Origin of the sequence: Streptomyces sp. NPDC046261 (assembly GCF_040646235.1) — a bacterium.
Classification (GTDB): Bacteria; Actinomycetota; Actinomycetes; order Streptomycetales; family Streptomycetaceae; genus Streptomyces.
Genome location: NZ_JBEYZU010000003.1, coordinates 169689 through 222433, shown reverse-complemented (window position 1 = coordinate 222433; position 52745 = coordinate 169689). Strand labels below are relative to the sequence as shown.

General features: G+C 70.5%; 44 protein-coding genes and 7 pseudogenes (1 of these 51 only partly in view). 19 read left to right on the top strand and 32 right to left on the bottom strand.

Annotated elements, in window-relative coordinates; all coding sequences use genetic code 11:
- Positions 1-1239: phage tail sheath subtilisin-like domain-containing protein (locus ABZ956_RS07850; protein ID WP_361888526.1), on the bottom strand; the 1239-nt coding region annotated here is incomplete at its 3' end.
- Between the two features lie 473 nt (positions 1240-1712).
- On the opposite strand from ABZ956_RS07850, the pseudogene ABZ956_RS07845 reads away from it, so the two are divergent.
- From ABZ956_RS07845 to ABZ956_RS07835, 3 genes and pseudogenes are all read left to right on the top strand, one after another.
- Positions 1713-3268 (top strand): annotated as a pseudogene (locus tag ABZ956_RS07845) (alanine/glycine:cation symporter family protein).
- 276 nt (positions 3269-3544) lie between these two features.
- Positions 3545-4825 (top strand): annotated as a pseudogene (gene nhaA, locus ABZ956_RS07840) (Na+/H+ antiporter NhaA); the annotation flags it as partial.
- A 111-nt stretch (positions 4826-4936) separates the two neighbouring features.
- On the top strand, positions 4937-5827 hold the full coding sequence (locus tag ABZ956_RS07835) for a GNAT family N-acetyltransferase (protein ID WP_361889401.1): 891 nt from the start codon (positions 4937-4939) through the stop codon (positions 5825-5827).
- Between the two features lie 343 nt (positions 5828-6170).
- Here the strand turns inward: ABZ956_RS07835 and ABZ956_RS07830 are convergent, their stop codons facing one another.
- Positions 6171-6665 carry a DUF4188 domain-containing protein gene (locus ABZ956_RS07830; protein WP_361888523.1) on the bottom strand — a complete coding sequence of 165 codons (495 nt, stop codon included), beginning with the start codon at positions 6663-6665 and terminating at the stop codon, positions 6171-6173.
- A 76-nt stretch (positions 6666-6741) separates the two neighbouring features.
- On the opposite strand from ABZ956_RS07830, the gene ABZ956_RS07825 reads away from it, so the two are divergent.
- Both ABZ956_RS07825 and ABZ956_RS07820 read left to right on the top strand, forming a co-directional pair.
- Positions 6742-7377: a MerR family transcriptional regulator gene (locus tag ABZ956_RS07825; protein WP_361888520.1), complete on the top strand. Its 636-nt coding sequence runs from the start codon at positions 6742-6744 to the stop codon at positions 7375-7377.
- 358 nt (positions 7378-7735) lie between these two features.
- Positions 7736-8548: an SDR family NAD(P)-dependent oxidoreductase gene (locus tag ABZ956_RS07820; RefSeq protein ID WP_361888517.1), complete on the top strand. Its 813-nt coding sequence runs from the start codon at positions 7736-7738 to the stop codon at positions 8546-8548.
- A gap of 154 nt (positions 8549-8702) precedes the next feature.
- Here the strand turns inward: ABZ956_RS07820 and fabV are convergent, their stop codons facing one another.
- From fabV to ABZ956_RS07785, 7 genes are all read right to left on the bottom strand, one after another.
- A complete protein-coding gene (fabV, locus tag ABZ956_RS07815) occupies positions 8703-9917 on the bottom strand; it encodes an enoyl-[acyl-carrier-protein] reductase FabV (protein ID WP_361888514.1) in 1215 nt (404 codons plus the stop codon).
- A gap of 172 nt (positions 9918-10089) precedes the next feature.
- Positions 10090-10383 carry a hypothetical protein gene (locus ABZ956_RS07810; protein ID WP_361888511.1) on the bottom strand — a complete coding sequence of 98 codons (294 nt, stop codon included), beginning with the start codon at positions 10381-10383 and terminating at the stop codon, positions 10090-10092.
- 12 nt (positions 10384-10395) lie between these two features.
- Positions 10396-12576 carry a cation-translocating P-type ATPase gene (locus ABZ956_RS07805; RefSeq protein ID WP_361888509.1) on the bottom strand — a complete coding sequence of 727 codons (2181 nt, stop codon included), beginning with the start codon at positions 12574-12576 and terminating at the stop codon, positions 10396-10398.
- A 2-nt stretch (positions 12577-12578) separates the two neighbouring features.
- Entirely contained in the window at positions 12579-12887 is a 309-nt protein-coding gene (locus ABZ956_RS07800; RefSeq protein WP_361888506.1) for a DUF1490 family protein, read from the bottom strand.
- Positions 12888-12942: 55 nt separating this feature from the next.
- Entirely contained in the window at positions 12943-13884 is a 942-nt protein-coding gene (locus tag ABZ956_RS07795) for a metal ABC transporter permease (protein ID WP_361888503.1), read from the bottom strand.
- A complete protein-coding gene (locus tag ABZ956_RS07790) occupies positions 13881-14768 on the bottom strand; it encodes an ABC transporter ATP-binding protein (protein ID WP_361888500.1) in 888 nt (295 codons plus the stop codon). The genes ABZ956_RS07795 and ABZ956_RS07790 overlap by 4 nt, the downstream gene beginning before the upstream one ends.
- The gene (locus ABZ956_RS07785; protein WP_361889399.1) at positions 14765-15685 is read right to left on the bottom strand and encodes a zinc ABC transporter substrate-binding protein; all 921 of its coding nucleotides are present in this window, start codon (positions 15683-15685) and stop codon (positions 14765-14767) included. The genes ABZ956_RS07790 and ABZ956_RS07785 overlap by 4 nt, the downstream gene beginning before the upstream one ends.
- Before the next feature lie 185 nt (positions 15686-15870).
- On the opposite strand from ABZ956_RS07785, the gene ABZ956_RS07780 reads away from it, so the two are divergent.
- Entirely contained in the window at positions 15871-17544 is a 1674-nt protein-coding gene (locus ABZ956_RS07780; protein ID WP_361888498.1) for a TIGR03767 family metallophosphoesterase, read from the top strand.
- A 142-nt stretch (positions 17545-17686) separates the two neighbouring features.
- Entirely contained in the window at positions 17687-18622 is a 936-nt protein-coding gene (locus ABZ956_RS07775) for a hypothetical protein (protein WP_361888495.1), read from the top strand.
- Positions 18623-18719: 97 nt separating this feature from the next.
- Here ABZ956_RS07775 and ABZ956_RS07770 read toward each other — a convergent pair whose 3' ends face one another.
- The 3 genes from ABZ956_RS07770 to ABZ956_RS07760 form a co-directional block, all read right to left on the bottom strand.
- Complete coding sequence (locus ABZ956_RS07770) at positions 18720-20240, bottom strand: SulP family inorganic anion transporter (protein ID WP_361888492.1); 1521 nt, start codon at positions 20238-20240, stop codon at positions 18720-18722.
- Positions 20241-20272: 32 nt separating this feature from the next.
- On the bottom strand, positions 20273-20893 hold the full coding sequence (locus ABZ956_RS07765) for a carbonic anhydrase (RefSeq protein ID WP_361888489.1): 621 nt from the start codon (positions 20891-20893) through the stop codon (positions 20273-20275).
- A gap of 600 nt (positions 20894-21493) precedes the next feature.
- Entirely contained in the window at positions 21494-21901 is a 408-nt protein-coding gene (locus tag ABZ956_RS07760; protein WP_361888487.1) for a VOC family protein, read from the bottom strand.
- Between the two features lie 69 nt (positions 21902-21970).
- Between ABZ956_RS07760 and ABZ956_RS07755 the strand changes: the two genes are divergently transcribed.
- Positions 21971-22414: a MarR family winged helix-turn-helix transcriptional regulator gene (locus tag ABZ956_RS07755; protein ID WP_361888485.1), complete on the top strand. Its 444-nt coding sequence runs from the start codon at positions 21971-21973 to the stop codon at positions 22412-22414.
- Between the two features lie 107 nt (positions 22415-22521).
- Here ABZ956_RS07755 and ABZ956_RS07750 read toward each other — a convergent pair whose 3' ends face one another.
- Positions 22522-23121: an N-acetyltransferase gene (locus tag ABZ956_RS07750; protein WP_361888482.1), complete on the bottom strand. Its 600-nt coding sequence runs from the start codon at positions 23119-23121 to the stop codon at positions 22522-22524.
- A 100-nt stretch (positions 23122-23221) separates the two neighbouring features.
- On the opposite strand from ABZ956_RS07750, the gene ABZ956_RS07745 reads away from it, so the two are divergent.
- A complete protein-coding gene (locus ABZ956_RS07745; protein ID WP_361888480.1) occupies positions 23222-23920 on the top strand; it encodes a response regulator transcription factor in 699 nt (232 codons plus the stop codon).
- On the opposite strand, the gene ABZ956_RS07740 is transcribed toward ABZ956_RS07745, so the two are convergent.
- The 4 genes from ABZ956_RS07740 to ABZ956_RS07725 form a co-directional block, all read right to left on the bottom strand.
- Positions 23892-25268 (bottom strand): sensor domain-containing protein, encoded by a 1377-nt coding sequence (locus tag ABZ956_RS07740; protein WP_361888478.1) that lies wholly within the window; start codon positions 25266-25268, stop codon positions 23892-23894. The genes ABZ956_RS07745 and ABZ956_RS07740 overlap by 29 nt on opposite strands.
- Complete coding sequence (locus tag ABZ956_RS07735) at positions 25261-26631, bottom strand: FtsX-like permease family protein (protein ID WP_361888476.1); 1371 nt, start codon at positions 26629-26631, stop codon at positions 25261-25263. Before ABZ956_RS07735 ends, ABZ956_RS07740 begins: the two co-directional genes overlap by 8 nt.
- A gap of 5 nt (positions 26632-26636) precedes the next feature.
- On the bottom strand, positions 26637-27389 hold the full coding sequence (locus ABZ956_RS07730; protein WP_361888473.1) for an ABC transporter ATP-binding protein: 753 nt from the start codon (positions 27387-27389) through the stop codon (positions 26637-26639).
- Between the two features lie 156 nt (positions 27390-27545).
- Positions 27546-28751, bottom strand: a complete 1206-nt coding sequence (locus ABZ956_RS07725) for a peptidase M6 (protein ID WP_361888471.1) — start codon at positions 28749-28751, stop codon at positions 27546-27548.
- Between the two features lie 102 nt (positions 28752-28853).
- Between ABZ956_RS07725 and ABZ956_RS07720 the strand changes: the two genes are divergently transcribed.
- Both ABZ956_RS07720 and ABZ956_RS07715 read left to right on the top strand, forming a co-directional pair.
- The gene (locus ABZ956_RS07720; RefSeq protein ID WP_361888468.1) at positions 28854-29819 is read left to right on the top strand and encodes a LysR family transcriptional regulator; all 966 of its coding nucleotides are present in this window, start codon (positions 28854-28856) and stop codon (positions 29817-29819) included.
- A gap of 266 nt (positions 29820-30085) precedes the next feature.
- Positions 30086-32443, top strand: coding sequence for a collagenase (locus ABZ956_RS07715; RefSeq protein WP_361888465.1), 2358 nt, complete (start codon positions 30086-30088; stop codon positions 32441-32443).
- Between the two features lie 74 nt (positions 32444-32517).
- On the opposite strand, the gene ABZ956_RS07710 is transcribed toward ABZ956_RS07715, so the two are convergent.
- The 5 genes from ABZ956_RS07710 to ABZ956_RS07690 form a co-directional block, all read right to left on the bottom strand.
- Positions 32518-34353, bottom strand: a complete 1836-nt coding sequence (locus tag ABZ956_RS07710; RefSeq protein WP_361889396.1) for an ABC transporter ATP-binding protein — start codon at positions 34351-34353, stop codon at positions 32518-32520.
- An 81-nt stretch (positions 34354-34434) separates the two neighbouring features.
- The gene (locus ABZ956_RS07705) at positions 34435-34869 is read right to left on the bottom strand and encodes a lasso peptide biosynthesis B2 protein (RefSeq protein WP_361888463.1); all 435 of its coding nucleotides are present in this window, start codon (positions 34867-34869) and stop codon (positions 34435-34437) included.
- A complete protein-coding gene (locus tag ABZ956_RS07700) occupies positions 34869-35123 on the bottom strand; it encodes a lasso peptide biosynthesis PqqD family chaperone (RefSeq protein ID WP_361888460.1) in 255 nt (84 codons plus the stop codon). The genes ABZ956_RS07705 and ABZ956_RS07700 overlap by 1 nt, the downstream gene beginning before the upstream one ends.
- A gap of 16 nt (positions 35124-35139) precedes the next feature.
- Positions 35140-36969 (bottom strand): lasso peptide isopeptide bond-forming cyclase, encoded by a 1830-nt coding sequence (locus tag ABZ956_RS07695; protein ID WP_361888457.1) that lies wholly within the window; start codon positions 36967-36969, stop codon positions 35140-35142.
- A 21-nt stretch (positions 36970-36990) separates the two neighbouring features.
- On the bottom strand, positions 36991-37101 hold the full coding sequence (locus ABZ956_RS07690) for a keywimysin-related RiPP (protein WP_361888455.1): 111 nt from the start codon (positions 37099-37101) through the stop codon (positions 36991-36993).
- Between the two features lie 1316 nt (positions 37102-38417).
- On the opposite strand from ABZ956_RS07690, the gene ABZ956_RS07685 reads away from it, so the two are divergent.
- Both ABZ956_RS07685 and ABZ956_RS07680 read left to right on the top strand, forming a co-directional pair.
- Entirely contained in the window at positions 38418-39950 is a 1533-nt protein-coding gene (locus ABZ956_RS07685; RefSeq protein WP_361888452.1) for an SDR family oxidoreductase, read from the top strand.
- 29 nt (positions 39951-39979) lie between these two features.
- Positions 39980-41353: a deoxyribodipyrimidine photo-lyase gene (locus ABZ956_RS07680; protein ID WP_361888449.1), complete on the top strand. Its 1374-nt coding sequence runs from the start codon at positions 39980-39982 to the stop codon at positions 41351-41353.
- 119 nt (positions 41354-41472) lie between these two features.
- Here ABZ956_RS07680 and ABZ956_RS07675 read toward each other — a convergent pair whose 3' ends face one another.
- A complete protein-coding gene (locus tag ABZ956_RS07675; RefSeq protein ID WP_361888446.1) occupies positions 41473-42033 on the bottom strand; it encodes a quercetin 2,3-dioxygenase in 561 nt (186 codons plus the stop codon).
- A gap of 229 nt (positions 42034-42262) precedes the next feature.
- Here ABZ956_RS07675 and ABZ956_RS07670 point away from each other — a divergent pair, with 229 nt between their 5' ends.
- From ABZ956_RS07670 to ABZ956_RS07660, 3 genes and pseudogenes are all read left to right on the top strand, one after another.
- Positions 42263-43234 carry an AraC family transcriptional regulator gene (locus ABZ956_RS07670; protein WP_361888444.1) on the top strand — a complete coding sequence of 324 codons (972 nt, stop codon included), beginning with the start codon at positions 42263-42265 and terminating at the stop codon, positions 43232-43234.
- Positions 43235-43504: 270 nt separating this feature from the next.
- A pseudogene (locus tag ABZ956_RS07665) lies at positions 43505-43798 on the top strand (adenosylcobinamide amidohydrolase); the annotation flags it as partial.
- Between the two features lie 265 nt (positions 43799-44063).
- Positions 44064-44212, top strand: a pseudogene (locus ABZ956_RS07660) (IS5/IS1182 family transposase); the annotation flags it as partial.
- Positions 44213-44221: 9 nt separating this feature from the next.
- Here ABZ956_RS07660 and ABZ956_RS07655 read toward each other — a convergent pair.
- Positions 44222-44545: a DUF6191 domain-containing protein gene (locus ABZ956_RS07655; RefSeq protein WP_361888441.1), complete on the bottom strand. Its 324-nt coding sequence runs from the start codon at positions 44543-44545 to the stop codon at positions 44222-44224.
- A gap of 362 nt (positions 44546-44907) precedes the next feature.
- On the opposite strand from ABZ956_RS07655, the gene ABZ956_RS07650 reads away from it, so the two are divergent.
- Positions 44908-45387: a DUF6623 family protein gene (locus ABZ956_RS07650; protein WP_361888438.1), complete on the top strand. Its 480-nt coding sequence runs from the start codon at positions 44908-44910 to the stop codon at positions 45385-45387.
- A 24-nt stretch (positions 45388-45411) separates the two neighbouring features.
- On the opposite strand, the pseudogene ABZ956_RS07645 reads toward ABZ956_RS07650, so the two are convergent.
- The 4 genes and pseudogenes from ABZ956_RS07645 to ABZ956_RS07630 form a co-directional block, all read right to left on the bottom strand.
- Positions 45412-45597: pseudogene (locus ABZ956_RS07645) on the bottom strand (IS5/IS1182 family transposase); the annotation flags it as partial.
- A gap of 77 nt (positions 45598-45674) precedes the next feature.
- Positions 45675-45857 carry an LAETG motif-containing sortase-dependent surface protein gene (locus ABZ956_RS07640; RefSeq protein WP_361888435.1) on the bottom strand — a complete coding sequence of 61 codons (183 nt, stop codon included), beginning with the start codon at positions 45855-45857 and terminating at the stop codon, positions 45675-45677.
- On the bottom strand, positions 45790-46722 hold the full coding sequence (locus ABZ956_RS07635; RefSeq protein WP_361888433.1) for a SpaA isopeptide-forming pilin-related protein: 933 nt from the start codon (positions 46720-46722) through the stop codon (positions 45790-45792). Before ABZ956_RS07635 ends, ABZ956_RS07640 begins: the two co-directional genes overlap by 68 nt.
- Before the next feature lie 652 nt (positions 46723-47374).
- Complete coding sequence (locus tag ABZ956_RS07630; RefSeq protein ID WP_361888430.1) at positions 47375-47605, bottom strand: DUF317 domain-containing protein; 231 nt, start codon at positions 47603-47605, stop codon at positions 47375-47377.
- 46 nt (positions 47606-47651) lie between these two features.
- Here ABZ956_RS07630 and ABZ956_RS07625 point away from each other — a divergent pair.
- Positions 47652-47759 (top strand): annotated as a pseudogene (locus tag ABZ956_RS07625) (DUF664 domain-containing protein); the annotation flags it as partial.
- Positions 47760-47771: 12 nt separating this feature from the next.
- Here ABZ956_RS07625 and ABZ956_RS07620 read toward each other — a convergent pair.
- The 3 genes and pseudogenes from ABZ956_RS07620 to ABZ956_RS07610 form a co-directional block, all read right to left on the bottom strand.
- Positions 47772-48502, bottom strand: a pseudogene (locus tag ABZ956_RS07620) (IS5 family transposase); the annotation flags it as partial.
- A 318-nt stretch (positions 48503-48820) separates the two neighbouring features.
- Positions 48821-49921: an RICIN domain-containing protein gene (locus tag ABZ956_RS07615; RefSeq protein ID WP_361888427.1), complete on the bottom strand. Its 1101-nt coding sequence runs from the start codon at positions 49919-49921 to the stop codon at positions 48821-48823.
- A gap of 168 nt (positions 49922-50089) precedes the next feature.
- Positions 50090-50929, bottom strand: coding sequence for a DUF317 domain-containing protein (locus ABZ956_RS07610; RefSeq protein ID WP_361889393.1), 840 nt, complete (start codon positions 50927-50929; stop codon positions 50090-50092).
- 452 nt (positions 50930-51381) lie between these two features.
- On the opposite strand from ABZ956_RS07610, the gene dhaK reads away from it, so the two are divergent.
- Positions 51382-52374: a dihydroxyacetone kinase subunit DhaK gene (gene dhaK, locus ABZ956_RS07605; RefSeq protein WP_361888424.1), complete on the top strand. Its 993-nt coding sequence runs from the start codon at positions 51382-51384 to the stop codon at positions 52372-52374.
- Positions 52375-52387: 13 nt separating this feature from the next.
- Here dhaK and ABZ956_RS07600 read toward each other — a convergent pair whose 3' ends face one another.
- A protein-coding gene (locus ABZ956_RS07600; protein ID WP_361888422.1) for an NADP-dependent succinic semialdehyde dehydrogenase crosses the window boundary here: on the bottom strand, positions 52388-52745 show its end. It continues 1058 nt past the right edge of the window; 358 of the gene's 1416 nt are visible here — the last part of the coding sequence; its start codon lies beyond the right edge, outside the window; it ends in the stop codon at positions 52388-52390.

Genomic DNA, 52745 nt, shown 5'->3' with positions numbered 1-52745 from the left:
TTCGTCCATGGTGTCCGACTTGTTGTTCGTGTCGTCGCAGATCACGTAGAACGCCTCGTCGGGCTTGTGACCGACGAGCGCGCCCTGACGCCACTGGTCGGTCAGGAACGAGGACACCGCGTGCCGCAACGAAGCCCACAACCGCTCGTCGTTCGGTTCGAACACCGCCCACGTCGACGACTGACGGATCGAGTCGGACAGGAACGACACCAGACGCCGGACATTCAGGTACTTCCAGTCACGCGTCGTCGACCTCGTCCGCGCACCCCACACCAGCAGACCCCGGTCGGGGAAGACCCGCAGGCAATTGACGCCCACCGCGTTCAGCTCCCCGTTCTGCCCGTCCGTGAGGACGGTCGGGACGGAGAGGACCCCACGGAGGTTCTGATTGGCGGGAGCCTTGAAGACGCCGCGTTCGGCATCGGTACGGGCCCATGCACCGGCGAGGTGGCCGCACGGCGGCACAGTGCGGGGTGCTCCGTCCAGGCCGGGGACCTTGAGCCAGGGGTAGTACAAGGTCGTGAACGCGGCATCGTCCGTGTCGGCGGACGCCAGCGACCCGGCGAAGTCGACGGCCTCGGAGGGCTTCTTGCCGGGCGGGGGTTCCGTGATCGCCAGTCGGTTGCGCATCTTGACGCAGTGCGCGATGACGGAGGCGATGACCGGCCGGGCAGCCGCCGCGTCCTGGCTCTTCGTCCAGAGGTCGGGTACGGCGACCATATGGACGTCCGGGACGGTCTCCAGCCCGGTCAGTCCGTCGTCGACCGCCGTCCCGAGAGCGATGCCGGGGTCGAGCGGGACGACGTAGCACTTGGTGCCGCCGTTGGCGAAGAAGCCGTAGACGGCCTCGGCGAGCGCGTACTTCCGACCGTTCGTCAGCTTGCCCTGAAGGTCGGTGAGTTCGTGGTGGCGCGCGGCGACGGGCCACCAGGCTGTGCCCGCCGCCTCCCAGGCCGCGTAGCCCTCGAGATCCTTGACCCTTGCCTTGATTCCTTCAGCGAACTGCTTGTCCTCGTCGGACACGTCACGGCCGGCCCCCAGGGCCTCCCTCACCGAGCCGAAGCGCTGATAGTCGCCTTCGGTGACGCCCGCCGTGACGGCCTGGCCCTTGAGCGCGTCGTCCGTAGTCGTGAAGGTGGACCGGAGGCGTTCCAAAGGCTCCAACGCCTTCGTCACCTGCTCCAGCGTGAGCGTGGAGCGGAAGTGGAACGCGTCCACGAACTCGTTCCAACTCCGCACGGACTGTGGCGTTCCGGCGTGGGGCCCGCTGACCGGATAGCCGAGAAACGCGGGCGTGGACGTGCCGGCTCCGGTGATGATCCGTAATCCGCTGGGGACTTCCTTGACGTAGACCCCTGGTGCTGAGGGTTCCGCGGCCATATGGCTCTGCCCTTCGTGGGGTGTCGGGTACACCTCCGAACAGCAATACCCAAATCCACGCACCACGCCATGCAGTCACCCGAAGAAGGCCGTAAACCGCCCCTGAGTATGAAAACCTGACATGTCAACGCAAGCCGCCGACTCCGCCTCCGGGCCGAGGGCGGGCACCAGCAGGATCACGGCCGCGCTCCAGCAGGCCGTGGCATCACCTGCAGTTCTTGCTTCATCTGCACGACCAAGGCGCTTTCGTACCTGTCCGTGTCCGCGGACCGGTGGCGCCACGGGTCGCCGATCGGACTATGAGGCCGGTCTGCGCCATCGAGGTTTGCCACTTGTCACTCGATTCCTTCACCGACTCCGTCGACAAGGCTGTCAGCGGATTCTTCGAGCCCATAGCCAAGTGGCTCGGCGAGGTCGTCTTCTACTCCGTGCCGGTCAACGGCACTCAGCTCCCGCTGATCGTCGCCTGGCTGGTCATCGCCGGTCTGGTCTTCTCCGCCTGGTTCGGCCTGGTCCAGATACGCAAGTTCCCGCTCGCGTTGAAGGTGGTGCGCGGCAAGTACGACGAGAAGGGATCGGCCGGTGAGGTCAGGTCAACCACTTCCAGGCCCTGACCGCGGCCGTCTCCGGCACCGTCGGCCTGGGCAACATCGCCGGTGTGGCGGTGGCCGTGTCCATCGGTGGACCCGGTGCGACGTTCTGGATGATCCTTTGCGGTCTGCTGGGCATGGCGACGAAGTTCGTCGAGGTGACGCTCGGTGTGAAGTACCGCGAGGTGCACGCCGACGGTTCGGTCTCCGGCGGCCCCATGCACTACCTGCCCAAGGGCCTCGCCGAGCGCTTCGGCGCCCGCGGCAAGACCCTCGGAAAGGTCCTGGCCCTCCTCGCCTCCGCCTTCGTGCTCTTCTTCGGCCTCTTCGGCGGCAACCTCTTCCAGGTCAACCAGTCCTACGCCCAGCTGGTGTCCGTCACCGGCGGTGAGAGCGGCCTGATGGGCGGCTCGGGCGGCGCTCTGTTCTTCGGCATCCTGGTCGCCGCGCTCGTCGGCGTCGTCCTGCTCGGCGGCATCCGCTCCATCGCCACCGTCACCGGCGCGCTCGTCCCGGCCATGGCCGGCATCTACATCGTCGGCTGCCTGGTCGTCATCGCTGTCAACGCCTCCGCCATCCCCTCCGCGCTGTCCACCATCATCGAGGGCGCCTTCAACCCGCAGGGCGTCGCCGGCGGCGTCCTCGGCGCGCTGATCATCGGCTTCAAGCGAGCCGCGTTCTCCAACGAGGCCGGCCTCAGCTCCGCCCCCATCGCGCACTCCGCGGTCAAGACCAAGCACCCCGCCAGCGAGGGCCTGGTCGCCCTGCTCGAGCCGTTCATCGACACGGTCATCATCTGCACCATGACCGCGCTGACCATCGTCATCGCCAACCCGGCCAGCTGGGCCGAGGCCCGCAAGGGCGAGTCCATCGGCGGCGTGACCATCACCTCCGACGCCTTCGCCACCGTCCTGCCCTGGTTCCCCTACACCCTGACCGTCGCGGTCATGCTGTTCGCCATCTCCACGGTGCTGACCTGGGGCTACTACTGCATGAAGGCCTGGACCCACCTGTTCGGCCGCAGCAAGGCCAGCGAGCTCACGTTCAAGGCCACCTACACCCTCTTCGCGGTCGGCGGATCCCTGCTGACCCTGCAGACCCTGATCGACATGGCCGACGCGGTGCTCTTCATGCTCGCCGTCATCATCATCATCGGCCTGTACCTGCTCGCCCCCGTCGTCAAGCGCGAGCTGAACAACTTCCTCGACTTCGTCCGCCGCCGCGACGCAGGCCTCGATACGGACGAGAGCGAGGACGGCGACAACACCGACCAGGAGCCGGTGAAGACCACCGTCTGACCGCCCCTCCCCCCGGCGGCCCGGCTCCTCGAGAGGGCCCCGTGCCCACCCTCGCGCCTTGGGTGGACACGGGCCCTCTCCCTCTGTCCCAACACCATCACCGCACGTCAAGGACTCCCCGGCGACACCTCACCCCTGCCGATACGGTGTAAAGAGAGCGTCAAGGCGCTCCCTCCCCACCGAGCGGAGACGGACGCGGGCTGTGCCGGGAGGTCTGGTCGGCGTCCGAGGGGCCGTGTGCCCGCAATGCCGCCGACGCCCCGGAGGTTCCCCGCCATGACCGCTGCCCCGCCGCCCCAGCGCACCCCGTTCCTCGGCATCCTTCCCTGGCCCGAGCGCCGCGCCGTCGCCGAAGCCCTTCGCACCGAGACCATCGGCGGCCTGGTGCTCCTCGCCGCCGCCGTCATCGCGCTGATCTGGGCCAACAGCCCCCTCGGCGATCTCTACCGGCAGATACGCGACGTCCGCTTCGGCATACCCGCCCTCGGCCTGGACCTCTCCGTCGGCCACTGGACCGCCGACGGCCTCCTCACCGTCTTCTTCCTCGTCGCCGGCATCGAACTCAAGCGTGAACTCGTCGTCGGAGAACTGCGCACCCCTGCCACGGCCGCCCTCCCCGTCGTTGCCGCGCTGTGCGGGATGGCAGTCCCCGCCGCCCTCTACGCCCTCACCGCCTCACTCGGCGGCGGCGGCCTCGACGGCTGGGCCGTGCCCATGGCCACCGACATCGCCTTCGCCCTCGCCGTCCTCGCGGTCATCAGCACGCACCTCCCAGCGGCCCTGCGCGCCTTCCTCCTCACCCTCGCCGTCGTCGACGACCTCGGCGCCATCCTGATCATCGCGATCTTCTTCACCGCCGACCTGAACTTCCTCGCCCTCGGCAGCGCCTTCGCCGGACTGGTCGTCTTCTACGCCCTCCAGCGCCGCCGCGTCCGCGGCTGGTGGTGGTACGTCCCGCTCGGCATCACCGTCTGGGCGCTGATGTACAACAGCGGAGTCCACGCCACCGTCGCCGGCGTCGCCATGGGCCTGATCCTGCGCACCACCCTCGACAAGGGCGAGGCAGCCTCCCCCGGCGCCAGGGTCTCCCACCTCGTCCACCCCTTCTCCGCCGGTGTGGCCGTACCCCTCTTCGCCCTCTTCGCGGCCGGTGTCACCGTCTCGGGCAGTGCCCTCGCGGACGTGTTCACCCGGCCCGAACCCCTCGGTGTCGTCATCGGCCTGGTCGTCGGAAAGATCCTCGGCGTGTTCGGCGGCACGTATCTCGCCGCTCGCTTCACACGTGCTCGGCTCAACCCCGACCTGGCCTGGGCCGACGTCTTCGGCCTCGCCGTCCTCGCCGGAATCGGCTTCACCGTCGCCCTCCTCATCGGCGAACTCGCCTTCCCCGGACAAGCCCTCACCGAACAGATCAAGGCCGCCGTCCTCGTCGGCTCCGTCACCGCCGCAACCCTCGCCGCCCTCCTCCTGCGGCGCCGCAACAAGGTCTACAAGCGCCTGTACGAGGAAGAAGCCCTGGACGCCGACGCCGACGGCGTCCCCGACATCTACCAGCGCGGCACCGCCGAGGGTGGCAAGATCTTGGCCGCTGTCATCTGCGACGGCCGCGCGCTGAGGGTATGCGGCTTGTCGAATACTCCGTTGCTTGATCGAAAGCCGTTCGACAGTATGGCGCCCATGCGACGCCATGATCACACCGGCCCCATGGCGCTGCGCGCCATGCAGGACCTGGCCACCCGAACCTTCCCGGCGACCGGATATCGGCACATAGGTGACCTCACCTGGAACTGGACTCTGTCTCTCGATCGCGGCGACGAATGCCCGACGGCGGTCTGGACCGAAGGCGACCGAACGCTGGCCTGGGGCTGGCTGGAGCTACCGGACAGTCTGATGCTCCAAGTCGATCCGGACCGCGCGGAACTGGCCCACGATGTCCTCTCCTGGGCCGAACAAGCCGCACGCGGCCCGCTGCACGTCGAGGTGGCCGGCACCGAATCACACCTGGTCAAGGCGCTGGAACAGCGGGGATACATCCGTGCTGTCGACGGCCCGTTCATGGCATGCCTCGAACGTGACCTCACCGAACTGCCGGACACTCCCCCATTGCCGGACGGCTATGCGATCCGGGCCCAGCATGACGACGCCGACGTGGCCGGCCGGGCCGCCGCACATCGCGCTGCCTTCGGATCAACCCGGATCACCACCGAACGCCATGCCCGCATGAGGGACGCCTGGCCCTATCGCCCCGAACTCGACCTCGTGGTGACATCGCCCGCCGGAGACGTCGTCGCCTACTGCCAAGGCTGGTACGACCCGGTCAACGCAGTCGGCACGTTCGAACCAGTCGGCACCCACCCCGACCACCGCCGTCTCGGCCTGGCCCGTGCCGTCTGCACCGCGGTGCTGCATGCCTTCGCCCGTGCCGGAGGCAGGCGCGCCATCGTCTACTCGCGAGGCGACGCCGCCTATCCCGTCCCCAAGCGGCTCTACGAGTCCATGGGCTTCACCACGTACACCCGCACCCACACCTTCCTCGGCAGGCCCACGGACGCGGACTGAGCGGTTCTGCGCCGGGGACCAGCACTCGTCCACTGCCCCAGCAGGTCTGCACCCCCAGGGTGCGCCGCGGGGGTGCCGGCCATTGCACTCCACAGAACCTGGGCCGCGACCGCCACCCCGAGCCAGTCGCGGAGCTCTGCCGGCGCAGCCGAGCTCGGGGACGAACGGCGCACCAACCAGTCAGTGTCCTGGCGCCGCTTCAGGCCACATCCTTCGCCAGGACACCGACACCGCCCGCAACACGGTCACCGCGCCGAGCCCTCGCATGACACTCGCCCCGCCCGGATGACTTCCAGCCGCACGTACCGGACGACCGCAACCGGCATCGCCCTCCGGCCGCCCCTTAAACGCCCCCGCTCGCCAGCCGCTGCGCCGCCCGCTCCCCGCGCCGGCCCACGGGCTCGACTCCCCATGCCGCGCCCAGACCGGCCGGCGGCATGTCGAGGTAGACCGACTCGTACGAACCGGCCGGGACGATGTACGTCTCGTGCCAGATGCCCACGTTGCCCGTGCTGTTCCGCACGCGGCGGTTGAACGCCGCCCACGCGGGTCGATGCTGGCCGCCGGGGTCGGAGGCATAGGCGAGCAGCTTCTCGCGCGACTCCCAGTACTGCACGACGCCGAACACGCGGGGGCCGCCGCCCAAAGCGCGGAGGCCCAGCAACCCGCTGTCGCCGTCGCGCGAGAGCTCCTTGAGCATGCGCGGCATCGCGGCCAGGACCGGCAGCCAGTGGCGTACGGCCCGCCAGCGATTGACCCGCATGCCGATGAGGAAGACGACCACGTCGCCCTCCGCGGCGGCCGTGACCCGTCGCTCGGATATCGGTGCAGTACCCATGAGATTCTCCCTCCCCATTGGATAGCGTCGCTATCCATGCTTGGATAGTGCCACTACCCAAGGGAAGGTGCAAGACATGCGACTGGCGGAGCTGAGCGAGCGCAGTGGCGTGTCCACCGCCACGATCAAGTACTACCTGCGCGAAGGGCTGCTCCAGCCCGGGCGCCGGATCTCCGCCACCCAGTCCGAGTACGGGGAGGACCACCTGCGGCGGCTACGCCTGGTGCGGGCCCTGATCCAGATCGGCGGCGTCCCGGTGGCCGCCGCGCGGGAGGTGATCGCCGCCGCGGAGGACGAGTCGCTGGACCACCATCTGCGACTGGGCGCGGCGACCCGGGCGCTGCCCTCCGCCGAGGGGCCCGCCGAGGACGACCCGGCGGTGGAGACCGCCCGCCGCTCGGTGGAGGCGCTGCTGGAACGGCTGGGCTGGTCCTCCGGTCCCGGCCTGGACACGCTCGACCCCGCCCGCCGGCGGCTCATCGAATCGGTCGCCGCGCTGGTCCGGCTCGGTTACCCCTGCGACACCGAGCAACTGCTGCCGTACGGGCAGCTGGCGGCGCAACTGGCAGTCACCGACCTGGACCTGGTCGAGGAACAGCCGACCCCGTCCGGGCAGATCGAGGCGGCCGTCGCACTGACGGTGCTGTACGAACCGGTACTGCTGAGCCTGCGGCGCATGGCCCACGCGCAGGAGTCGGCCCGGCGGTTCTGAGGCGCCTTCGCCCTCGACAGCGACGGTGAGTGCCTCCAACTGATCGGCCATGAGTGGGGGGACGTGTCAGAGGCGCGTCAGGGAAGCCGCGCGCCACTTGCACCGGGCCGTCCGGCTGCCTTGGATGGTTCTCGTGAACAGCCACCTGCGCCACGACGACCGGCCGCCTCATACGGCGCTGCCCGGCACCGCGCGCTGCTCACTTCCCGTGCGCTGAGCGCACTTTCAACACCTCACCCGGCCCCGTCCGCGCGCACGTTCACGTGCGCTGCCGCTGACGTCGCCTTCTGTTCGCACGGCAGCCCGCCACGGGGCGGATCCAGCTGCCGCATCGCTCGAATTCCCGGAGTGGATTCCCATGTCTTCTGTTGTCTCGCCCGCTCCCAGGACCGTGCTGGTCACCGGTGCCACCTCCGGCATCGGCTGGGAGACCGCCCGGCTGCTCGCCGGCCGGGGGGACACGGTCATCCTGCACGCCCCCGACCAGGCGTCCGGCGACGACGCCGTCGCCCGCCTGGTCGCGGCCGGCGCGGACACCCTGCGGCTGCGCCTGGTCGTCGCCGACTTCTCCCGGCTGGACGAGGTCCGCGCCATGGCCGCCCGCGTCGCCGAGGAGCACCCCGTCCTCGACGTCCTGGTCAACAACGCGGCTGTCGCCGCACCCGAGCGGCGCACCATGACCGCCGACGGCAACGAAGTCTCCTTCCAGGTCAATTTCCTGGCCGCCTATCTCCTCACCCACGAGCTCGCCGGCCCGCTCGGCGCCCGCCCCGGCAGCCGCGTCGTCAACGTCTCGTCCTCGATGCACCGCACGGCATCGATCTCCTGGAACGACCCCCAGCGCGCCAAGCGCTACTCCCGCCTCGCCGCCTACGCCCAGTCCCAGCTCGCGCTGACCATCTTCGCCCGCGAGCAGGCGCCCTGGACATCGGTCAGCGTGCACCCCGGCGTGTGCGACACCGCACTGCTGCCGCTGTACGCCCACGAAGGCGACTCCGCCCTGCAGGGCGCCGAGCGTGTCGTGCGGCTGTGCGACCCCGCCACCGACGTCGTTCCCGGCGGCTACTACGACCGCACCGCCCTGTCACCAGCCGCGCCCGTCGCCCTGGAGGACCGCACCGTGCGCCGGCTGTGCAAGCTCGCCGACCAACTCGTCGCCCAGACGGCCTGACCTACGGACCTACTGACCTACTGACCTGCCGAAAGGAGGAGGGACACCGTGTCCAAGCGCGCCCGTAAGAAGCGAGCCCGCCGCAAGAAGAAGGCCAACCACGGCAGCAAGGCCTGCGCCTGACCTGCCCCTGACCTCAGGTCATCACCAGGTGTCAGGGGGTGTGGCCGGGCCAGGGGACATCGGTGGCGACCGGGGCGGTGTAGTCGATGCCGGGCACGGAGAATCCGTAGAGGCGTCGCACCTCGGCGCGGAACCAGTCGAGGTCGGCCAGGTCGGCGATGGTCGCCGTGGTGGCGCTCTCCCAGCGTTCGGCAACGGCCGCCTGGACGCCGTCGGTCAGTTCGAAGGTGTCCAGGCGGACGCGGCCCTCGTCGTCCAGGGCGAGCGGGGCGGCACCGGTGAGCTGGTCCCACAGGGCGGCGAGCTGACGGATCGGCGGGACGAGGTCCTCGCCGAGGACGCCGCGCAGCAGGCCGGTGTACAGGGCGATGCCGGGGATCGCGGTGGAGGACTGGGTGACGGCGGCGCCGTTGACGGAGGTCACGGCCCGCCCGCCCACCGTCTTCTCCAGCCGCTCGTTCAGGGTGCGGGCGGTGGCCTCCAGGTGGGCCTTGGCCGCGCCGATGGTGCCCTGCCGGTAGATCGCCGCCGTCAGCGGCGAGCCGATGTAGGACAGCGCGGCGGTGGCGAACTTGTCGGCGAGCAGGCCCCGCCCGGCGAGGTGGTCGATCCAGCGTTCCCAGTCCGCGCCGCCCATCACGGCCACGGTCTGCTCCACGTCGTCGCCCTCGGCCGGCCCGGTCTCGACCTCGCGCACCTCGGGAACACCCTCGTCGTCGAAGACGAGGGTCTTGGTGCGGTTCGCCCGGCCGATCGGCTTGAGGACCGAGGCGTAGGTGACGCCGGTGACGGGGTCGGTACGCCGGGGCGCGGCCACCGAGTAGATCAGGTAGTCCAGCCGGCCACCGAAACGCCGCTCGATGAGGTCGGCGACCTCGTCCTTCACCGAGTCGGAGAACGCGTCGCCGTTGAGGAAGACCATCTCCCGCCCGGCAGCACGGGCGATGTCAGCGGTGGCGGCGGTGCGGTACCAGCCGGCCGTCGCGGTACGCCGCACGGTGGGGGCCTTCTCGAAGCACACGCCGATACCGCGGATACCGGCACGCTTGAGCCCGGCGAGCGTGGCCGCGAGACCGTATCCGGCGGAGGAACCGATGACCAGCGCCACCGGCCCGTCACCGTCCGGCGCACCGGCAGGGGCGGGGCACGCCTGCCACATGTCGGCCACCAACTGCCCGCACCCGGCAGGGTGGGAGTCGAGAAAGAGGAATCCCCGATTGCGGGGAGTGAGAACACGCTCGTTCACGAGGGCAGTCCTTAGGTCGGCCGGGACAGGGACGCGGCGGCCGGCCGGGCCACCGCGCCCTGCAAGTCTGCGCCCGCACCCACGCGAGCAGTGACCCCTGCCGTAAACAATGATCACGAGCCGGTCTTGGAGCGTTCCCACCACTTCCGGCCGGGCAAGACGCAGCAGCGGTCTATTCGGCACCGGCGGCCAGGGGGACCTCCGGCATCAGATAGCGGTCGTTGCCGGCCTGCAGGGCGCACATGACGGCATCGTCGCGCTTGGGCCGGCTCACCAGGACCGTCACGGGCTGCGGCGGCTCTCCTGGCAGCTCGGTTTCCAGGGAGATGACGCCCGCGCCGCGCCCGGCGCGTCCGCAGGCGACGACCTTGCCGTCCACCAGTACCTCGATCGGCGCCGTCCGCGGGCCGACGAGCACCGAGACGGAGTGCCCGGCAAGGTCGAGGTGGAAACGGCGACTGACCATGGCGGGCTCACTTCAGCGGACTCGGTGCTCCTCGAAGGGGGCCGCCCGCACCTCCCCCCGCACCGGCGGCAGGTGGGGCGTGTGGTTGACCAGGCGTGCGGAGTTGGCGACGACGGCGATGCTGCTGGTGTTGTGGAGCAGCGCCGCGAGGACCGGGTTCAGGGTGCCGCCGGCGCCGGCGAGGAGGCCGGCGAGGTTGACGCCGATGGCCAGTCCGTAGTTCTGCCGCACGAGGCGCAGGGTGTGGCGGCTGAGTTCCACGACGGCGGCGACCTGACGCAGGTCGTTGCCGGCCAGGGCGATGTCGGCGGTTTCCAGGGCGACGTGGGAGGAGTGCTCGCCCATGGCGATGCCGACGTCGGCGAGGGCGAGGGCGGGCGCGTCGTTGGTGCCGTCGCCGACCATCGCCACGGTGTGGCCCTCGGCCCGGAGGTCGCGGATCAGCTGGAGTTTGCCTTCCGGCAGGGCGTGGGCGTGGACCTCGGTGATGCCGAGGGCGTCGGCGACGACCTGCGCGGTCTCGGGCGCGTCGCCGGTGAGCAGGATCAGGCGCCCCACGCCGAGTTCGCGCAGCTGGCGCACGACGGTCTCGGCACCGTCGCGTACGGCGTCGGAGACGCCGAGCATCCCGATGAGGTCGTCGTCCTGGGCCAGGCAGATGACGGTCTCGCCGCCGGCGCGCAGCCGTCCGGTCCAGTCGCGGGCGTTCTCGGTGAGTTCCAGGCCGTGCCGGCGCAGCAGGGCCGGGCTGCCGACCAGCAGCCGTGTGCCGTCGAGTTCGGCGCGCATGCCCATGCCGAGCACGACCTCGCACGCCTGGTGGATGGGGATGTGGAGGCGTTCGGCCTCGGTGCGGGCGACGATGGCCTGGGCCAGGGGGTGCAGGGCGTGCAGTTCGCCGGACGCGGCCAGGCTGAGGACCTGGTCGGCGGTGAACCTGTCGCTGAGCGTGACCACGCTGGTGACGAGCGGCTTGCCGAAGGTGAGGGTGCCGGTCTTGTCGAAGACGACGGCGGTGACCCGGCCGATGCCCTCCAGGTGGGTGCCGCCCTTGATGAGGGTGCCGCGGCGGGCGCCGTTGCCGATGGCGGCGCTGATGGCGGTCGGGGTGGCCAGGCCGGCTGCGCACGGGCAGGCGATGAGCAGCATCGTCATGGCGCGCCGGGCGTCGCGGGTGGCGGCGAAGGTCAGGGCGGACAGGGCGAAGGAGACGGGGACGAACCGCCGGGTGAAGCGGGTGGCCACGGTCTGGATGGGCGCCCGGTCGGTCTGGGCCTCCTCGACCCGGCTGATGATGCGTCCGACGGTGGTGTCCGGGCCCACCGAGGTGGCGCGCACGACGAGCGAGCCGGACGTGACGATCGTGCCGGCGTAGACGTGGGAGCCGGCGCGGGCGTAGACGGGCAGCGCCTCGCCGGTGATGGCCGCCTGGTCCACCAGGGCCTCGCCCGAGACGGTGTCCCCGTCGACGGGGATGCGGTGGTGTTCGTACACGGCCACCTCGTCGCCCGCCTCGACGCTTTCGAGCGCCACCTCCACCTCGACGCCGTCCTTCACCAGCCAGACGCGCTCCTCACCGATGGTCAGGAGTTCCTCGATGGCGCGGCGGGTGCGGCGCAGTGTGAGGGTCTGCAGGAACTCGCCGATGTTCAGCAGCCACAGCACGGTGAGCGCCACGACGTTCTCGCGCAGGACGAGTGAGATGACGGTCGCCGCGGTGACGAGTGTGTCGGTGCCCGGCGCGCTGCGGCCGCGCAGCGAGCGCAGGGCGCCGCGGAAGAAGGGCAGGCCGGTGAAGAGCGTGATCAGGGCGGCGAAGCCGGAGGAGCCGACCGACAGGCGGGGGCGGCGCAGGAGGCGGCGCAGGCCGATGAGGGCGAGGACCGCCCCGCCGACGACGAGCCGGGCGACCTCTCCGGTGGAGGAGTCGGGCAGGGACCGGCTGGCCTTCGCCGGGGCGGTGGCGGGCGGGGCCTCCTCGAGGGCGGCCACGAGGCGGTCGACGTCGAGGTGGTCCGGGGCGACCCAGACGATGACGCTTCCGGTCCGCGGGAAGACGCGCAGCGCGCGGAAGCCCGTCAGCCCGGCCAGTCGCGCGTCGACCTGGCCGGCGCTGCCCGGGCGGGTACGCAGCCACGGCACGGTCAGCCGGGCGCGGCCCGCGGCCACGGACTGGACGACCACACCGGTCATGGTCAGTGCTCGTGTCCGTGGTCGTGCTCGACGCCGACGGCGGAGGGCGGCGGGGCTTCTTCACCGAGGGTGGTGCGGGCCTCGGCGAGCACGTCGCCCGCCTTGAGCCGGGCGTCCTCGGCGGCCGAGGCGAGCCACCGGCCGGCGACGATTCCGCCGGCGATGCCGCTGACGAGAGCCTTCCTGGCGGCGGGCTTGGCCTCCGGGAGCCGCTTGGCGGCACCCTGGATGATCAGGCCCCCCACCACCCCGGAGACCGCGTAGTGGGCGAGACGGCCGGCCGCGGCGCCGGCCAGTGCGACCGGGTGCATGAAGCCTCCCTCCGTACGTGTACGTGCAGGGCGGGCTCGAATGGGCTCCTCCACCTCAAGTGTGCGCCTGACCGGCGTACGAGGGCGAGCCGAGGTCCCGGCGGGCCTGGCGTGTGCCTTTCAGCCGGCAACCCAGGTAGATCGCGAAGGAGATCGTCGTGACGTAGGGGCTGACGGGCACGGTGCCGCCGAGGGCGAGGAGGAGCCCGCCCTCCATGGACACCAGCGCGAAGGCGACGCTGAGCAGCGGCAGCCGCACGGGGGACGCCGTGACGCGGGCGGCGGCGGCCGCCGGGGTGACCAGGAGCGAGAGGACCAGCAGCGCTCCGACGATCTGGACGCACAGGGCCACCGCGAGGCCGAGGACCAGCATGAAGGCCGTGGACAGGGCGCGTACGGGCACGCCCCGGGCCGCCGCCACCTCCGGGTCGGCGCTGGCGAAGGTCAGCGGCCGCCACATCGTCGCCAGCGCGGCCAGCACCACCGCGGAGGTGCCCACGAGCCATGCCGTCTGCGGCGTGGCGACGGCGACGATCTGGCCGGTGAGGATGCCGAACTTGTTCGCCGCCCTGCCCTTGTAGAGGGACAGGAAGAGGACGCCCAGGCCGAGGCCGAAGGGCATGATGATGCCGATGACCGAGTTCCGGTCCCGGGCGCGCACCCCCAGCAGGCCGATCGCCACCGCCGCGAGCAGCGAACCGACGATGGAACCGACAACGATGTTCAGCCCGAGGAACAGCGCCACCGACGCCCCGGCGAACGACAGCTCGCTGATGCCGTGCACGGCGAACGGCAGATCCCGCATGACGACGAAGACCCCGGCCAGGCCACCGACCAGGCCGAGCAGCGCCCCGGCGACCAGGGAGCCCTGCGCGAGCGCCAGCAGTTCGCCGTAGTGGTCGAAGCCGAAGATCTGGTCCAGTACGCCACCGTCCTGCCCGCCGTCGGCGGGCACCTGTGCGACGGCGCCCGGCCCGGGGCGCGCGGAGCCGGTCATGCCGAAGGGCCGCCGTTCGGGGGTGGCGTGCCGCCGCCCTCATGGTGGTGCCCTGGGCCGTCGTCCGGGGCGCCCACCACGACGATCCGGTCCCGCACCCGCACGACGTCGACGTGTGTCCCGTACAGCTGGGACAGGGCGGCCGAGGTCATCACCTCGTCGGGCGGGCCGGTCCGGTGTCTGCCCCGGGCCAGGTACAGGACGCGGTCCGCGAGGCCCAGAACGGGGTTGATCTCGTGGGTGACGAAGATGACGGCCGTGCCCGCCGAGCGCCGCCGCCGGTCGACCAGTGCGGTGACCGTCTGCTGGTGGCGCAGGTCCAGGGAGAGCAGCGGTTCGTCGCAGAGCAGGAGCCGCGGGTCGGTCGCGAGGGCCTGGGCGACGCGGACGCACTGCAGCTCACCACCGGACAGCCGGCCCAGGGGTACGTCCGCGTACGGCGTGGCGCCGACCATGGCCAGCAGCTCCTCCACCCGGTGCCGGGCCGCGGCCGTGCGGCGCGGCGGGCCCCAGCGGTGGCCGTCGAGCCCGAGCCGTACGAGGTCCCGGGCGCGCAGCGGCGTGGGGGTGGTCAGGGCCTTGTGCTGCGGCACGTAGCCGATCTGTCCGCTGCCGTTGTGGGGCGACGTGCCGAGGACCGTCACCGAGCCCGCGGTCGGCTGCTGCCGGCCCAGCAGGACCCGCAGCAGGCTGGTCTTCCCGGAACCGTTGGGGCCCAGCACCGCCAGGAACTCCCCCGGCCGCACGTCGAGGTCCATGTCGCGCCACAGCACCAGGTCGCCGTAGGCGAGCGAGGCACCGCGGAGGCTGACCACGGGCGAGGCGGGGTCGGCCCGCTCAGGCGCGGCGACGGCCGCGGCACGGTTCCTGAGGCGGCCGCTCATGCGTCCAGCGCCTTCCCTAGCTCGTCGAGGGTCGACTTCATCCAGTCGACGTAGCCCTGGCCGGGCGGCAGCGTCTCGGTCACCGGCACCACGGGGACGCCGTGGTCCTTCGCGGCCTGCCTGACCTTCTCCGTCTGGGGCCCTGAGGTCTGCTGGTTGTACACCAGCGCCTCGACGCGCCTGCCGGTGAACAGGTCGAGCATCTGCCGCATGCTGCCCGGAGAGACCTCCGTGCCCTCCTCGACGGCCGCGGCGAAGTCCGGGGGCGTACGGTCGCGCAGACCGCACGCCTCGACGAGGTACAGGGGCACCGGCTCGGTGACCGCGACCGCGGCGCCCTCGTGGCCGTCCCTGATCCGCTTCTCCTCGGCTTCCAGGGCGGCCAGCCGGTCCTGGAACGCCCGGGCGTTCCGCCGGAACAGCTCAGTGTCGCCGGGTGCGGCTTTCGCCAGCGAGTCGGCGACGCGGGCGGCCAGCCGGCCGACCGTGGGCAGGTCGTACCAGACGTGTTCGTTGAGCTCCCCGCCCGCGGGGGCGGTCCTGCCCGAGACCCGCACGGCGTTGATCACGTCGGCCGAGGGGTTGTTCGCCGCCCGCAGCATCCTGCCGACGAAGTCGTCATAGCCACCGCCGTTCTCGACGACCACCCGTGCCCGGGACAGCGCCAGCTGGTTGCGGGTGCCGGCCTCGTACGAGTGCGGGTCCTGGGCCGGATCGCTGATGAGCGAGACGACGTCGACCTTGTCGCCCCCGACCTGCCGTACGACGTCCCCGTACACGTTGGTGGACGCCACGACGGGCACGGCCGCGGGGGACGCGCCGCCCCCACCCGGCGTCGGCTCACCCTCGCACCCCGAGAGCGCGAGCGTGGCCACGAGGGCCGGGACCAGGAGCGATACGGAGACCCGCATAAGCATCTCCACGGGCAGAGGAAAACGAAATGGTTTTCACCTCATTCTCACTCCGGGACGGAATCACTTCCACCGGAGCGATCTCCGGGAATTCACCGGCTCGTGGCGTAGGCCGGTGCGCGCTCCTGAGCGAGCCGATCCGCATGCGTTTACGATGACATGGCGCGAAATGGCCGGAAAGGGGCCTGGAAATGCCCAAATCCCCGCCCGCTGCCATCCGGCGGCGCGTCTTCCTCGCCGGGGCCGTCGCAGGGCTGGGGGCGGCCGGCGGAATCGTCCGTGCGGGATTTACCGAGCGAGCCGACGGGCGGATGGCCGCCGAAGAGCCGTTCGCCGCCGGAACCACCCTCATGGCCGTCGCCGCCCGGCCGGCCGGGCCGGGTTACCGGCGGCTCGCGTACGGGCCGGGGTGGCCGCGCACCGTGCGCCACGACATCGCGAGCCCCCGACCCGGCCGCGCCGATCGCCGCACCCCCCTGGCCGCCTTCGTCCAGTTCACCGACCTGCACCTCACCGACGTCCAGCACCCGCTGCGCTACGAGTTCTTCCGGTCGGGCAGCCCGGCGGCGTGGCGGCCACAGGAGGCCCTGACCCTGCCCGGTGCCGTTTCCCTCATCGAACGTGTCAACGGGCTGGGCCGCGGCCCGGCCACCGGGGCGCCGCTGTCCTTCGTCATGGCCACCGGCGACAATACGGACAACAACGCCGCGATCGAGCTGGACTGGTTCCTCACGGCCATGAACGGCGGGACCTGCACGCCCGATACGGGCGACCCCGGCCACTACGAAGGCGTCCAGAACAGCGGCCTGGAACTCTTCTGGCACCCCGAAAGCCTGGTCCGGGACCTGGACACCCTCGCCGGATTCCCGAAACTCGACGGCTTTCTCACCGCCGCCGTCAAACCGGTCCGCAGCCCCGGCCTCGCCATCCCCTGGTACTCCACCCTCGGCAACCACGACGGACTGTCCGGCGGTTGCTACGCCGCGACCCACAACGCCATCGCCGCCGCGGCCACGGGAGACCGGAAGCTGCAGACCATCCCGCCCGACGAGGCCAGGTCGCTCATGATCGGCGAGGGACGGGGCACCGACCCCGCGGGCCACCGCATCGAGGCACTGCTGGGCCGCGGCCTCAAGACCCGCACGGTCACCCCCGATCCGCGCCGGGCCCCGTTCACGATGCGGGAATACCTGGCAGCCCATCTCGACCCGGACCACGTCGGTCCGGGGCCCGCCGGTCACGGCTACACCGCCGTCAACCTCTCCGAGGAAACCCTCTACTACTCGTTCCCCGTCGCGGACGGCGTCATCGGCATCAGCCTCGACTCGACCGACCCCGGAGGCGGCAAGGACGGGTCCATCGGCTCCGGGCAGCTGCGCTGGCTCGGCGAGACGCTGACCCGGCACAAGGACCAGTACGCGCTGGTCTTCAGCCACCACCCCAGCTGGAGCATGGACAACGGAACCCCAGACCCGGCCCGCCCCGCCGAGACCCGCCACTCGGGCGACGAACTGATCGGCCTGCTCGGCAGTCACCGCAACGTCCTTGCCTGGATCAACGGCCACAGTCACTGCAACCGGATACGCCCCCGTCGGACCTTCTGGGAGATCTGTACCGCTTCCCACATCGACAGCCCCCAACTCGCCCGCGTCATCGAGGTCGCCGACAACCACGACGGAACCCTGTCCTTGTTCACCACACTGATCGAGTCGGCAGCCCCACCCCGCTCCTACCTCCACGACCTCTCCCAGACCGGCCTCGCCTCCCTCTACCGCGAACTCGCCGCCAACGCCCAGGGCGCCGCCCCGGGCCTCGCCGGAACGCCGACGGACCGCAACACGGAACTCCTCCTGGCCACGCCATGAGCCTGCCCCGTCCCGCCCGGACCGTTACTTCGTAACGTTGGTGTATCGGGCAGGTAACCGGGTGAGGCCGCCCCGGGCCCCGGCCCGTACGGGCTGGTGACGGCTTCGGGCGGACCGGAGCCCATGTCCTGGGGGAACAACCATGAACCGTACGCGCACTGCCACGATCGTCGCCGCGGCCACCGCCGGAGTCCTGCTGCTCACCGCCTGCGGCGGCGACAACGACAGCTCCGCGCCCGAGTCCTCGGCGGCCGCCGGCTCCGGCTCCCACGCCGTCGGCCAGGGCAAGGCGGCTGACGGCGGCCCGTCCGCGGGACAGGGCCTCAGCCTCCTCGGCGGCACCGCGAAGGCGAACAACGCCCCGCCCAGGACGGGGGACTGGGCGAACGAGCCCGGAAAGCCGGCGGTGAAGGCCGAGGCACAGCAGTGGGTGCAGTTGTCCGCGTCCAAGGCCGGTGCGCTGAACCCGGTGGTGGTCAACGGCGCGGGCTTCACCCTTTACCGGTTCGACAAGGACACCGCGAACCCGTCGAAGTCCACGTGCGCCGGTGAGTGCGCGTCGACCTGGCCTCCGGTCGTCGTCGCACAGGGCGGCAAGATCTTCCTCGACGGGGTGGCCACGTCGAAGGCCGGCACCGTCCGGCGGGCCGACGGCACGCTCCAGGTCACGGTCGGGGGCTGGCCCGTCTATCGCTTCAGCAAGGACACCAAGCCCGGTGACACGAAGGGGCAGGGCGTCGGGGGCACGTGGTTCGGCGTCACTCCCGACGGCAAGAAGGCGGGCGGGGCCGCCGCCACCGGGAATGGTGATCAGGGCGGCGCCGGTCAGGAGAAGCCCGCCACGAGTGTCGTCCTCTTCGACAACGCCGCCTTCGGCGACCCCTCCCAGGGCCTGGCGGGCAAGGGCTGCCAGAACGTCGCGCGGGACAACGTCGCCTCTTCCCTACAGGTTCAGGGGCGCCTGAAGATCTGGTCCGAGGCGAACTGCAAGGGCAAGTCCAAGGTCGTCAACGGCGACGTCGCCGACCTCGCCACCATCGGCTTCGACAACGACATCTCCTCCGTCTTCTTCGGCTGACAGGTCGAAGCGGGCAACAAGGGGCCCCCGGCGCGGGGCCGACCGGGGCTCCTCACCCACGGTCGACCCCGGCGCAGGGCGTTTGTCGTGTGCCCGGTCAGCCGGCCAGCGGCGCCACCGGTGAGGGCTTGTCGTCCTCGTCGGCCGGCTCTTTCATCCGCACCGGTTCGGTACCGACGTCGTTGTGGCGTGCGGCCCAGTTGTGCAGAGCCGCATGGCAGGCGTGGTCGAGGTGGCGTACGGACACGAGGTCCAGCTCAAGGGGCCGGTCCTTCGGCATGGCCTCCAGCGTCTCCAGGATGCGCGGCAGGCGGAGGAAGGTGGCGTTGCCCGTGAGGGTGACGACGAGGCGGCCGCCGGTGAGCTCACGGACGTCGACATGGACGGCCGAGGTCTCCCAGGCGGACTTCACCACGGCGAGTACGAGCCCGAGCACGACGCCCTCGAACATGCTGGTCGTCACGATGGCGATCGCCGTGACGCCGAGGATGACCGCTTCGCCGCGGTGCGTCCGCCACAACGGGCCGATCTCCTTGACGGGCATGAGCTTGCAGCCGGCGTGCACCAGGACACCGGCCAGCGCCGCGAGCGGGATGATCCCGATCGCCGCCGGCAGCAGCACGGTGAACAGCAGCAGCCACGCGCCGTGCAGGATGCGGGAGAGCGAGGTCTTCGCGCCCGCCTGGACGTTGGCGGAGCTGCGGACGATGACCGCGGTCATCGGCAAGGCACCGAGCACGCCGCACATCGTGTTGCCGACACCCTGGGCGACCAGTTCCTTGTCGTAGTGCGTGCGGGGGCCGTCGTGCATGCGGTCGACCGCCGCGGCGCTGAAGAGGGACTCCGCGGACGCGATGAGCGTGAACGCGATGATGGTGCCGAGAAGGGCCACGTTGCCCAGCTGCGACAGGTCGCTGAACGCGGGCGGCTGGATCGCCTCCGCGAGTCCCTGCACCTTGACGTTGGCGATGCCCAGGCCACCGGCCGCGGAGACGACCGTGGCCAGGGCCACGGCGGCGAGCGGCGCGGGCACCAGCCGGGCCTTGGCGGGCAGTTTCTGCCACAGCACGAGTACGGCGATGGTGCCGAGGCCGATCGCGAAGGCGGTCAGGGCGGTGCGGCTGGTGGCGATGTCGGCGGCCAGCTTCGGCACGCCGAGGATCTTGTCCAGCCCTGATCGCGGCTGCTTGATCCCGGCCATCGTGTAGAGCTGACCGAAGATCAGGACGAGCCCGATGCCGGCCAGCATGCCCTGCACGACCGAGACGGAGATCGCGCGGAACCAGCGGCCGAACCGCAGCAGGCCCAGGCCGATCTGGAGCAGTCCCGTGACGAGCACGATGGTACCGAGCATGCCCAGGCCGAACTCGCGGACGGCCTCGAAGACGAGCACGGTCAGGCCGGCGGCGGGACCGCTGACCTGTAGGGCACTGCCGGGCATGAAGCCGACCACCAGCCCCCCGACTATGCCGGTGATCAGGCCGAGTTCGGCGGGTACGCCCGATGCCACGGCCACGCCGACGCACAACGGCAGGGCCACGAGGAAGACGACGAGCGAGGCGAGCACGTCCTGACGTAGGACGGCCGGGTGCTTGAAGGCGGAGATGGCTGAGTACATGGGTGAGGTCCCTTGGTCTTCGTGTCAGCCGGTCACAGAGGTCCGAACGACAGGTGGCCTTCTTCGGGCCGGTGCACGCTGACGGCACCCGTGTGCACTTCGTAGTACCAGGCGTGGAGGCCGAGAATTCCCTCCTCCAGCCGCTCCTTGACACAGGGGTAGCTCCGCAGCGTCTCCAACTGCGCCACGGCGTGCGCCTGGACGGCCTCCGCGACGTCGGGCGAGACCTCGGTCACCGAGCGGACGGGTGCGTGCCGTGGCACAGCCTCCTCCAGCCAGCCGCGGACAGCGGGCACGGCCGAGAGGTCGTCGCTGCGGACGACGGCGCCCACGGCACCACAATGCGAGTGTCCGCAGACGACGATGTCACGGACGCCGAGCACACGGACGGCGTACTCGATCGTGGCCGCCTCGCCGGTGGGACGGTTGTCGTCCGGGTAGAGGGGCACGACATTGCCCGCGGTGCGCAGTTCGAAGAGCTCGCCCGGGCGCGCACCGGTGATCAGCGCCGGAACGACGCGCGAGTCGGAGCACGAGATGAACAACACTTCCGGGGACTGTCCGGCTTCCAGGGCTCGGAATGCCTTGATGTGCTGCGGATCGGCCACGTGCGTGACCGCGAAGGATCGGGCGTTGTCGATCAGTGACTTCATGATGGCCTGCCTCCTGCACCTCTGCGTTTGCAGCGGGGGCACGGTGTGGTCGGGTCGGTCAAGGAGCTGTGAACGTGGCGGCAAGTGCCGGGCAGCAGCGCCTCAGGGCACGCCACGCCATGCGGCTCCCCTTGAGAGAGCCACAACCAATACTTTACCAGCGTATTACCGCCAGCCGACAGGATTAAAATACCGTCAGAATGTTGACAGAAATAGTCAGCGGTCGGTTGAGTTGGTTCCGAATCGAACCAATTGGATGGCCATCCTGACGGAATTACACATTCCGCCTAGTCTCCCGGAGGCAGGCAGGAACCTGCCGGATCTTGCGCAATCGGGCATGGGGTGGCGGGAGTTCGAGGTAGCGACCTCAACTTGCCGAGAAATTGGTGTATTCAGCATCGTTCGTCGGCGATCGAGGCTCTGCTGAGAGACCCGTCCCGCCGACCACACCCGACGCGCTTCTCTCTCCCCTCATATGTGGGACATCAAGGGGGCATTTCGATACCGCTGACGCTTTTCTGACTCTCTTCGTCTCGCCTCCCCGACATCCGAGGGGTAAGGCTTTCTTGATATCAAGGCACTTGTCCGTGGCGGCGAAGTTCAGCGGATGGCGCCCGGGTAGGACTGGAGCTCCCACAGTGTGCCTTCGGGGGTGCGGACGTGCGCCGTGCGCAGTCCTGGGCCCCACTCGGGGCGGTCGGCGGGGGCCGCGACGGCCGTCGCGCCGTGCGCGACGCACCGCGCGAAGGCGGCGTCCACGTCGGCGACCCGGCTCACCAGCATCATCCCGTCGCCGCCCGCGGTGCCGTCGAGCCCGACCGACGAGGCCATCGCCGCTCGGTCGAACAGCGCGAGGACGCCTTCGGCACCCACGTCCCAGCTCGCGTACGGGCCTTCGGCGCTGCCCGCGGTCCGAGTGGCACCGAGGACGGCGGGCAGCGTGGCGTCGTAGAAGCGGAAGGCTTCGTCGAAGCGGTTCACCAGGAGGCGGGGGTGGAGGGCGTCCATGGCGGCAGTCCCATCGTCGGCACATTAATAGGGTGACACCTATGATTGGTGTGGCCCTATGATTACCTCATGCCCGCCCCTCAGGAAAGCCCGCCCAGCCTGACGATGCTCACGCCCTACCTGCTGTCCAAGGTGGGCAAGGCCGCCCGCGGCCTGGTCGCCGACCGCCTGGCGGCGCGCGGCCTGCGGCTGTGGCACATGGCGGCGCTCGCCTCGCTGGCCGACCACGGACCGCAGGTCCAGCGAAGCCTCGCCTCTCGCCTCGCCGTTCACCCCAGCGACATGGCAAAGGTCCTCGACGACCTGGCCCGTCGGGACTGGGTCGACCGCACCCGCGATGCCGCCGACCGCCGCCGGGTGACGGTTGCCCTGACCGAGCGTGGGCGCGCGGTCCTCGCCGAACTGACCGCTGAGGCCGAGGCGGTCGAGGCCGAACTGCTGGCCCCGCTGGACCCGGACGACCAGGTGGCTCTGCGCCGCCTGCTGCTGCGCGTCCACGACGCTCTGCGCTGAGCGTGCCGGCGGGTGACCGTGCCCGCTGCGGGATGGTGGCGGCGGTCGAGGCCGAGCGACCGGGGCAGGAGCGGTACGGGGGTCGACAGGGCGTCAGCGGGTGGCTGTCAGCCTGTCCTCCGTGGTGGCGGGCTGCCTTGTCGGCGGAGGTCCAGCATGTAGAAGACCTTGTCGTAGCGGTGTTCACCGACGGCGACGAACTCGGGGAGACGGCCGTATTCGGTGAAGCCCAGCGACCGGTAGAGGTGCAGGGCACCGGCGTTGTCGCCACGGGCGTCCAGGGTGAGGACCTCGATGCCCGCCTCCTGGGCGTCAGCGACCAGGGCGGCGGTCAGCGCCCGACCGGTGCCACGGCCCTGGGCGGCGGCATCCACCGCGATCTTCTCCAGGTCGGCGTGGGGCCGATGGGTCGGTCGGGCGTAGCGGAGCCAGTATCCCAACCCGACGAGCCGTCGGCCGAGGTAGGCGGCACGCAGGGCCGCGTCTCCGGCCTTCACCGCGGAGATCACCTGGCCGAGGAGGGCTGCCACCTCATCCTGTGAGGGCGGGTCGACCCAGCCCAGTGCGGCACCCCCGGTCACCAAGTCCGCCAGGATGCGGTGGGCCGATTCCGCCAACCGGGCCTCCCCGTGCGGACGGGAGGTCAGCTCAATGGCGTCGAGGACGGCGAGCTCGGTGGTCCCACCGCTGGTCGTGGCCGCATTCATGACGGGGAGCCTACTCGGCTCGGCTCGGCTGAGACCCGCGCTCAAGCCTCGCTGAAGCACCGGGCGACGACGGTCGTCAGCCGGGCCGGATAATGGCGTCGTGATCAACAAGCATCTGCGCGTGGTACTGGCCGAGGATTCCGTCGTTCTACGTGACGGCATGGTCGAGCTGCTCGGCGTCCGGGGATGCGAGGTGGTGGCCACCGCCGGGACGGCGGCCGAGCTGCTCAGCGCTGTCGTCGAGCACCGGCCCCACGTAGCCGTGGTGGACATCCGGATGCCGCCCACACACACCGACGAGGGCATCCGCGCCGCCGTCGAGATCCGGGCGAAGGCACCCGAGGTCGGCATCCTGGTCTTCTCCCAGCACGTCGAGACGGCCTGGGCGTCCCGGCTGCTGGCGGGCGGCGCGGCGGGGATCGGGTACCTGCTGAAGGAACGGGTCGCCCGTACCTCCGAGTTCGTGGACGCGTTGCACCGGGTCGCCGGTGGGGGCACGGCGCTCGACCCGGAGGTGGTCACCCAGCTGATGCGTGGGGGGCCGCGCAGCCCGGTGGGCACCCTGACGCCGCGCGAGCGCGAGGTGCTGGAGCTGATGGCGCAGGGGCACTCCAACCGCTCCATCGCCGCGCTGCTGGCGGTGTCGGAGCGGGCGGTGGAGAAGCATGTCGCCGCTGTCTTCACCAAGTTCGGTCTGCGGGCGACGGACACGGACAACCGGCGGGTGAAGGCCGTCCTCACCTATCTGGGGGAAAGCGGCAGCCGGTCCGTCACAGGCGCGCCGGCAGCTCGGCGGTGACCACGGTGGGCCCGCCGGACGGGCTGTCGACCTGAAGGACGCCGTCCACCGCCGCGAGCCGCTCGGCCAGACCGGTCAGGCCGGTGCCGACGCCGAGCGCCGCGCCACCGCGGCCGTCGTCGCGCACCATCAGGCGGACCCGGCCGTCGGCCGCGCTCGCTGTGAGTTCGGCAGAGCGGGCACCACTGTGCTTGGCGACGTTGGTGAGCAGCTCGGCGGCGCAGAAGTAGACGGCCCGTTCGACCGCTTGATCGGGGCGTTCGCGCAGCTCCAGACGGACGGTGACCGGCACCGGCGAGGTGGTGGTGAGCCCCGGCAGCGCCTCGCCGAGGCCGCCGTCCAGTGCCACGGGGTGGATGCCCCGGGTGAGCCGCCGCAGCTCGGTGATGGTGTCGTCGGTCTGGCCTCGGGCGCGGTCCACCAGGGTGCGCAGCCGCCCGAGGTCCGGGCCGGTGGCAGGGGCGAGGGCGTCCTCGGTCAGCGAGAGCGTGATGGCCAGGGCGACCAGCCGGGCCTGTGTGCCGTCGTGCAGGTCGCGCTCCAGGCGGCGGAGCTGGTCGGTGTTGTCCGCGAGCAGGGTGGCGCGGGCGGTCTCCAGCTCCCGGACGCGCTGCTGGGCGCGGGCGGGGCCGAGCAGCAGCCGGGCGAGCCGCCGGTTCGCCCCGCTCAGCACCCGGACGGCGCCGGGTACCGCGGACAGCAGCACCAGGCCCAGCACCACGGAGGCGGCCTGCAGCCAGGCGGCCGGCTGCGGGCCCGGTTGCAGGAGGCGCACCCAGAGCGGAAAGCCGATCAGCCAGCCGCAGCCGAGGGGAAGCGCGACGGCGGCGGCGAACCCGAGGACACCCAGCGGCAACCGCAGCACCAGATAGAGCAGCGTCCGCCAGGCGACCGGGTCGGTCAGCGCGATGCGGCCACGGGCGACCAGGCCCACCGGGCGGGGCAGCCCGGCCGGTTCTTCGACGTGCTCGCCGAGGAGCCGGCCGACCAGGCGCCGGTGCAGCGCGCCGAAGCCCCGCGCGCCCCTCAGGGCGGCGGCCACGAACGGCAGGCCGAGCACGGTGAGCGAGAGCAGCGCGCCCGCGTACAGGACGGCGAGGGCGTAGAGGCCGCCGAGCAGCGCGAGCGGCAGCCCGACGACGGCGAAGGCCCATTCACCGACCGGTACGGAACGGTTTCGCCGCCGCTTGGCCGGGTCCGGGTCCGGGCGCCTCGCCGGCTCACCGGAAACGGGCGGCGGCGGCGAGTCGGCGGGCGGCGCGCCGGCCGCCGGCCGGCCGCCCGTTCGGGCGGGCGTCTGGTGGCGGCCCGCGTCCTCGGCGACCTGCCCGCCGCCCCGCTCAGTCACGACCACCGCCCACCAGTTCCGCCGCCGGGCCGCGAACGGCCCGCAGACCCGTGGCCAGGATGCCCGGGACGGTCAGCGCCGCCGCGCCCGCGACGATCCACCAGCAGGCAGCCACCGGGACGGACGGAACCGCCGAGCCTGTCACCGCCATGCTGAACGCCGCCGCCGCGGCACCCGCGACCACCGCACCGAGCAGGACACCCACGACCGTGGTGAGCGCCGCCTCCACCGTCAGCATGCGCATCAGCTGCGACCGGGTCGCGCCGACCAGCCGCAGCAGCGCGAACTCGCGGCGCCGGTCGGCGGTCACGGCGACCAGGGTGTTGACGGTGGAGACGGCGGCGAAGCAGACCAGCAGCGCCAGCTCGGCCTTGCGCAGCCAGACGTCCGTGGCGGAGGTGACGCCGGTCGCCATCACGCCTGCGGCGTGTTCGGCAGTACTTGTCATGATCAGCATCGTGCCCGACAAGCCCACGAGCAGCGCGACCGGTACCACCGCGGACGACAGCCGCCGCGCGTACCCCCGCAGGTTGGCGTCGGCCAGCCATCCCGCGCCGGGTGCCAGAGCCCGTACGGGCGCGCCCACCGCGGCCGCCATGACGCGCGCCACGAGCGGCCCCGCCAAGGCGACCGCGACCAGCAGCACCAGCGAACCGAGCAACGCCGCCTGCCCCGCCTTGTCCAATTGGTCCGCCGGCCGCGTCGCGGCCAGGCGCAGCAGCAGGCCGCCGCCCACCAGCGCGCCGGTCCCGGCGAGCAGGCGCGGCGCACCCGTCCGCCCGTGTTCGGTCGAGCTCGCGGTGAGGGCGGCCGCAGGCGCGATCCGGGAGATCCGGCGGGCCGCGACGGCCGAGGCCGCCAGACCGACCGCGAGCACGATGACCAGTGCGGCCGGCATCGGCACCGGGGTCCCCGGTATCCCGATGCCCGGCGCCACCATGCCCATCTGCTGCAACTCGACGAGGAAGCGACGGGCCGCCGCGGCGCCGACGAGCCAGCCCGGCACGGTCACCAGCAATGTTGTCGCGACGACCTGGCCACGCACCAGCCGCCGCACCTGACGGGGCGTCGCCGCGATGGTGCGCAGCAGGGCCAGCTCGCGGTGCTGCTGGCGGAGAGCGAAACCCAGCGCGTTGACCACGACGAAGAACGCGACCAGCACGGCGATCTCACCGAAGGCGCCGGCGATCACCATCAGGCCGGGCCCCGCGGCCGCTTTCCGGGCAGCCGCAGGTGCGGTGACATGGGCGGCGAGCAGCATCCCGAAGAGCGTCACGGTGGCGATGGCGAGGAAGAGCGCGACCGCCAGGCCGGCGAAGGCGGCCGGGCGCCGGCGCATCTGCCCGAGAGCGAGCAAGGCCATCGCGCTCACCCGCCCAGCCGGCTCAGGCGTTCGCCGACCTGGGCGGCGGTGGGCCGGTCGAGCTCGTCCACGACCAGGCCGTCGGCGAGCAGCAGCACCCGGTCCGCGTACCCGGCGGCCACCGGGTCGTGGGTCACCATCACGCAGGTCGTACCGTCCTGGTCGACCCCGGCGCGCAGCAGGGTGAGGATCTCGTGGCCGGTGGCCCGGTCGAGCGCTCCGGTCGGCTCGTCGGCGAAGAGCACCTGCGGGCGGGAGACCAGCGCCCGGGCGATCGCCACCCGCTGCTGCTGTCCACCGGACAGTTGCCCGGGACGGTGCCGCTCGCGTCCGGCCAGGCCCACCCGGTCGAGCGCGTCCAGCACCCGGCCCCGGTCGGGCCGCTCGCCGGCCAGCCGGCCGGGAAGCTCGACGTTCTGCGCGACCGTCATCGCCGGCATCAGGTTGAACGCCTGGAACACGAACCCGACCCGGCTGCGCCGCAGTTCCGCCAGCCTCCGCTCGGGCAGCCGGGACACCTCGGTGGTACCCCACCAGACGGAGCCCCGCGTGGGCCGGTCCATCCCCGCGAGGCAGTGCAGCAAGGTGGTCTTGCCGGAGCCCGACGGCCCCATCACCGCCGTGAACGTCCCCGGCGCAAGGGCCACCGACACGCCACGCAACGCCTGCACGGCGGCAGTTCCGCGCCCGTACTCACGGTGCACGTCCTCCGCCCGGGCGGCGGTTCCCATCCCGATACCTGTCGCTGTCTCAACCATGTCCTCATCCTCGGCGGACGGGGCACGACAAACGATCATGGTCACCCCCGGATCGGGGGTGCGGAAAACCGAACCCTCCAGGCGGACGGCCGCTCACGCACGGGCCCCGGCTCGTCCCGGCGGGGATCCAGGGCACGCACCGCACGTGCTACGGCATCACCGCTTGGTGACGCGGACGGTGTCGCCGGAGCCGTCGGAGCTCAGGACCTCGACGCGGACCCCGGCAAAGTGGTCCGTGAAGGACTGCCCGGCCCGGAAGGGGGCGTCGTCCAGCGGCCGGCCGCCCGCGGGAGTGGTGTGGGGATGGGCGTCCATCACCCGGACCGGGCCCTCGCCGGTCGGCACGGAGGAGTCCACCTTGTAGACGAGGGCGCCCGTCGAGCGGGCCCCCGCGTCCGTGTTGACCGCGCGCCGGGACTCGACAACGTAGGCGGTGGTCGGGCCGGTGCGTATGACGGCGATCTTGGTGCCGGTGTGGTACGCGACGGCTGTCAGGCGGACCGTGTCACTGCCCCTGGACGCCCGGCAGAGCACCTGGTCGTCGTCCGTCCAGCCGAGCTTCCACGAGTGCCAGCCGAAGTACTGCGGGCCGGCGCCGCCGATCAGGCCCATCACGTCCCAGCCGCCGGTGAAGCGGTGGGCATCGCTACCGGCGTCGAAGGCGTAGAGGTCGGGGAGGCCGAAGGTGTGGGCGGTCTCGTGACCCACCAGCCGCTGGTCCCAGCGCCACATGTCCTGGCCGAACGTCACCGCCCACTTCATACGGCTGCCGTCGGCGACGACGCCCCGCGTGCCCGGCTCGTAGATATAGGTGGGGCTGAAGGAGATGGCCGACGCGTTACGGGTGGGGACGACGTAGACCATGTCGTGGCGGGAGAAGTCGACGTACGGGTCGGCCGCCGCCACGGCGTCCTTGAGGTAGGCCTCGTGCGTCTCGTGGGTCAGCCCCCGGGCGAAGCCGTAGTCCGTGGAACGCTGCGGCATGCGCACCCACCGCTGGTACGGGGTGATGGACGGCCAGACCTTGCCGTAGGAGGCGTTCCACATCCAGTCCGCGCCGGGGGTGATCCGGGCGCCGACGGAGGCCGGGGACTCGGTGGCGGGCGCGTCGGGGAAGTCCACGAAGACCATGGCCACCCTGATGGTGCCGGTGGAGCGCTGGAAGACGGACCGGTCGGTGCCGTGTCCTTCGTCGGTCCAGCCGGTGGTGCCGGGCAGGGCGCACGCGGACGGGCCGACCACCGCCGCCGTGCCGGTGCCGGCCCGGGCGGGCGGGGTGCCCAGGAGCAGCAGGGCGGTGAGCACCAGGCAGAGCAGCGCGGGCGCCGTCGGCCCCGACCGCCAAGCAACGATTCTTCTCATGACCGCGCGAACCCCCGTCGCCGTTGCGTGTGATGGATCGCATAAGAGTGAGGGGTTTGACGCCCTGTCGGGAAGCTCACGCCGGTTCATAACATCCGCGCTATGGATCTTGAACTACGCCATCTGCGAGTGGTGTGCGCGATCGAGGACGCCGGCAGCCTGACCCGCGCGGCGACGGCGTTGAGCATGTCCCAGCCGGCGCTCAGCGCCCAGCTGCGGCGCATCGAGACCATGCTCGGCGGGGCGCTCTTCGACCGCCGCCAGGCGGGCGTGGTGCCCACGGGGTTCGGAGAGCTGGTGCTGGCGCGGGCGCGGGCCATCCTGCCGGGCGTCGACGGCCTGCTGGCCGACGCCTCCCGCGTGACCCGCCACCTCGACGCGCCCCACCGGGTCCGCGTCGGCTCGGTGGGTGCTCCCCTGCTGGGCCATCTGCTCCTGGCGATCCGCGCGTCGCTGCCCGGGGCCGAGGTGACCGCGCGCTGCGGGCCGTGCCCGGCGCCGCTGCTCGAGGACCTCGCGGCGGGGCGCCTGGAGGCGGCGGTCCTCGGCGACCATCCCGGCCAGGAGCTCTCCCCGCCGGACGGCGTCGAGCTGCGCCCGCTGGTCACCGCGCCCGTCTTCGCCCTGCTCCCGTCGGCCCACCCGCTGGCCGCGCGGGAGGAGGTGGAGCTCAGCCGGCTCGTGGAGGAGGACTGGGCGGCGCCCCGCCCCGGCAGCGACCGTACGCGGGAGTACTGGTCCTCCGCCTTCTCCCTGACGGGCCGCAGGCCCCGGATCCCCTACGAGGCGGAGGGCCGGCAGCTCATCGAGATCGTGCGGGCGGGCCTGGCCGTGAGCCTCTGCCAGGCCACGTTCATCGAGGTCCCGGGCGTCACGGTGCGCCCCTTGGCCGGTGATCCGCTGTGGTACCGCCATGTGCTGGCCTGGTGCGCGGACGGACCGCTCGCCGCGCACGGCGACGAGATCATGCGCAAGGTCGGCGCGGGCTATCTCGCCGGCTGCGCGAGCAGCCCCGTGTATGCGCGGTGGCGTGAACGTCATCCCAGGTCAGCGCAGTTGGCACGGTAGTCCGGGGCTTCGGCCGAACTCCCCGGAATCCATCCCTCCGTTCACGCCTTCCGGAAATCGGATGGTTCTGAGGGGTTGTCAGTGCCATTTCACATTACTACGTTACGCATCACATGCCGCCCCACTGGCCCCTCAGATACCACCCGTAACAGGGCGGTTGATGTCCGGTGCGTCGGCGCCTTCCGGCGTACGCGCCCTCTTCCGGCGCGCACGCCACTCACCTCCCACACAGCACGTCACTCCACCTCCCACACAGGAGTTCATCGGTGTTCCACTCCACCACCGTGCGCAGATCCCTGCTCACCACCGCCATAGCGGTGACCCTCTGCGCCACGGCCGTCCAGACCGGCCACGCGGACTCCCCCACCCCCGCGAAGCCTTCCGCCGCCCCCACCGCGGCCGTACGGCACGACACCCCCACGCCCAACCCCTTCGACGAGGTCACCCGCCTCGCCAAGGCCCCCCAGGCAGGCATGGCGAAGCCCACCGCGCCGCGCGACCTCTCGGGCGGCAGCGTCCCGGGCCCCGGCAAGGCCAAGCCCAAGGACGCCAAGGCCAAGGGCCTGGCGAAGCCCGCCCCGCGCGTCACCATCGCCGGCGCCGGCGTGCCCTGCACCGTCGACGGCATATCCAGGCTGAGCCCCGAGCAGTTCGCCGACTTCCTCATGGACCCGGCCGTCACCGCCGACGGCTGCCTGCGCGACGTCCTGTGGACGTGGGACACGCGGATGACCCGGGTCTTCTCCAGGGAGAACGTCCGCGCCGTGGCCCTGCGCGCCGAGCGGTACGGCTACTGGCACGACGGGAAGAACACCTCCCACCTGCTGGAGATGTTCACCTACCTGCACGCGGCGGCCTACCACGACTTCTCGCGCGACGAGATCGACCTCACCGACCAGCAGACCGTCGAGGCCGTACGCCGCGCCGTCCACTACTTCGGCATCGGCTCCCGCACCTTCGACGCCACCGACACCAACGGCGAGACCCTCCGCGAGGCATTCTTCGCCGCCAGCACCCCGGAGCTGCGGCAGCACCAGCTCCCGCTGATGAAGCGGACGCTGGCCATGATGGACGCCTCCCACCCCGAGACCGCCAAGAGCACATCCTGGGCCGCCGCCACGTGGGGCGCGCTGTCCGTGGGCTACCTGGGCGTCTACAACCGGGACCCGGGCTTCCACGCGGCCGTGGCCGCCGACCCCGCCTACCGCGCCGCGCTCAAGGCCTTCGCCGGCTACACCCACCTCAAGGGCACGGACAACGCCTGGGTGGTCCGCGACGCGGTCAACGAGTACGGCCGGCTCGGCCAGGTCGACGCGATCAAGGGCGAGGTCACCTCCTCGCTGGGCGGGCTGCTGGACACCGTCGTCCGCAACTTCGGCCAGGGCAGCGAGCCCTGGGGCAAGGTCGTGACCTGGCTCAACGAGTTCGGCGCCTGCAAGCAGTACGGGGTGTGCAAGGCGGACATCGACCGCCGCATCTTCCCGAACACGTACACCTACGACAACGGCGGCATCAAGGTCCGCACCGCGCTCCCCCGCGAGACCGTCGACCGGCTGTACTACGCGAGCAAGCAGGTCAAGGCGCAGTACCACCGCGTCCTGGGCACCGAGCAGCCGCTGGCGGGCGACACCAACTCCGCACTCACCATCGTGCTGTACGCCTCGCGCGCGGACTACGAGATCTACCACCCGCTGCTGACGGGCATGGACACCAAGAACGGCGGCATCTACATCGAGAACGGCGCCACCTTCTACACGTACGAGCGCCGTGTGCCGCAGGACTCCACGCTCACGCTGGAAGAGCTCTTCCGCCACGAGTACACCCACTACCTCAACGGCCGCTGGGCGGTGCCCGGCTCGTTCGGCGAGGGCGCCTGGTACCAGAACGACCGCACGACGGCCATGGACGAGGGCACGGCGGAGTTCTTCGCGGGCGCCTCGCGCGACGACGGCGTCAAGGTGCGCAAGTCGCTGGTGCAGGGCATCATCAACGACACGGCGGGCGGCAAGCCACGCATGACCGTCGACCAGCTGCTGCACGCCGAGTACGAGCGCGACGGCTTCCGGTTCTACAACTACGCCGGCACATTCTACGAGTTCCTGTGGACCGAACGCCCCTCGCAGCTCCGCGAGATGTACGGCTACCTGCGCGCGAACGACGTGGCGGGCTTCGACGCCTGGCGCAACCGCATGGGCCGCGACTGGTATGTGCAGCGCGACTACAACGCGTTCCTGGACAAGCAGATCGGCAAGGTCAAGGACCTGTTCGTGCCGGCCACCACGTTCACCCCGGTGAACGGGCTGAGGGACGCCTCGGCTGCCGCGGTCCGCTCGTCCTTCGCCGCCGCGACGGGACAGACGCCCGACTGCAAGACGGCCGGTTCCGCCGACCGCCCCCGGTTCGTATGCACCGGCCGCGTCACCGCGAACCTCAGCAACCCCGGCAACGCGGACCTGGTCTTCAAGGACATGTCCGAGACGGTCGACTACTTCATCCTCGACCGCGCCAAGACGGGCGCCAACAACTTCGCCGACATGAACTGCTCCTTCGGCAAGGTCGACATGTGGTCCGACCGCCGCGCGGGCTCGGCGGACTTCAGCTGCGAGGGCCCGCTACGGAAGTGAGCGCGGCCCCGAGGGCCGGGCCCCGGCCCGGCCCTCGGGGGGCGTTCATCGCCCCCGCTGTGCGGCGGGTCGGGCTAGTCTCCGTCCGGACTCGTATCGGCCGTGCGCAGTGTCTGGCTGGCGGCCAGTTCCCGGTAGGTGGCGCTGGTGGTGAGGAGTTCCTCGTGGTGGCCGACGGCGAGGGTGCGGCCGGTGCCGAGTACGTAGATCCGGTCGGCGTGCTGCACCGTGGAGAGCCGGTGCGCGATCACGAGGAGTGCGCACTCCTGGGCGATGTCCTTCAGTACCCGGCTCAGGGCGGCTTCGTTGATGGCGTCGAGGTGTGAGGTGGGTTCGTCCAGCAGAAGGAGGGTGGGGCGGGTGAGCAGGGCGCGGGCCAGGGCGACTCGTTGTCGTTCCCCTGCCGAGAGGGTGCTGCCCCGTTCGCCGAGCATGCCGTCCAGTCCGCCGGGGAGACGCTCGACTACGTGGTGGAGGTTGGCCAGGTCGATGACCCTCTCCACCTCTTGGGGAGTCGCCGTGGGCATGGCGTAGGCGATGTTGTCCCGGAGCGTGCCGTGGACGACGTGCGTGTTCTGGTCGACGACGGCGATGCGCGCCCGGCATTCCGCGCGGCTGAGTTCCGGCGCGGGTCGTCCGTCGAACAGCAGCGTCCCGGAGTCCGGCTCGTAGAACCTCGCGACCAAAGCGAAGATCGTGCTCTTCCCGGCGCCCGACCTGCCGACCAGGGCGACCTGCTGCCGGTGCGGTACAGAGAGGGAGACGCCGCGCAGAACCTGCCGGTCGGGGCGGTATCCGAACCAGACGTCGTCCAGCGCGAGGGCGTTGTCCCCCGCCTTGATCACCGTCCCTTCTCCGCCGGTTTCACGGAGTGCGGGCGGCGCCTGAGACGGCCGGTCCTGCCTGTGCGACGCAGGTGTCTCAGCGGCCTTCTCCGATACCGGTAATGGGACCGGCTTCGTTCCCGCGGTGACAGGTCGTTCGGGTTCCGCTTGGAGGGCGAGGGCTTCGTCGATCCGTTGGTAGGCGCCCATGCCCCGCTGGATCAGGCCGACCGCGCGGAACACCGACGACAGCGGGACGACCAGGTAGGAGGCGTAGAGCAGGAAGGCGACCAGGTCGCCCAGGGAGTTGGCGTGCCCGTTCACGCGCAGGCCGCCGATGACCAGGACGAGGAGGAAGGACCCCTGTACGGCGAGTTCGACCGCCGGGCTCATCACCGACGCCAACCGCGCCGTGCGGACTCCCGCACCGTATGCCGCGTCGACGGACACCCCGATGCGTTCGGCTTCGCGTGCCTCGGCCCGGTGGACGCGCACCATGGGCAGCGCCCCCAGGGCCCGTTCGAGCTCGGCGGCGATCGCCCCCACGGCGCCTTGCATGCGCTCGGCGGCCGCCCGGATCCCTGCCAGCAGTGAGGTGACGACCAGGGCCGCGACGGCGATGGTCACCGTGACCAGGAGCAGCAGGAGCGGATCGATCCACACCATCAGCGCCACGGCGCCCACGGCGACGAGGGAGCCGGTCACCAGGTCCACCAGTGCCTGGGAGGCGACCTCGCGCAGCAGCGTGGTGTCGGCGGTGACCCGGGAGATCAGGTCGCCGGTGCGGTGCCGGTCGTACTCCCTCATCTCCAGCCTCAGCAGGTGGCCCACCAGGCTGTGGCGCAGCGCCCGCACGATGCGTTCTCCCATGCGTTCCAGGACGAAGCGGCCCACCGCGCCCGTCGCCGCCTCGGCGACGAAGAGGGCCGCCAGGAACAGCAGAGGCCACCCGATGCGGCCGCTTGCGGTCGCGTCCACGATCGACTTGGCGACGAGCGGCTGCGCCAGACCCAGCACGGAGCCCACCAGAGTGAGCACGGTGGCGACGGTCATCGAGGACCGGTGTCCGTTGGTGAGCCGGAACATGACGACGACCGCGCCCCGCGCGGAGCCGCCCCCCTTGCCCTGGGGCTTCCTACCCACCTCCCCCACTCCCCCCGTCGCTCCTCACCGATCCCCCCGCACGGTCGGGGCCACGGTCATCAGGCGGGCGAAGTAGTCGTCCGGTACCCCCTCGTCCACGAGATGGCCGTCGGTCTCCACCCAGGCGTGCGCGGTGAACGGCGGCACGACGCGCACCCCGGTGCACCACGTCGGCCAGGTGCCCCGGAGCCGGCACAACAGGGCGGCGCCCAGGGAGCGCGGGAGACAGCCGCGGGGGCCGGCGCAGAAGAGGCTGACCGCGCATATGGCGTCCCGGGCGGACTTCGCCTGTGCGGCGGAGGCCGGCCTGGCGCCGCGTCGCACCACCTCCAGCACCGCCTGAATCCTGCCTGGCGGCAGAAGGGACAGGGCCAGGGCTGCGATCAGGACGCAGCGCGCCGCCATCCTGCGCGTGAGAGGTACGCCGGTGGGCCGGTGCAATGCGCTGGGAGTGCTCATCAGGCAGCCAGCCCCGCTTCCCGCAACTGCGCGATGAGAGCCGCGACGTCCTGAGCCGCCTGAGCGTGGTCGACGGCGAACTCCGCGACGACCGCGTCGACCGCGTCCGCTTCCTCACCGCCTTCCATCAGAGTGCGGACCACGAGCGTGCCGGTGGGGTTGAGTTCCCAGTACTGACCGCTGCGCCGGTCGAGCAGGACCGTTCCGTAGTCGGTCCGGGCCGTGGAGACATCGGTGCCGAATCGCAGTGCCATGTGCGTGAGTCCCTCTCTACGTACGGGGAAGGTTGCGCAGCCATACCTCGCAGGCGATCGTGGAATACAAGATCGCGTCCTGCAGCCCCGGTGTGGAGGGCCGTTGGGCCAGCGACCGCAAGGCGTCACCGTCGACCAGGCCGAGCCGGGCCAGGTGGGAGTCCTCCCACAGTTTCATCAGGTCGCCCCGGTGCTCACGCAGCCCGTTGGACGCGTCCATCGAGGCGTGGGCCTTGTTGCTGCGCCGCAAGCACACGTCGGGTACGACGCCGCTCATCGCGGCCGCGAGCAGCGGCTTGTAGGCCCAGGGCGTGACCCGCTCTGCCGGGTTGACGGCCAGGCATGCCTCGATCACCCGGTCGTCGAAGAACGGTGAGGCCATCGGCACACCGGCCCGCGCGGCCATGCGATCCCACTGCCGCACGATGCGCGTGCAGATCCGGATCTGTTCCATGTCTCCGTGCATGCCCCGGTCGGGATGCAACGGCTCGGCCTGTGCCGCCGCCTCGCGCAGGAGCCGCGCCACGGTGTGCGCCGCGTCAGGTGTGACCCAGTCGAAGAGGCGGGGCGGGGTGCCCCAGCCGAGAGCGCCGCTGACCGTGGAGGACATCGGCTCGCGCAACTGTCGCCCGCTGGACGCGAGCCATTGGCCGTAGGGCCGGGAGTCCGCCAGCACCCGCACCGTGTCCCCCAGGGGCCATTGGAACAAGGTCTTGAAGCCCCGGAGCTGTCGCAAGGCCAGCAGGGGGCGGGTGCGCACCATGCGGTGGTAGTACGCCTCGGAGCACCAGGCGACGTGGTCGCCGCCGATGCCGGTGAGGTGCAGGCGGCTGCCGCGCCGGGCCATCTCCGGCAGGTGGTGCAGGACCCGCGCCCGGTCCATGACCCCGATGGTCGGTTCGTCCAGGAGGTCGTCGATGGTCAGCAGGTCGGTGTAGACCAGGGGGGATTCGTCGGCGTCCCAGACCACGTGCTCGATGCCGGGGAGGAAGCCGGCTGCCTGCTCGGCCCAGTACAGGTCGCTGTCGGCGGGGTCACGCCCCGGCCAGGTGCTGGCCACGACGTGTGCCGGCGAGGTGGCGGCCAGGAAGCAGATCGAGGTGGAGTCGAGCCCACCGGACAGGTCGCAACTGACCACCCCGCCCTCCCGCGTGCGGACGCCGACGGCCTCGGCCAGCGCCTGGCGTACCAGCGGTGCGCCGTCGGCGAGGGAGCGCGTGGGCTCGGGCGGCGCCCACCACCGCGAACGCCGGACCGTACGTCCGTCGGACGCGACGATCAGCGCCTCCTCGGGAGCCACTGCCGTGACGCCGCGCCACAGTGACCTCTCGAACAACGGGTAGGGCACCGGCCACAGCAGCCGGACGGCGAGTTGTTCCTCGTCCGGTCCGGTACCGATCGCGGCGGCGAGCACGTCCGCGCTGGTGGCAGCCACGTGTACGCCGTCGACGGGCGCGTGGAACACCAGGCGCAGGCCGGACGCGGTGCCCTGCACGCGCGTCTGCCCGTCGAGCGAAGCCACCAGGTGGAAGCTGCCCGGCAGGGAACGGGCCAGCCTGTCGAGCGCGGTCAGGTCATCCAACCTGGCGACGTGACGTTGGAGTTCGCCCTGTTCGACGGAACAACAGCCCACCAGGGCGATGGCTGTCCGGCCGGCGCGCGCGGTGACGATCTCCTGGTCGCTCCAGCGGCCGATCAGCCACGGCCGTCCGGAAGAGTGGGTAAGGACACGGGTCTCGGGGCGGAGGAAGAAGCGGGCCGCGGTGGCCGCGCCCTCGCAGTCCGGCAGGACTACGAAGTGCGCGTCACCGGGGCCCACTCCCTCCGTCTCATGCGACGGCAGCATGGCTACGAATCAGCCGACGCCTCAGTTCTTGCTGAGGACCAGACGGTCGTTGCCGCTGCTCCGCAGGAGCCCGGTCTTCTGGCGGAACGTGCCGAGCCGGGCGAGCGTCGGGGCCTCGTAAGCCTTCTTCATGACATCTCCTCGGTTTCGTTGCGCCTACTCCCTGACCGATTCGGAGCCGACATGCACAGACCCCTGTCTCGGCGAATACAGCGCAAACCCTTATGCGCCCAGGGAGTTGAACGTATTAAAAGACTAACGCCACCTCCAGGGAGCCCCGCAACCCCAGTCAGGAATTGACGGTACCACTTACAGAAACCGCACACTTGGCGCGAGCGCATGATGCGCGAGGGACTGAAGCAGCCCAAGTGGATTCCTCACCCAAACAGGAGTCCACATGAAACCGAAAAAGGTTACGAGAGGCGCATTGAGGTTCGACGGAATAGCGTCGCGAGACGGGGGCGGGCATCAACCCGGCCTTAATTTAACCTTCCGGCAGATAAACAGGGCCCGGGCCCGTGGAGCCTGCTGCGGCGGGGCGAGGGGGTGAGTCACGACGGCCGCCGGGCCCACGAGTTCAGCGAGAAACGGGCCGAGACTCGACCTCGCCGCCCTCCGCCCCCGCCAGGCACAGTGTGGCGTGAGGGTGATCATGCGTCATGCTGTCGGTGTCATCATCACGGCCGCTGCGATCGTCGGAATCCTGGCGCCATCAGCCAGTGCTGAGACCAGACTGTCCCTGGGGGCCGCTCAGATAGTCGCACTCCTCACTGTTCCGATCTCGATCTGTGGCAGAACCGCTGTCGTATCCGGCATCGTCGGCATTAACTGCTCGTCATAGCAGTCCTTCTAAAACGCCGACCTCAATAGCAGATGCAGGTGCAGGGGCCGTTCAGGAGATGGCGAGCGCCAGGCGGGCCTGGCGGGTTGGGTGACTGACCTCCCAGCACACCCTGAAAGTCGTGTCGCGAGTTCACTGGTCTCCTGTGCGAGGGTGGGCGTCGCCCCAGCCCATCGCGACCTGGATGACTGCGTGCACCCGTATGGTCCATTCACGTCCGTCTAACGCCCTTCCTTCCGAATCATTCCGGTTGATCTCTACCTGGGCTGAGAGGCCAGTTCGAGGGCCGGCCGACACCCGGCGAGGTGGAGCAGTTTTCGCGCCTGGACGAGCCGGCCCTGGAGGCAGCGATGGCGAAGCGGTCTCCCGTGGACCGGCGCGGTTTCGCCGTTGTGTGATCCTGGGTACGGACGGCCCACTGCACGCCGGGGCGGGCGACCGGATCCCCTGATCGCATCCCGGGCTCCGGCGTCGGCAGCGGGGGTCAAGGCACCCGCCTCTGCGTCAGCAATCGGTGGCCAGATCATCACGGCGTGCGCGTTGTTCCTTCTGCGGCCATGATCGGACAGGAGCACGGAAAGACGGACGGGCGGCGAAGGAGTGGGCCGTGGACGCAGAGGCGGAGGGGGGTTCGAACGGGTTGCACTGCCTGGTGACCGGTGCCACCGGCTATATCGGCGGGCGGCTGGTGCCGGAGTTGCTGCGGGCGGGCCACCGGGTGCGCTGTCTGGCCCGTACCCCGCGTGCGCTGCGGGACCATGCTTGGGCGCAGGACGCCGAGGTGGTCAAGGGTGACGTCACCGACGCGGCGTCGGTCGCCGGGGCCATGCGTGGCATCGACGTCGCCTATTACCTGGTGCATGCGCTGGGCGCCGGGCGTGACTTCGAGGAGAAGGACCGGCGGGCCGCGCGGATCTTCGCCGAGCAGGCGCACGCGGCGGGGGTGCGGCGGATCGTCTACCTGGGCGGTCTGACGCCCGGGGGAGTTCCGGAGCAGGAGTTGTCCCGGCATCTGCGTTCACGCGCTGAGGTGGGGCGGATCCTTCTCGACGGGCCGGTGCCGGCGACAGTGCTGCAGGCCGCGGTGATCATCGGGTCGGGCTCGGTGTCCTTCGAGATGCTGCGCTACCTGACCGAGCGTCTTCCGGTCATGGTCACCCCGAGCTGGGTGCGTACCCGCATTCAGCCCATCGCGGTCCGTGATGTGCTGCGGTACCTGGTCGGTGCGGCGAGGATGCCGGATGATGTCAACCGCACGTTCGACGTCGGTGGCCCGGATGTCCTCACCTATCTCGACATGATGCGCCGTTACGCGGCCGTCGCCGGCCTGCGCCATCGGCTGATCGTGCCCGTGCCGGTGCTCACCCCGAGGCTGTCCAGCTACTGGGTCGGGCTGGTGACACCGGTGCCCGCGTCCATCGCACGCCCGCTCACCGAGTCGCTGCGCAACGAGGTCGTCTGCCGCGAGCACGACATCGCCCGGTATGTCCCCGACGGCCCGGCGCAGCCGCTGCCGTACGAGGAGGCGCTGAGGCTCGCACTGTGCCGGGTGCGCGAGGCCCAGGTCGCCACCCGCTGGTCCTCGGCCTCGACGCCCGGCGCGCCGAGCGACCCGCTGCCCACCGATCCGGACTGGGCCGGCGGCAGCCTGTACGAGGACGAACGCCGGCTGACGGTTGCCGCGTCGCGCGAGTCCTTGTGGCGGGTGATCGAAGGCATCGGCGGGGACAACGGCTGGTACTCCTTCCCGCTGGCCTGGGCGGTGCGAGGGTGGCTGGACCGTTTCGTCGGCGGCGTGGGGCTGCGGCGTGGCCGCCGGGACGCCGAGCGGCTGCGGGTGGGCGACTCGCTGGACTTCTGGCGGGTGGAGGAGATCGAGCCGGGCCGTCTGCTGCGGCTGCGCGCCGAGATGCGGCTGCCGGGTCTGGCCTGGCTGGAGATGTACGCGGAGAGCGACGACGACGGCCGCACCCGCTACCGGCAGCGTGCGCTGTTCCACCCCCGCGGACTGTCCGGGCACGCCTACTGGTGGAGTGTCGCCCCGTTCCACGCCGTCGTCTTCGGTGGGATGGCACGCAACATCGCCCAGGCCGCGGCGAAGGGCATGAGTGCCCGGAAGACGCCCGCGCCCGCCCCCTAGCAGCCCCGACACGCCATCGGAGTGGTGTCATGACCGTCGCGGTCGTCCTGTTCACCGCCGACCTGCGTCTGCACGACCATCCCCCGCTGCGGGCCGCGCTGCGGGCGGCAGACGAGGTGGTGCCGCTCTTCGTCCTCGACCCCGGCATCCGTGCGGTGGGGTTCGACCCACCGAACCGGCAGGCATTCCTCGCCGACTGCCTGGCCGACCTCGACGCGGCGCTCCGCCGGCGCGGCGGCCGGCTCGTGCTGCGCTCGGGCCCGGTACCGCGTGAGGTGGGCCGGATCGCCGCCGAATGCGGCGCCGGCGACGTGCACCTGGCGGCCGGTGTCACCCGGTACGCCCACCGGCGGGAGGAGCTCGTGCGCAAGGAGCTGCGGGAGCGCGGGGTGGGCCTGCATGTGCACGATGCCGTGATCAACGCCCTGGCCCCCGGTGCGGTGACACCAGCCGGCTCGGACCATTTCGCCGTCTTCACGCCCTACTTCCGCCGCTGGTCCGACGAACGGCTGAGAGATCCCCTCCCGGCGCCCCGCACGGTGCGGGTACCCGCCGGGGTTCGCGGGGAGCCGCTGCCGTCCCGCGACCGGGTGCCCGGAACCTCGCCGGGCCTTCCCGTCGGCGGGGAACGCGCCGGCAGACAACGGTTCGCGCACTGGACGAGGTCAGGGCTGGCCGCCTACGAGGAGCGGCACGACGACCTGGCCGGCGACGGGACCTCCCGCCTCTCGCCCTACCTCCACTTCGGGGCCCTCTCGCCCGTCGAGCTGGTTCAGCGGGCCCGCGCGTACGGCGGCCCCGGGGCGGACGCGTTTGTGCGCCAGCTGTGCTGGCGCGACTTCCACCACCAGGTACTGGCAGCCCGGCCCGGGGCGTCCGTGAGGGACTACCGCACGCGCAACGACCGCTGGCGGACGCAGGACGAAGCGGCCGACGAGATCACCGCATGGAAGGAGGGCCGCACGGGCTATCCGATCGTCGACGCGGCGATGCGCCAGCTGCGACACGAGGGCTGGATGCACAACCGGGCCCGCCTGCTGGCAGCCAGCTTCCTCACCAAAACGCTGTACGTGGACTGGCGTATCGGTGCCCGGCACTTCCTGGACCTGCTGGTGGACGGCGACATCGTCAACAACCAGCTCAACTGGCAGTGGGCCGCCGGAACAGGCACCGACACCCGCCCCAACCGCGTACTCAACCCGGTCGTCCAGGGCAAACGCTACGACGCCCAGGGAACGTACGTACGCCGCTGGGTGCCCGAGCTGCGGGACGTGGACGCCAAGGCGGTCCACGAACCCTGGCGGCTGCCCACGGCCGAACGCGCCCGCCTCGACTACCCCGAGCCGGTCATCGACCTCGCGGACGGCCTGGCGCGCTTCCAGCACGCCCGGAGCCGAGGCTGAGGGGGATCGCGAGCTGTCCGCGTGGACGTCGACGAGGCCGACGGTGCCAGCGGGAGCCAAGACGGTTTCTTCTTCCGAGGGGGCGAGCGGTGTGGCGGTGGGTGTGCGGTCGGCGGGGGTCAGCTCCCGGGGCGCCACTGGTGGTCGGGCAGGAAGGTCACGTCGTACTGCTGGGGCACGGTGAGGAACTTGCCGGGTTCGGGGACGACGGGTTCACGGGGCAGGGTGAGCGCGTCGGTGGGGGCGCCGAGGTTCTCGAAGAACCGCTCGAAGGTGCCGCCGGGGCCGGCGGCGACGCCGACGACGCGGCTGTGGTGGCGCTCCATGCGGTAGGCGTGCGGGCAGTTCTTGGGCACGAAGCCGAAGTCACCCGGGGTGAGGAGCTTCTCGTGCTGATTGCCCTCGAGGTCTTCGACGAAAAGGCGGACAGCGCCGTCGGTGATGTAGAAGACCTCGTGGGTGTCGGCGTGGGAGTGAGCCGGGATGATGTTGCCCTTGGGGCCTTCGACGCTGAAGAAGTTGAAGGAGTTCTCCGTCTGCTCGCCGCCCGCGTAGACGGTCACCAGGTCGCCGAAGAGGTGAGCGCGGTCGCCGTGTCCCTTTTCGATGAAGTAGGGCGTGCCCGGCTCGGCAGGGATGTGCGAGCGGGTGCGGTAGCGGGTGGCGTACTCGATGGTCATCTGCGATCTCCCGATCGTCGTGGAAGCAGTGGACGCCCGCAGGCGAGGTCGCGGGGGCGCGGATGCGCCGCGGGGCCGATGCGGGAGGGCGGCCAGGCCGGCTCGGTCTGAGAGTTTTCGGACACCGCATGTGGTACGCCTTTTGCCCCTCTCGGGCAGCCCGGCCGCCCCCCAACCCCTTCACGCTAGGGCCGGGCGTCGGCCGTACCGCCTACACTCGGGACACGCCATGAAGAAAAACGGACAGACTCTGCCGGGCTCACCTTCGCTGGACATCGCGGCCGTCCCCTACCGTCCGACGCCGGGCACCCCGCCGGGCAGCGAAGTCGTGCCGCTCGACCGTCTCGCCGAACGCGCCCACAGCCACGGCGTCGACCCCTACCGGCCCAGCCGCCCGGTCTTCCACATGCTCATCCACGTACGGGTCGGCACCGTGCGCTGTTCGGTCGACTTCGGCACCGACGAGGTCCAGCCCGGCGACTGGCTGTGGGTGCGGCCCGGACAGGTCCTGCGGTTCCTGGCCCCCCTGGAGAGCATCGAGGGAACTGCGGTCGTCTTCCCGGCCGGCTTCGTCAGCGGCACCACCGCCACCCTCGTGAGCGCCGCCGAACACGCCCGATCCCGGCGCCTGACCCCTGCCGCCGGGCACGCCGAGTCACTGGGCCGCATCCTCGGCGCACTCGAAGACGAATACGCCCACCTATCCGACTTGCCCTTGACGGCCCACATCGAGACGATGCGCCACCTGTTGTCCGCCCTGCTGATCCGCCTCGCCCACCTGGACGATTCCGCACTCCAGGAGCGTGCGGCCGGCGAACCGTTCCGCCGCTTCCGCGAGGCCGTCGAGCAGGACTTCGCCCGCACCCACCGCGTCGAGGACTACGCAGCCCGCCTCGGCTACAGCACGCGCACCCTCACGCGCGCCACCCGCGCCGCCGCCGGCTGCGGGGCCAAACGCTTCATCGACGACCGGGTACTACTGGAAGCCAAACGGCTCCTCGTCCACACCAGCCTGACCCCCGCCGCGATCGGGGAGCGCATCGGCTTCACGCACCCGACAGCCTTCAGCGCCTATTTCCGCCAGCGCACCGGTACCACTCCCACGGGCTTCCGCGCCCTGGCCGCCGGCGCACCTGCCTCGCCGACTCCCGGGAACCAGGGCGCCACGGACAGCTGGACCACATCCGGTTGCGCGGTTTGAGCCGCATCAGGACCCGTGGATGCCCGGCCAGCAGCGATGGTCATGGCGCCACGATGTCACGGCGAGCGAGGCGACTCTGCTCCGTCCGCAGGAGGGTTCGGATCCGCCAGGGTTCAATCACACGCGCCAACCTTCGGGGCACGTGAAACGCGCTGGGTGACAGGACAGCGACATGCACAGCGCTACGATCGCTCGGTTGTTCGCCGCCTCGCCACCTCGCATCAAGGAGCAGTACCCGTGGTCTCCCTCGTCTCGCCGCCCTTGGCCGACATGCATGAGGCGCCGCTCTTGCGCATGGAGCAGCTGACGCGGGTCGAGGAGGGCCTGCGGTTGCACGCGCTGCTGTGGCGTGCAGGGCCGGGCTGGCGGATGGCCAGCAGTGCGGTACTGGGCGGCGGCATCACCGAACGGTCCTGGGTCTTGAATGCCCAGGTGGCGCACGGTTACCGGCGTACCGACCCCGCCAAGCACTTGGCCGCTGTCGCTCGGTCCGCCGGCGCCGAGGGCGAGGGTGTGGGTTTGATGACGGCTGCCGATGTCCTCCGCTTCGTCCACGCCGCCGACACGTCATGGTCGATGTGCTAACCGGTCAACTCATGTGGACCGATCCAGACTTCGCACGAGTCGATCTGGAGGAGACGGTGGCCGTCGGTAGACGCGACGACGGCGAGTTCGTAGGCAGATCAGCGTCGGACGGTCGTCAGTTGTGGAAGCGGTCGGTAATCATCGGCGAGGGTCTGACCGCGAATCCGGGGCCTGGGCTGACCCTGGTGAAAGGGATTGGGCAGGGCGACTTGCTTCTCGATCCCGCCACGGGGAAGACGAGCCTGGACGCCACCGTTGGACCGTGGAGCGGACGGTGGCGTGGCTGGCCGGCTGTCGACGCCTGCACCGCCGCTACGAGCGCAAGACCGAACATTTCCTGGCTTCGCTGGGATCGCGGCCACCCTGATCTGCTACCGCAGGCTCACGCCGTGAGCCAGTTTTTCAATGGCGCTTACGGACAACCGCTGTCCCCGCGTCCAGGTCGATCCCCATCTGCGGTGGAGCGCCGTCGAGCGTGTCATCTCGCAGTGCCAGTTGCTCCTGGCGCCGCTCAAGCTGCACACGCTTGTTGGCGTTCAAGAACGCATGCAGCTCATCGGTGGCTGTGGCGCCGACACCCACCCCGCTGCTGGGCGTCCGAGCCCGCAGGAGGCGGCACAGCCACTTGGGGCGCCCGACTCGGACCAGTACGTGCCGGACCGACGCCAGCATGAAGGGGACAAGCACTAACACCGCCATCGTCAGCAGTCCCGACATCATCATCATGCTGCTTCAACGTCCCGGCCTTGCACACGGTTCCAATGAGCGACACCGCCCCCACGTAAGTGCCCGACCTAAAAGCTGGGCCAGGAGCGCCATTTGAGATTACCTCTTAAGGACAATGCCGTTGGCTTTAGAGGCGGTTCTGCAACGCATGAGAAAGGGCTCGCTCGGCGAGGTATACCTGCTCACGAGAGCGTCAAAGTCGGTGTCTGCACACTTGTGGCCAAAGTGCGCATTGAGGCGTCGCGAGGAGTGGCTGACGCCTGTGACTCCCTCAGGCAGCAATTCACCCATTCGAGCGATGATGGCGGTGGCATATTTCAAGTACGTTCAAATCCTGGAGCAGTTGTTCGTAAGGGGGAGTCATGGCTCAGACATTTGCATCCTGGGTGCCTGGCTACAGCGTTGTGGCGGAGGGTATGGGAACTCCGCCACTGGGCTCCGGCGGGCATCCCTTCGCCGAGGTGAACGGGTTCCGGCAAGGATTCGGCGTCACCTTCCGGCTGCAAGCGGGTAGCGAAAACTGGTTCCACTGCCCCTTGCCGACTCCGGTCCTCGTCGAGGGCAGGAGGGCAGGCATCAGTAGGGTGATGATCCTGTTCAGGTTCCCCCCAGGCGCCGAACTCAACCAGGTGAACGTGTATGACGGTCAAAGTCTGATCTCGGTGCGGGATGGCTTGCACATCACCGGCGACCATTCCGGAGGGCTGGACCCCAGTAATATCTTCGACGTCAATCGGGACGCGCTTTCATTCGGGGTGGGCGTCACGATGCTGGTCCGCACTATCAATGATGCAGATCTATTCTTTAGCGGTGTCGGCGGCGATTTCTTCCACGACATCTAGCCCTAAGGACTGTCCGGCGGGTCACTATCGGTTCCACAGACGGATCGCGGCGACGGTGACCGTGCCGTGAAAGACAAACGCTCTCTTGTCATACCGGTTCGCCACGGCCCGGGAAGCCTTGAGCGCGTTGATGGTCCGCTCGATTTCGTTCCTTCGGGTGTAGAGCGCCCGGTCGAACCCAGCGGGGCGACCGCCTCGGCTGCCGCGCCGACCGTGGCCAACGCAACGCGAGAGGCCCCAGGAACCTGAGCGGTTCCTGGGGCCAAGGTGAGGCGTTATCGAGCGTGTCAGCCCTCGGTGGGCTCGTTGTCGCCGTCGCGGCTGCGTCGGCGGGCAGCGATCACGGCGCCGCCTCCGGCGGCGAGCAGCAGGCCAGTGCCGCCGAGCAGCCATGGGGTGGCGTCAGCGCCGGTGTGGGCGAGCGAGCCTTCCGGCGTGGGCGTCGTCGTGCCCGACTCGGTCTCCTCCACGACCGGCGTGTCTGAGGTGGATGCGGACGGGGCCGGGGAAGCGGTGGCGGTGTCGGTGGGGGTTTCCGGTGTCGGCTTGCCTGACGGCTTGGCCGGGGTGGTCGTGCCCGGCGAGGTCGGCGGTGTGGTGGGCGGCGTGGTCGGCTGCTCCTTCTTGGTGTTGGTCAGCGTGACGGTGACCGGGGCGCCGGGCTTTGGCTGTGAGCTTCGCCGGCTTGGCGTCCAGCTGGTAGCCGGCGGGGGCCTTGGTCTCGGTGGCTGTGTACTCGGTGCCGCTGCGGGAGGTGACGGGGAGCTTGACCGAGGCAGTGCCGTCCTTGCCCGTGGTGGTCAGGGTGACCGAGTCTCCCTTACCTGTCGGGACGATGTTGATGACGGCTCCGGCCAGTGGCTTGCCGCTGGCCTTGTCGGTCTTCTTGACGGTCAGGTCGGCGGGCTTGAACGGGTCGGTGATCGTCAGTGGTGAGTCCTGGCCCGGGGTGACGATCACGTCCTGGTCGGGAACGAGCTCGTGGATGGAGCTGCCGGTGGAGGTCTCCTTGAGCCGGTACACGCCGGGGGTGACGCCCTCGAAGCGCAGGACGCCTTCGCTGTTGGTCTTGCCCTGAAGGGCCTTGGTGCCGTTGACGGTGTCAAGGAGGGTGAACTTCGCGCCTTCGAGGAGGGCTCCGCCCGGGTCCTTCTTCACGATGTGGACCCCGCCGGTCTCCGGCGTGTTGCGCGAGGCGGGTGCGGTGGAGGTGGACGGCGTCGGTTCGGGGGCGTGGGCGGAGGCGGTCGGTGCCCAGGCCAGGGTGCCGGTCACGGCGGCGACGACAGCGACGGCCGCAGCGGGGGTGCGGCAGACGGAGCGGGTGTGCTTCAAGAAGGAGATCGGGCACGGTCTTGGCTTCGGGGAACCGGACCTGGGCGTACGGCTTGATCGCGTTGCGTAGTCCGGTGAGGTCGGCTCCCTTCCACGGCGGTACGCCGTCGCGGTGCCAGTCGCGGATGCGGGCGTGGCCGTCTCGGCCGGGTGGTATCTCGCGGGCGTTGTCCCGGCGGGTGAAGGTGTCGTAATCGGCGAAGGTGAGGATCGCGGTGTCGACGACGCCTTGATCGGAGTGCAGTACGCGCAGGCGGAGGCCGTCGTACTCGTGGTGGACGATGGTGGGTGCGAAGTCGATCCTCAGGCGCAGCGGCGAGCCGGAAACAGGGGTCGCGTAGTACGAGTCGCCGACGACGACGCTGCCGTCGAAGGGAAGCGCGAGCTCGGTGAAGAACTGCTGGGCGTGCGGGGACACGGTGGGAGACGCCTTCTGGTGTACGGACGAAAGTGTGGGCAGGGAGTCAGCGGCGCGGACCGGTACGGGCTGTGGGAGCGGCGGGTGGGAGCGTGGTGGTGCTCCAGCGTGGAACGCTGCGTGTGCCGAGCGCCGGTGGGCGGCGAGGGGCGGTGCGCTGGATGTCCAGCGGTGTCGGGGACGGGGGTGCCGGCGGCGTGACTGGGGTGAGCTGGGCCTCAGCGCGCAGGGAGGTCAGCATCTGGTCTTGCCAGCGTGGGAGCGGGCGGGGTCCGAGACGCAGGTGGTGACGGCGGTGACCAGGGGAACGGGCGTGTTGGACGAGGCGGTGGCGTACCAGCGGGGGCCGGCCGGGCCGCCCCACATGTGCCAGCGCGCCTCGAGCGTGGAGAGCTCTCGCTCCGGGTCGAGGCGGCCGGTGGTGTACTCGACGCCGGCCATCCCGTCGGGCGCCTGGATGTTCACAACTCCCCAGCGGGGGTGCTGGAGACTCCACTATCGCTCCGGCAACGCCAACCTCCGCTGGATGCTCGTCCATCTCGTCGAGGAGACTGGACGGCACGCGGGGCATGCGGACATCGTGAGGGAGCTACTCGACGGGGCGAAGGGGTATTACTAGGTCCTCGGTGGATCACGACCGGAGCCAGAGACGGATCAAGACAACGGTGACGGTGCCGTGGAAGACGTAGGCGCGTTTGTCGAACCGCGTCGCGACAGCCCGGAAGTTCTTGAGGGCATTGATCGTCCGCTCCACCTCGTTCCTGCGCTTGTAGATCGTCTTGTTGAAGCCAGCAGGCCGACCGCCCCTGCTGCCTCTGCGTTGTCGGTTGGCCCGCTGGTCCTTCGGCGCGGGGATCGTGTGCTTGATCTGGCGTCGTCGCAGGTAGCGGCGGTTGCGATGGGAGGAGTAGGCCTTGTCGCCGCCGAGATGATCAGGTCGAGTCCGGGGGCGCCCGCCGTTCAAGCGGGCGACGCGGACACGTTCCATGACCGGGATGAGCTGCGGGGCATCTCCCCACTGACCCAGGGTGATCAGCAGGGCGAATGGGCGGCATCCGCCCTCACCGGCGAAGTGGATTTTGCAGGTCAGGCCGCCCCGTGAGCGTCCCAGGCCCTCGTCGGCGCGGTGCTGCCGGGGCGTGCGTCCTTTCCCGGTAATCGCGGGGGCTTCTTGCGTGCTCCTGCGGCGTGTTGGTCGGCCCGGCAGGAGGTGGAGTCCACGCTCACCATCGACCAGTCGATGCGGCCTCCCGCGTCAGCATCGGCCAGGGCAGCCCCGAAGAGCCTGTCCCACGTACCATCCGCTGACCAGCGCCGATGCCGCTCGTACACGGTCTTCCACTTACCGAAACGCGCAGGGATCGTCGCCCGCTGCCTCGCCAAGAAACCGGCCGAGAGGCCCACGCCGGCCGAACTGCGCGCTCTCCTCGGGCCGGTGGCCCCGGTGGCCCGCCCGTGGCAGCCTGTCGTGCACCGCATGGTCGACGAACAGCGGGCCCGAGTTGAGGACCTGCTCGACGGCGCTCCGAGCGCACGGCACTCCTGCCGGCGCCGACTCCGCCACCGTCCCACGGACGGCCGTCCTCACCGCATACACCCCCCGCCTCGCCACCCCGCCACCGACGCCCCGTGACATGGGTGACGGCGGAAGCGAGAACGAACCGACCAGGAAGGTCTATGTCACCCGAGGGCAAAGTTTTGCGTCCAGTAGACGCGAGAGTTGTGACCGTTGGCCTTGCCCACACCGAGCACCTTGTACCTGCAGTCGAGGATCGCATGGCGATGTCCCCAGTTGGATGCTTCGTCGTGGTGCAACCAGTTGTCCATCGCTTGGGCGTAGGTCTGGTTGGTGCCGAGGCTCCAGTTCTCGGGGCGCTGTGCAGGAATGAAACCTTCTGCTCGAATTCGATCGGCGGGCATCGTGTTGTCCGAGCCTATGTGGCCCCGAGTGGAACTCCCCTTGGGGTACGCGTCGATGAGTTTGGCGTAGTTGATGGCCAGGTCCGCGCTGTGTTTACGTGCCACTTCGCTGAGCCGGGGGTCGATGCGCACACTCGGATCGGTGCACTTGGCCTCGGAGCGTCGGGCCTGGATGACCTGGTCGGCCAATTGTTTCGCCTCGGGAGGCATCGGCGGGAGGGTGCGAGGTTCGGAGTATGCGCCAGCGTGTCCGCGGTTGACCTCCCAGCTCCACGCTTGGTTGACCCACCAGGGGTCACCAGTGGTTCCGGCGCATGTCCATTGTTGCAGGACAGCACCTTGCTTGGGAGGACTGGGGAAGTCACCGTTTCCTGCGTCGAGGCATTTACCGCTGTGTTTCGAGCGGATCTGGTATCCCACAACGTTTTCAGCGCAACCGCCGGACCCAGGCGGACAGGTTTTTGGGTCTCCTATGTCCACGAACTCCCAGAGCTGATTGGCGCCGCCATGGCAGTCCCATTGGATGATGCGCGCCCCGTCGGCTTTGGACCAGCCGGAGACGTCCAGGCACTTTCCTGAATGCCGCGCGACGATCTTGTACCCTTTCCCGCCGCCCGCGTCAACGAATTGGAATTGTTGGTTCGCGGTGTCCTTCTGCTGCCAAATGGTGGTCTGTTGGCCGCTATCCGGTCGCGCGCCTATGACGTCCACCACGAGTCCGGAACCTTGGTTGTGGATGACGAGGCCGATGTGGCCGGCTCTGGCCGGGCCTGGCGCCAGCAGACCGAGCCCCATAAGAAGCGCGGTCAGCAGGGCCAGCCGTGGCATGGTTTTCCGCAAAAAGGATCGATTCTTGTTCATACTGCACGCCTTCATGAAAGTGCGGCGTCTTTTGGCTTTTTTACAGAGCGGACGCAGTTTCCTTTCGCCCCGGACAGTGAAGCAATGGCGTCCCTGTCTGCACCGAACGGCACGCACGCCCTGTTGACCTGCCCTGATGTGCGTGCACGCCATGAGCGCGCCGGCTTGTCAGGGGGTACCCGGCCGCGATTCGGAGACTTCCGCCCGCCTCGACGGGTCACTGCTGTCTGTATGTATGCAGGAATCCGCATTCGAGCGGGCCGCGCACGATCGGCATGGGTCGTCGCCTTGCCCACCAAGTATGAACAACGGTGGCGCACCTCGCCAGCGGCAGGCTGGCGCCGCCTCAAGAACGCCGATTCGGTACGAACTCCGGGGTCGCTGGCCCTGCCCGATGGCCACATCCAGGGCCAGGGCCAGCCAGGGCGCGATGCCGCGCGAAGGGCGGGCTCGGTGGCGTAACGGCTCATCGTTTAGCAGCTGGAGACCGAGCTCGGCGCCTCGCTGTTTGCCCGGTCGCCGGCCGGTGTCACGCTCACGTCGGTGGGGGCGGTGCTGCTCGACGAGGCGCGCGCCCTGCTCGCCCAGGTCGCGATTGATGAGCGGCACCACAGCGTTGAACGCGGACAGGTCCGGGCCGCTGCCCTCCGGGCCGGTCACGTAGGCATGCGGGCCCTCGGTATACGCCTGGGCGAGAGCCGTGGTGAACGCTGTGACGAACTCGGTGGGGGCCACCATGTCGTTGAAACACACGCCCCAGTGCGGCTGGGCGAACGGGTCGGTGTAGGCGGTGATTCGCCACAGGCCGTCGTCCTCGCCCTCGGGTAGGTAGCCGAGGCGGACCTTGCGGTCGGGGGCGGTGACGTAGACGTTTCCGAGGTCGTCGTGCTGCAGATTCCAGCCGATGGCGAGCAGCGGCGCGAGGGCGGCGTCGCCGGTGAAGGTGCTGCCGGCGAGGTAGCGCGGGAAGACGTAGACGTCCCCGTCGATCGAGTCGGGGTCGGGCATAGGCACATCCGATGAAGGTCGGGCAAGGGCGACGGGGGTTCTCGCGGGACGGAGGTCAGCGGACAGCGGTACGGGCGGCGGGGGGGGGCGCAGCCGGGTGAAGGCGACGGCCAGGCCGAGGGCTTGGAGGACGGCACAAGCGGTGATGACGTGGCCGAGCAGGGCGGGCGGTGTCACAGCAATCAGGGAGGTCTCCACCCGATGGGGGCTCGACTCCTGCGACACCAAAGTTTCTCAGCGCGCCAGCTTCAGTACCCTGGGCACATCACTCTGAGTAGCTTTGCCATTCAGCTGATAGCCCATCAGAAAAGTCAGCATTAGGTCAGCATCAGCACCGCCACAGACCGCTACCGACCGCCAGAGACCGCCAAGATCGATTTCCCTCTCCCCCGCCGCTGACCTGCGGAAATGCACGTCAACTGCCTAACCGTCCGTCACTGAAGGAGCCCCCCGTGAAAATGCTCATCAACGTCCCCGAAACCGTCGTGGCCGACGCCCTGCGGGGGATGGCCGCCGCGCATCCCGAGCTGTCGGTCGATGTGGAGCGTCGTGTCGTGGTGCGGCGGGACGCGCCTGTGGCGGGGAAGGTGGGGCTGGTGTCGGGTGGGGGGTCCGGGCATGAGCCGTTGCACGGGGGGTTCGTGGGGGTGGGGATGCTGGACGCGGCGTGTCCCGGGGAGGTGTTCACCTCGCCCGTGCCCGATCAGATGGTGCGCGCGGCGGCGGCCGTGGACAGCGGCGCCGGTGTGCTGTTCATCGTGAAGAACTACACGGGCGACGTGCTGAACTTCAACATGGCCGCCGAACTCGCCGAGGACGAGGGCATCCAGGTCGCCAGCGTGCTGGTCAACGACGACGTCGCCGTGACCGACAGCCTCTACACGGCGGGCCGGCGCGGGACCGGGGCCACCCTCTTCGTGGAGAAGATCGCGGGCGCCGCGGCCGAAGGCGGTGCGCCGCTGGAGCGCGTGGAGGCCATCGCGCGCCGGGTGAACGAGGCCTCGCGGAGCTTCGGGGTCGCCCTGGCCTCCTGCACGACCCCGGCCAAGGGCGGACCGACCTTCGACCTGCCCGCGGGCGAGCTGGAGTTGGGCGTGGGCATCCACGGCGAGCCCGGCAGGGAGCGGCGGGCGATGATGACGTCGGGGGAGATCGCCGACTTCGCCGTGCACGCGGTGCTGGAGGACCTCCGGCCGAGTGGGCCGGTGCTGGTGCTGGTCAACGGGGCCGGCGGGACGCCGCTGCTGGAGCTCTACGGCTTCACCGCGGAGGTGCACCGCGTGCTGCGCGAGCGCGGCGTGCCGGTCGCGCGCTCGCTCGTGGGCAACTACGTGACCTCGCTCGACATGGCGGGCGCCTCGGTGACCCTGTGCGAGGTGGACGACGAGATGCTGCGCCTGTACGACGCCCCCGTGCAGACCCCGGGGCTGCGCTGGGGGCGGTGACGCCCCCGGCCCGCTAGCCCGCGCCCGGCTCCGCGCCGTGCCAGACGGTCGTGACGTTGCAGAACTCGCGGATGCCGTGGCCGGACAGCTCACGGCCGTAGCCGGACCGCTTCACGCCGCCGAAGGGCAGTGCCGGGTGGGAGGCCGTCATGCCGTTGAAGAAGACGCCGCCGGCCTCCATGTCCCGTACGAAGCGGCGCTGTTCGTCCTCGTCCCGCGTCCAGACGTTGGAACTGAGGCCGAAGGGTGAGTCGTTGGCCAGCTCGACCGCCTCGTCCAGGTCGCGCACGCGGTACAGCGACGCCACCGGGCCGAATGCCTCCTCGTGGTGGATGCGCATGCCCGGGGTGATGCCGGCCAGGACGGTCGGC

Excerpts from the sequence above, each read along its gene's own strand:
- ABZ956_RS07835 (WP_361889401.1), top strand. The coding sequence starts at position 4,937 with ATGGCGCCCATGCGACGCCATGATCACACCGGCCCCATGGCGCTGCGC.
- ABZ956_RS07830 (WP_361888523.1), bottom strand. The coding sequence starts at position 6,665 with ATGGGTACTGCACCGATATCCGAGCGACGGGTCACGGCCGCCGCGGAG.
- ABZ956_RS07825 (WP_361888520.1), top strand. The coding sequence starts at position 6,742 with ATGCGACTGGCGGAGCTGAGCGAGCGCAGTGGCGTGTCCACCGCCACG.
- ABZ956_RS07820 (WP_361888517.1), top strand. The coding sequence starts at position 7,736 with ATGTCTTCTGTTGTCTCGCCCGCTCCCAGGACCGTGCTGGTCACCGGT.
- ABZ956_RS07810 (WP_361888511.1), bottom strand. The coding sequence starts at position 10,383 with ATGGTCAGTCGCCGTTTCCACCTCGACCTTGCCGGGCACTCCGTCTCG.
- ABZ956_RS07805 (WP_361888509.1), bottom strand. The coding sequence starts at position 12,576 with ATGACCGGTGTGGTCGTCCAGTCCGTGGCCGCGGGCCGCGCCCGGCTG.
- ABZ956_RS07800 (WP_361888506.1), bottom strand. The coding sequence starts at position 12,887 with ATGCACCCGGTCGCACTGGCCGGCGCCGCGGCCGGCCGTCTCGCCCAC.
- ABZ956_RS07795 (WP_361888503.1), bottom strand. The coding sequence starts at position 13,884 with ATGACCGGCTCCGCGCGCCCCGGGCCGGGCGCCGTCGCACAGGTGCCC.
- ABZ956_RS07790 (WP_361888500.1), bottom strand. The coding sequence starts at position 14,768 with ATGAGCGGCCGCCTCAGGAACCGTGCCGCGGCCGTCGCCGCGCCTGAG.
- ABZ956_RS07785 (WP_361889399.1), bottom strand. The coding sequence starts at position 15,685 with ATGCTTATGCGGGTCTCCGTATCGCTCCTGGTCCCGGCCCTCGTGGCC.
- ABZ956_RS07780 (WP_361888498.1), top strand. The coding sequence starts at position 15,871 with ATGCCCAAATCCCCGCCCGCTGCCATCCGGCGGCGCGTCTTCCTCGCC.
- ABZ956_RS07775 (WP_361888495.1), top strand. The coding sequence starts at position 17,687 with ATGAACCGTACGCGCACTGCCACGATCGTCGCCGCGGCCACCGCCGGA.
- ABZ956_RS07770 (WP_361888492.1), bottom strand. The coding sequence starts at position 20,240 with ATGTACTCAGCCATCTCCGCCTTCAAGCACCCGGCCGTCCTACGTCAG.
- ABZ956_RS07765 (WP_361888489.1), bottom strand. The coding sequence starts at position 20,893 with ATGAAGTCACTGATCGACAACGCCCGATCCTTCGCGGTCACGCACGTG.
- ABZ956_RS07760 (WP_361888487.1), bottom strand. The coding sequence starts at position 21,901 with ATGGACGCCCTCCACCCCCGCCTCCTGGTGAACCGCTTCGACGAAGCC.
- ABZ956_RS07755 (WP_361888485.1), top strand. The coding sequence starts at position 21,971 with ATGCCCGCCCCTCAGGAAAGCCCGCCCAGCCTGACGATGCTCACGCCC.
- ABZ956_RS07750 (WP_361888482.1), bottom strand. The coding sequence starts at position 23,121 with ATGAATGCGGCCACGACCAGCGGTGGGACCACCGAGCTCGCCGTCCTC.
- ABZ956_RS07735 (WP_361888476.1), bottom strand. The coding sequence starts at position 26,631 with ATGGCCTTGCTCGCTCTCGGGCAGATGCGCCGGCGCCCGGCCGCCTTC.
- ABZ956_RS07730 (WP_361888473.1), bottom strand. The coding sequence starts at position 27,389 with ATGGTTGAGACAGCGACAGGTATCGGGATGGGAACCGCCGCCCGGGCG.
- ABZ956_RS07725 (WP_361888471.1), bottom strand. The coding sequence starts at position 28,751 with ATGAGAAGAATCGTTGCTTGGCGGTCGGGGCCGACGGCGCCCGCGCTG.
- ABZ956_RS07720 (WP_361888468.1), top strand. The coding sequence starts at position 28,854 with ATGGATCTTGAACTACGCCATCTGCGAGTGGTGTGCGCGATCGAGGAC.
- ABZ956_RS07710 (WP_361889396.1), bottom strand. The coding sequence starts at position 34,353 with ATGTTCCGGCTCACCAACGGACACCGGTCCTCGATGACCGTCGCCACC.
- ABZ956_RS07705 (WP_361888463.1), bottom strand. The coding sequence starts at position 34,869 with ATGAGCACTCCCAGCGCATTGCACCGGCCCACCGGCGTACCTCTCACG.
- ABZ956_RS07700 (WP_361888460.1), bottom strand. The coding sequence starts at position 35,123 with ATGGCACTGCGATTCGGCACCGATGTCTCCACGGCCCGGACCGACTAC.
- ABZ956_RS07695 (WP_361888457.1), bottom strand. The coding sequence starts at position 36,969 with ATGCTGCCGTCGCATGAGACGGAGGGAGTGGGCCCCGGTGACGCGCAC.
- ABZ956_RS07690 (WP_361888455.1), bottom strand. The coding sequence starts at position 37,101 with ATGAAGAAGGCTTACGAGGCCCCGACGCTCGCCCGGCTCGGCACGTTC.
- ABZ956_RS07680 (WP_361888449.1), top strand. The coding sequence starts at position 39,980 with ATGACCGTCGCGGTCGTCCTGTTCACCGCCGACCTGCGTCTGCACGAC.
- ABZ956_RS07675 (WP_361888446.1), bottom strand. The coding sequence starts at position 42,033 with ATGACCATCGAGTACGCCACCCGCTACCGCACCCGCTCGCACATCCCT.
- ABZ956_RS07670 (WP_361888444.1), top strand. The coding sequence starts at position 42,263 with ATGAAGAAAAACGGACAGACTCTGCCGGGCTCACCTTCGCTGGACATC.
- ABZ956_RS07655 (WP_361888441.1), bottom strand. The coding sequence starts at position 44,545 with ATGATGATGATGTCGGGACTGCTGACGATGGCGGTGTTAGTGCTTGTC.
- ABZ956_RS07650 (WP_361888438.1), top strand. The coding sequence starts at position 44,908 with ATGGCTCAGACATTTGCATCCTGGGTGCCTGGCTACAGCGTTGTGGCG.
- ABZ956_RS07615 (WP_361888427.1), bottom strand. The coding sequence starts at position 49,921 with ATGAACAAGAATCGATCCTTTTTGCGGAAAACCATGCCACGGCTGGCC.
- ABZ956_RS07610 (WP_361889393.1), bottom strand. The coding sequence starts at position 50,929 with ATGCCCGACCCCGACTCGATCGACGGGGACGTCTACGTCTTCCCGCGC.